The sequence below is a fragment of the Sorangiineae bacterium MSr11367 genome (genome assembly GCA_037157805.1).
GTDB lineage: Bacteria > Myxococcota_A > Polyangia > Polyangiales > Polyangiaceae > Pendulispora > Pendulispora rubella.
Genome location: CP089983.1, coordinates 5,361,408 through 5,419,078, shown reverse-complemented (window position 1 = coordinate 5,419,078; position 57,671 = coordinate 5,361,408). Strand labels below are relative to the sequence as shown.

Genomic DNA, 57,671 nt, shown 5'->3' with positions numbered 1-57,671 from the left:
TTGCACGGCCCCACGGTGGTGATCGCCGCGCGCCCCGCTGCGAGCGCAGCGTGTTTGAACACGAGGTGCGCCGTGTAGAGAAACCCTACTTGGGTAAAGGAGAAGAATGTGATTGCCAGTGGCATGAATGCGAGTGCGAACTCGACGGCCACAGCGCCGCGTTTCTCCGCGACCAATGTTCGTAAGGTTCTCATCGTGACACCTGTCAGTTCGGTTCAGGTTTGGCCTGGTTTGTTTTGCTTCGGGATTTCGTCAGCGTGTGGCTTGCGTACTTGGTCCAGAAATCGTCGATCGGAGGCAGCAAATTCCGCGTAGTTGGCCCGCGCGGTGCGGAGGGACACGTCGTTCGCGCCACCCTCGAAGTCAGGGTCTTCGAACTGCACGCCGTCGTCTTCCCAATGGCACACCGGGCAAACTTCGAACGTGTTGGGCGGCGCTTCGGAGAGGGTGAGGTTTCCGCAGCAGGGGCAAGGGTGATTCATTTTTGCTTGTTGTAATAGGACTGGCCGGCGCCTGGCTTGAAGAGCGTCGAGATCTTGCCATTGGCCGCAACGACCGCGAAGGAGTTGGTCGACGGTTCGTAGTACGCCGTCTTTCCACCACCGAGGGGCTTGCTCTGGATACCGGGCCCGCCATGGGTGATGCGTGAGGCCTCGTTCGCATAGTCGGTGGCGGTCGTGCCAGGAGGGAACTCGTTTTTGTGCTTGTTCCAATGGCCGTTGAAGTTGTTGTTGCCGCTGCCGGCGGGACCGGCGTTCCAGTTGTTGTTGCCCCATGCGGGCGTGCCGGGTGCGGGGCCGGCGGGCGGCGGCGGGGCCGGCGGAGGCGGGGGCTTGGCCGACGGAGGAGGAGGTGGCGGCGGCGGCGCAGTGGTCGTTGCCGGCGGCGGAGGAGGAGGCGGGGGTTTCGCCGACGGGGGAGGGGGTGGCGGCGGCGGGGTCGTCGTTGCCGGCGGAGGCGGAGGCGGGGGCTTGGCCGACGGAGGCGGCGAGCCAGGGGGCGTCGTCGACGGACCGCCGGGCTTCGGCTTCTTGGAGGGAGGGGGCGAGGAATCGCTGTCGCTGTCGCTGTCGTAGTCGACGAGCGGGCGCTTGCCGCCGCCGGGATCTCCGCGATCGGTCGTGCCAGGAGGATTCTTGCCGTTGTTGTTACCCCCGTTGTTGTTACCTCCGTTGTTCTTGCCGTTGTTGTTCTTACCGTTGTTCCCGCTGTTGCCCCCGTTGTTCTTGCCGCCCTTTCCTCCTTTACCGCCCTTTCCTCCCTTGCCAGGGCCCGACCACGAGGGGCCATCGAGCTGACATTGGTTGTGGACGAGGACCGAGGCGAGTCCGACGAAGTACGTGTGGTCGATATCGACCTCGAAGTTGTAAACCGTCGCCTCTTGAGCGACCGGTACGACCTTGGTGACCCGAACCTCGCGCCCGCTTCGATCGAGCAGCGGTTCATTCGGTACCAAATCACCTGCAGGCACCCACCCGCGGTCCAATGTAAAGTAAGGGTGCTCCGGTGTGGACTCTACGCGCTCGCGTTCGCCATTGACGGTGAGAATGCGAACGTCGACCAACGAGCGTGCGCCCCGCACGAAGGTGCGCACGACCGGGCGCGCGGCGACGACGCCGTCGTTCTCGTTCTGTGCGAGCACCATGTCGCCGGCTTCCAGGCTCTCGATGGGCCGGTTCCCGGAGGGGGTCGCGACCAATGTGCCTGCGACGAAGCAGTTTCCAGGGGCCGTGCAATGCGGCCGTTTGGAAGGGGAGACAACGTTGTCAACCTGACTACACTCGTCGCTCTCGCGGGTACCCAGTGCGACGGCGTTTCTCTCGGCGGCTCCCAATGCGACGACGGTCGTCTCCGGAAGGAAGAACCCTGCGGTGACGAGCGACAGCGTGACCAGGAACACCAGGGAGTACTTCAGCGCAGAGATTGCGCGCGCCCACGGGTGGGGTCTCGTGTTTCTCACAGAGAAGTCGCAGAGCAAGGTCAGTGCCCACTAGTAGACCTCGGGAAATCTTGGTGTTGAGACACTTATTGATTGGAAATAGCGATATTCGAACTTGAGGACTCAGCCGGGCCCACATGGGCTCTGTATGAACAAAAACCTGTCCGTGACCCCGATCGCGGTCAGCGCTTCCGCGGCTCGACTTCCCGGACGGGTGGCAAACGTTTGCGTCTCGCTGGATCCTAACGGACCGGATCGCTGCGATCAGGTCACGATCGACCCTCTCGACGGGCTCGACATGTCCCGAAATTGGGTCGTGATGTCTTTGAATCGTTCCATTGTGTGAATCTCTATTTTGCAATCTCGCAATTCCAATTTCGAATATCCAATATAACGGACGACCGCTTGGACGTTACCAAACGTGACGCCATGGCATGCATCGCCCCGGAGAACCCCCGAGTGTGCGCCGAAGTGCTCCACGTATTGTTCCCAACGTGCACCACAGAAAGCCGCATTCGCGACCTTCTGGAGGACGCACCGCGCGACTATGTGCACACGCGATGGACTTCCAAAGAATCGCGTGCGCCGCTGCTCTTTGCTTTGCCCTGGCTCCCGCCGCGGGATGCGGTGGAAGCGCCCGAGTAGGCCTCGCCGGGAAGAACTTCTACGCCACCTGGGACAATGGGCGGAAGTTCCTCCTGGAGTTCGGACCCGACGGCAAGACGCAGCGGTACACCGGCGTCGTTGGCAAATCCAACAACGAGACCGTCGACATCGAAACGGTGGCCGTCGCCCCGGATATCTACATGGTGAGCTGGGTCGAGTCCGACGGCTTCACCGTCACCCGCGTGGACAACCTCGCCACGATGACCTCGCAGGCCTATTGGTCCTGGGACGAGAAGGGCAGGCGGGTGGGCAAGCTGCACGCGGGCAAGCTCGAGCCCACCACCATGACCCGCGAGCGCCTATTCCACGAGAACCCGGCGCTCGAATCGAACCCGCCCGACCCTCCCCGTTAGGCGCTGGTTCAGGGGGTGAGCGTGCCTTGCGTGGTGCAATCGGTCTCCGTCTTGCCCAGGGTGGGCGAGAGGAGGCCCGCGATGGTCGCCGCGCCGGTGCGCGTGTTGATGCGGATCCGGCCTGCGCCACCGCCGCCACCCCCCGCACCGCCGCTGGCGCTCGTGGCCTCGCTCGTGCCGATGCCGTCGACGCCGTTGAGGAACGCGCCCGCGCTGCCGTTGCCCCCGTGGTTGTCCGTCTTCGACTTGCCGCCCTTCGCGGCGGCGACGTCTTGGCCCGCCCTCTGGGTGGTGCCATTTTCGCCGTCGTGCTCGTCCTCGGTGCCCCCACCGCCGCCGCCACCGCCGTTCGCGGCGAGGATGCCCGCGATGTCGACCTGCCCGGCCTCGAGCAAGATCGCGCCGCCGCTCCCACCGCCGGAGGCTTGATCCTTGGAGTCGTTGTCGGCGCCGCTCCGGGCGCCGCCACCACCGCCCACGTTGATGGTGCCGCTGGCGCCGATGGCAATCGAGTTCGCCGCAACGAGCTGAATGGCCCCGCCGCCCGCGCCGCCCGATACGATGGCACCGGCGCCGCCCGAGGAGCCGCCGACCAGGGGAATCAAGGTCAGCGTGCCGTATTTCTGGCCGCCCGACGCCGCAACGCCGTTGAGGCCCGCCTGTGCGGGGCCCTTGCCACCAATGCCGCAGAAGGAGCCGCCGCCGCCGGCGTTGCTGTCCGCTTTGCCTCCGGCGCCGCCGCCGCTGCCGACGCCGTTTTCATTGGTCGCCTTGCTCGCGGCACCGCCGGCGGCTTGCGTGTAGCCGACGGCCGCGGCATCCAGGTGCCCAAGGATCTCGATCTTGTCCAAAGCCACCAGCGCAATCGGGTATTCGCCCGTGGTCTTCACCGTCACGTTGGCGTTGATGCGGAACGATTTTGCCAGGTAAACGCCGACCTTTTGGCCGCCGCCGGTCTGCGACACCACCGTGAACTTGGTGATGTTCGCCTCGGAGCAGGGGTTCTCGTCCTCGTCGCTGCGGAGCGTGCAGTCACGGTCGGCGACGAAATCGCCCAGCCCCGTGACGTCGATGGTGCCGAGCGACAGATTCGACGGCGTGAAGCCGAGCTTCGGCGGGTTGGCGCTGGGCGCATCCTCGCCGCTTCCACCGTCGGAACCGCCGTTGTTGTCGTTCGACGACGAGCAGCCAGGGGCCGCAAAAGCGATCGCTGTGAACGCGCCCAATGCAAGGGCCGAGAGAAGAAGGGTACGCATTGGCGCATTCTTAAACTTTTTTGGCGCGCCCTGCACCTTTTCGACCCACGCCGCGCGACCTTTCGACCTACGGCCGTGCGACGATGTCGTCTGGGCTGCGCGGATCGATCTCGTAGTGATCCGCGTATTGGCTGCTGAACCCCGTGATGCGCACGGATTGCCCCAGGTGCAGGCTGCTCATCGCGATGCCCGTCTGCACGTTCACGAAAACGACGACGTTGCCCGAGCCGTCGTTGACCTTGAATTTGAAGCCGTAGGGCGCATCGTCGATGGGCCCCTCGGTGATCGTGCCCGCCACGCGAACGATGCGCGCCTCGGTGGACTCGCCCACGTCCGCCGTCGCGATGCGCTCGGGACGAGTGGCGGGGCCGCCGTGGTGGATTTTTACGTCATCGGCCGCCGAGGGGACGACGACGAGCAAGCCCGAATGATCCTGGAGGATGCCGGTGACCCGGGCCACGTCGTTCGGGGCCGTGTTCACGTTGGTGGCGAAGCTCACGTAGATGCCCGCCGTGGCATCTTGCAGGCCGAAGCCCTTGTCGCCGAAGCTCGATTCGAAGGCGCCCGAAGGGGTCGACACGGACCCACGCACGGTGACCTTGCTGCCGAGCGGCAAGGTGCGGGCCTTGGCGATGGAGAAGGAGGCTTGCGCTTCTTCCACCGCGGCGGCCTGCGCAGGGGCGGTGAGGGGCGCGAGCAGCGCAAGGGGGACGATGACGGCGAAACGCGACAAACTCGAAAGGGCGCGGTGCATGGCGCCTACGAATGTGCCCGCGATTCGAGAAGCGTCAAGGTGAAGGTCCGCGCGATGCGTCCGTCGCGCAACACGCTGACGCGCGAGCGGCGGGCGACCACGTGATTCGGCAGCACCGTGTGCAGATCCACATCGAAGCGGTTGTCCGTCACGAAGAGAACCTTGTCCGCCGTTTGCCAGCGTGCGCGCGGCTCCCACGTGTCGAAGTCGTCACGGATCGGCGTCGCACACCCCACGCGCACCTCCGCACCGAGGCCGGCGTGGATCTGGGAGCAAACGACCCAGTGCGGCCCCAATACGACGAAGTCGCCGCGGCCAGCCTGCTCCGTCACCGTATCGCGGATCGAGATGAGGGCATCCTTCCAGCCGTAAAGCTCGTTCGAAATATCGTACTTCGGATCGGCCTTCAGCGCCGCCGGCAAGATGCGCGTGAAGTTCGGCACGAGCACCCACGCGTGCGCCGTCGCCGTGAGGATCGCCGCGACCCACACCGCCGCCCGCGAGAAACGCGGACGCGACCGAAAGAGCGAGCCATCCTCGGTCGCGCCCTCGAAGCGCCGCGCGAAGTGGAGCGGCAACGCGAGAAGCGGGGGCGCCAGCCAATGCGGCTCGGCGACGCGGCTCCAGAGGCAGAGCGGCAGCAAGATCACGAAGGGCAGGGCCGCGCTGCGAAAGAGCATGCCCGCGAGAACGTCGTCCTTGCGGTGGCGGAACAAGTCGATGGCCGCGACCACCGCCAGCACGGCCAGCAGCGGTGACACGTAGAGGAGCTGCCCGCCGAGCACCTTGCCCACGTTGAGGAGCGACGGTCCCGAGCCGGCCTGTGTGTCGACGAAGCGATGGTGCACCATCGGCCAGCCGGTGCGCGCCTCGAAGAGCACCACGGGCACGAAGGCGATCGTCCCGATGACGAGTCCCGCCCAAGGCCAAATCGTCTTGGCGTGGCTGCGCGCATCGCGCGAGGCATAGGTCCACACCAGCGCGGCGAGCAGCAAGAGACCACTGACCTTCGCGGTCGCCCCCACGCCGGCGAGCAGCCCCGAGGCCACGAACGACGCCGCGGCGACGCCGCTGGACGGCTTCTCCGTGAGGCCGCGCGCTGCCAGGCCGAGCGAAAAGATCCAAGCCAGCGCCAGGAGCAAATCCGGCGTCATGGCGAAAAGACCCACGCCGATCTCCGGCGTGACGGCCACGGCCAACGCCGCGGCGAAGCCACCGTTTTGCGAGGCGCCCATCGTTCGCGCGGCCGCGTACACGATCCAGGGAAAGAGCGTGGCCATCAGCGCCGTCACGAAGTGCGCAGCGAGCGGTGTCGGCACCGTGCCGCTCCCGATGGCCCGTGCAAAAAGCCCCACCAGGCCCGGGTGATCGAGGTACGCCGGCGCGGGGTGCAGCGCGTACGAGGCATAGAGCGCCTCGCTGTCGCCGAAGCCTATCGTCTTTGCCGCGTAGAGACGCGCGACGAGCAGGAGCAGTGAAAAAGCGAAGAGCGCGAACCGCGTGTTCTGGATGAACGAGTCTTTTTTCACGAGAGCCAAGGCGCGAGCATGCCAGCCACTTCCTTCGAGGGCGAGCGCGGCAGGCCCAAAATCGCTTCCACCTCGTCGCACGCCTTGAGCAGCTCGCGCCGGCTGTTGAGCGTGGCGACCAACGCCTTGGCCACGCGCGGGACGTCGGCCTCGCGCTGCAAGAGCTCGGTGAAGGCGGTGCGGCCGAGCAAGATGTTCGGCAGGGAAATGCGGCTCGTGGTGAGGCAGGTGCGGGCTACGAGCTCGGTCACCAGGCCCGTGCGGTACACCACCACCGGCACCGCGCGGGCGAGGGCCGCCTCCAGGGCGGCCGTGCCGGATGCGGAGAGCGCGGCGTCGAAGGCTCCGAGAACGGGGGTGGCGCCGGCATAGGCATCCACGGAGAAAATAGGCACGCGGAAGGCTTCCGCCACCGTTTCGGCGTAGGCCTTCGTCCGCGCGTCGAGGCTCGCCGCGAGCAGCACGCGCGCATCGAGGCTGGCGCGATCGCGGCGCACGCGCTCGTACGCTTCCAGCATGATCTGCAAGTGCGCCCGCACCTCGTGCGGCCGGCTACCCGGCAGAATCGCCACCGCGGACGCGTACGGCGTGAGCCCCAGGGCATCGCGCGCGATGCGGCGATCCATCGTCGGCGCCTCCCGCGCGGGGTGCCCGACGTAGTGCGCATCGACCCCGGCGCGCTGCCACAGGTTCTCCTCGAAGGGCAGAATCACCGCCATGCGATCGATCGCGCGCCGCAAGCTCTGCGCGCGCGATGCACGCCAGGCCCAGATCTGCGGTGCGATGTACCAGAGGACCCGCACCCCTGCGGCATGCAGCCGCCCAGCGAGCAGCGTATTGAACTCGCTGTAATTCACCAGGAACGCGGCCCGCGGCCGCAGTTTTCGCGCCGCGCTCACGATGCGCGCATGCGCCAGCGCAATCGGCACCGCCCGGGCGGCCACCTCGGAGATCCCCAGCGCGGTGATCTGCCGAAGGTCGGCCACCAGGCTCACACCGGCGGCCTGCAATGCAGGTCCGCCCAGACCGAACGCGCCCACGTCCCGACCGGGAACGAGCTCCGTAAGCTCGGTCATCACGCGTGCAGCTGCGCGATCTCCCGACGCTTCTCCGGCAACGACGAGCAACCCCCCGCGCGTGCCGCGGCTGCTCATTCCCGCCGGTGCCCCTTCATGTCTCCCGGCGGCTCCGTCGCGACCTTCGCGCCATACCGAGCGAGAATACCAGCCCCAAGGCCGCGAACATGCCCGCTCCAGGCCCGGAAGCTACGCCGGTCGACCCGATCGAGCACCCTTTGTTGCTCGGATTCGCCTCGGCGCATGCCGTCGAAAAGCCATGCCGCGCCTCGGGATCGCACGGGCCGGCCGCAACGAACGTGCCGCCATCGCCGGTCACGCGGCGACCATTGGTGTACTCGCTCGTCCCCGAAATGTAGGCGCTGCAGATCCCGTTTTTGTCGTCATCCGCCAGATCGCGCATCTTCGTCGAACCGGGCGTGTAATGCGCGTACATCGTCGCCTCGGGATCGCCCGAGTGCGCCAGCCCGAGGAAGTGGCCCGCCTCGTGCGTGATGATGCTGTCGAAGTCGTACCCGTTGGGTGGAACCGGATCGAGCGACAGCGTTTGATCCGCCGTGTTCAGCTCCATGTCGGCGTCGAAGATCTCACCCGTGTTCGGGTCGAACACCACGGTGGTCAGGCCCAGCGTGTTGCTGCTGTCCGTGTGGTCCCAGTTGGTGTCGCGAAAGACGATGACGTTCTGGTTCTTCGCCTCTTTGTTGTACCGAACCTCGGAGCAGTCGACGTCCTCCTGCTGCTTGAAATTCAGGGTCACCTTCGCGGTGCCGCTCGTGCGGGAGCATTGGACGTCCGACCACTTCTGGAAGGCATTGCCAATGATGTTCTTGGCGGTGTTGTACGGGAGCTGCCGGGTGCCGTTTTTCTGCAGGCTCCAACCGACGCAGCTGCTCACCCAGTAGAGCGGGCGCCCCACCGTGCAGCATTGGCCCGCGGAGATGTTGCACCCCGAGATCAGCCCGTCCGTCGTCGTGCGGCAGTAGGCGTCTGCATTCGAAGCCGAGAAAGTCAGCCCCGCAAAAACCGTGGCGCCTGCGACGAGAAACCCCAGACCCCGCACCAGACCGGCATTACTTCGCATGCAACCGTCCCCACGCGGCTGCAACGGTGCGAATCGTTTCGTCGAGCTGGTGGCCGACGATGGCATCGCGCGCGAGAACGCGCGGCGCCTTGGACGATGCAGCGGTTGGAGGCGGCGGGAGAACGGCGCCATGACCATTGCCGAGGAGGAGAACCTTGGTCTTCTTGGCGGAATCGCTCGCGACGGCGTACTGCCCCTGTCCGCGCGACGTCACCATGTAGAGACCCGGGAAGTTCGGGTCGGGGCGAATGAACAGCAGGGTGGGCTCGCCGACGTGAAGCACCGCTTCACCGTCGACCGTCTGCCCGACATTGCCAATCACGCCACCCACGGTGACGACCCACGCTTCGGCGCCGGTGCCCAGGTCACCGGCAATCGCGTTGTCGACCTTCACCCTCGTATAGGTGTAGATGCGGCCCTTTTCCAAAGCAGCGTATTGCTCGACGGGCGTCATCACCCCGGCGCTGACCGAGTCTTGTACCAGCGAATCGAACGCAACGCTGATGGAGACCGAAGCCTCTGCATCGTCCGTCGCGACGGTCGACAGGAATCCAAAGCAAGGGGCCAAAGCCAAGGCAACAATCGCCGCGCGGCGCGCGAACGACGATCGAGTGCATGTCATGCGTTCGACCTTAGCACGCTCAGAATCGGAGGAAAGCGCAGCCCCAATGTATGCCTGCACCCAGGGCGAGGATCATGGAGAGCTGACCGCGCTTTAGATTTCCAGCCCGCATCTGTTCATCGATCAAGATGGGGAGGGTGCCCGCGCTGGTGTTTCCGAATCGGTCGATGTTGGACGGAAGCTTCTCCGGCGGAACACCGAGCTGGTCTCGGATGTATTCGTTGATGCGGCGGTTCGCCTGGTGGGCGAGGAACCAGTCGATCTCGTCGATGCCGACCTTGTGCTCCTCGCACAGCGCGCGCGCCGTCTGGGGCAGTTTGGTGACGGCGAAGCGAAAGAGTTCGCGCCCGTCCATCCGGGGGATGTGGGCTTCTTCCTCGTGGCTATCTTCCCGCCAGTAGGGGCGCGCCCTGAAGCCGCCGCCGGGCACGTAGAGCAACTCGGCCGACCGACCGTCGGAATGCAGCTTCATCCCGCGCAGGCCCGCCTCGCGATCCGTGGCGCGGAAGACCAGCGCGCCCGCGCCATCGCCGAACAGGATGGCCAAGTTGCGGTGCTTGTCGACCTTGGCCTTGTCCTCGACCGAGGCCTCGCGCCCCGTCTTGGGGTCCAAAGCACCCCAGTCCTTCCAGGGCATGAAGCCGGCGTGCGCCTCGGCGCCGACGAAGAGGACCGTCTTGGCCGCGCCCGTTTGGACGAGGCCGTCCACCATCTGAAGGCCGAACAGCATCGCCGCGCATTGCTGCCGCAGGTCGAGCGCCGGCGTGCCCGCGATGCCCAGCTTTGCACCGAGCAGTGCGCCCGATCCCGGGAACACGTAATCGGGGGTCATCGTCGCAAAGACGATGTAATCGATGTCCTTCGGCGTGAGGCCTGCCGCTTCGATGGCCCGCTTCGCCGCTTCGTATCCCAGATCGCTCGGGCCTACTCCGTCGGGGGCGTAGTGCCGCTGCCGAATTCCGGAGCGCTGGTAAATCCAGTCGTCGGACGTGTTCATCACACGTGCGAGATCATGGTTCGTTACGGGTTCGCCCGGCACGTAGTGTCCGGTGCCGATGATCTCGAATCCAATTTTCGCCATCCGTTTGCGCGGGATCTAGCCGAGCCCACGGCAAATGGCGAACGCTTTCGGGGTCATGACAATGGCATGACAGTCAGCCGTCGCGACGCGTCAACCCGAGCACCGTCAAATCCTCGTCGGAGCGGCGCATCACCAGGCGATCGCCGATGGCCACGTCGTGGACGATGTGCAGCCCGTCCAGGAAGGCTTTTCCTTCGCGAATTTTACAATGAATCGAAATGGTTCCGCCGTCTTCGACGAGCCCGATCGGCAGGCGCAGCGATGTGCCGAGCCTTACGTAAGCTTCGCGCACGACGAACTGGAGCTTCGTTGACGCGAGGGGCAACACGTGGCCACCCGCACTGCGTTGCGCCGCGGTCGAGCCCGCGGGCGGTCCGATCCAGAGCCCGCTCGAGCGTTGCTCCTCCTCGATGAACTCGCCGTTCGCCTGCGTGAGCCGCAAAATGTAGCGGGTCGTCGCGGCCGGGCACGCATGGCAAAAGAGCAGCTCGTTGAGCACGCGTCGGTGGATGACCGCGTCGTTCAACTCGACCTGCATGCGCGCGAGTTGCACCGCGGGCAAGGTGCCCTCGAAGGCGGCGCGCAGCGTTTCGAGCACGTTTCCTTTGGCGGCGGCGCAGAAGAACCCGACGGAGCTTTCCGGCGCGCTGTTGACGCCCAGAAGCGGAATCCCCGGCCCGATTTGATGCGACGCCGCGAGCAACGTCCCGTCGCCGCCGACGGTGAGGACCATGTCGATGCCCGCCACCGAAAACGGAGTGCGTGGCCCCACCTGCAGGGTGACCTCCGCCCCGAGCGAGGTCAGCGCATCTTGGACCTCGCGCATCGTTTCCTCGTGGGCTTCGTGCGAGCGGCGCAGGCGAAGCACCGTGGGATCGCCCTTGGCGATGAGCCCCTGGATGCGCGCATCTTTCTGCTCCTCGACGAACGTGCGGTACGACGTGCGCTTCGAAAGGACCAGCACCCGCTTCTTCACGTTTGGTCTCCCCACAGGCCTGTTCACGTCGTACGTCATTTATGGCCGGATCACGAGCTCGGCGAGCCTTCGCAGCGCAAGTTCGGTCTTTCCGTCCGGCAGCAGCCCTTGGCGCGCGAGATCCAGCGCTTCCCGCAGCGGAATATCGAGGATGGTCGCGTGGCGTTCGAGCGGCGAGCCGTCCTCGAGGGGCGTTTGCCGAGCGATCGGGTCGATTTCCACGTGGAAGAAGATCTGGCGCTCACCGATGAACCCGGGAGCAGGATAGATCCACGGCCCCAATTCGTGCAGGTCTGCCGGGTCGACTTCCACACCGAGCTCCTCGTGAAGCTCGCGCGCCGCCGCCACCGGCGGTGACTCGTCCGGTTCGCGCAGCCCTGCCGGCAGCTCCCACAGAACCGGGGAGGGGGCGGGGTCGTCCCGAAACAAAATGGGCGGCCGCACCGAAGAGCGAAGGAAGACGTGAACCTCCCCAGTTGGGTGGGTGTGGTGCGCTAGGATGATGACCGCATCGAGAGCACGACGCCGCACAAGGTCGTAGCTAAACGGCTCGCTCGTGGTCCCGTTGGGAAAATCGGCCACGAGTCGATGGCGTTCCACCTGAAGAAACGGGGGCGTGGTGTGGGGGGAGTCTTCGGGGTCGACACGGATCTGAATCGCAGGCGGGAGCATTCGGACCATCATGGTAGATGTAACATTTCACACGCATTCACCCGTTTTCTCTGTCCCGTAAACATGCCCATCCCCGCGCCCGTGCCCGATCTTCTTCGGATTTCGGGGACGGGCAGGGGCACGGGCACGGGCAGGGGGCTCCCTTGATGCTCTTTCCGGACGAGCAGCACCCCTCGGCGATCGGCGGATTCGAGGTTCTCGAGCGAATTGGCTCGGGCGGCGCCGGAAAGGTGTACCTTGCACGCAGCAAGGGCGGGCGGCTCGTTGCGGTGAAGGTGCTGAGCGACAACGCCCGGGCAGATCCCGAGGAATCGGCAACCTTGGCGCGCGAGGCGTCGCTGTGCGTTCGGCTGTCGCATCCTGCCATTGTCCAGGTGCGCGCGCTCGTTCAAGAGGAGGGCGTATCGGCCCTGGTGTTCGACTACGTCGAGGGCGTGGCGATGGGGCGGCTCTTGCGGTTTCTCTCGGGACGCGGCGAGCGGCTGTCGGATGTGGCGGCGTGGCACATCGTCGAGCGCATTTTGGCGGCGCTCGATTACGCGCACCACCAGACGCCGCCCATCGTTCACCGCGATGTCACGCCGGCCAACGTGCTGCTCGATTGGGCTGGGGACGCCAAGCTGACCGACTTCGGTATGGCGAAAATGCTGGGGGCCGCCCCGGAGACGCAGCTCGGGTTGATCAAAGGGACCTTGGGCTGCATGGCCCCGGAGCAGGCGCGCGGCGATCCGGTGACCGAGCGCGCCGATGTCTATGCGGCGGCGCTCCTGGCGTGGCGCCTCGCCACGGGGTTTGCTCCCTTCGGCAAATACCGCAACGATGAGGTGGAGATGCTTCGCGCGATGAAGAATCCGCGGATTCCGCCTCTTGCTGCACTGCGGCCGGATCTGCCGCCGCCGCTCACCGACGCGGTGGCACGTGCGCTGGAGCCCGATCCCGAACTGCGCAGCATCACGGCAGAAGAGTTCCGCCGGGCGGTATCGACCCACGTGAACACGGAACCAGGTCGCGAGGAGCTTGCGGTGGTGCTTGCCGCCGTGCGCGAGGATCTTGCACGCCCCACGCCCATGGGCGGATTCAACATTGAAGGCGACCAAGGGGCCAGCACCGGCAGCGGCAGCAGCCAGGGCGGCGTTCCCACAAAGGAGGTCACGTCGAGGTATTCGGATGTGGCGGTGGAGCGGGACGCCATCCCCGGCGAAGCCGCCGTCGAACCCGTGGCGTTGAAGCCTTTTTCGCCGGATTTTTCACCGGAGAAGGTGCCCCCCATCACGGGCATCGCGCCGGCGTTGGTGGTTCAAGAGGCGCTTCGACGGGACGACGATCCGGGGCCGCGGCGTTCGTACCCGAGCCTCTCCGCGCAGGCGGCCTCGCAAACCACCGCGTCGCGCCTTTCGTTGAGCGGCATCGGCGGGATCGGTGGCAACCTGCGCACACGGCGGCGTCGCGCACGGTCGCAGGTGATCCTCACGCTGGTCTTCGTGGCGTTCATCTTTTTCGTGGTGGGCTTTGCCCTAGGGCTTGCCATGCATCGTTGAGAAAATTCGTTACATTCAAGGAATGCGTCACAACCCTGCGGCGCTTGAAACGTCTGAACGTATTAACCTGCCAAACCTGCCCGGCCTGCCCGAGACGAACTTCTTGACTGATCGATCATGAGCGTGCGCGACCTTCACGACATCCACAAAGCCGCGCTCGCTGCCGAAAGGCGCATCCGATTCGGGCGTGCCCTCACCAAAGGGGCGACGGCTCTGGCTGCAGGCTTCCTGGTGGCGGCGGTCACGCTGACCTTGCGCAAGACGGGCATCCTCTCCGAGTGGCCCGCGCGCATTCTGCTGGGGATCGCGGCGCTTCAGGTCATGGCGATCGCGCTGTTTGCCTACACGCGGCCGCTGGCCCAGCGTGCGGGCGCGGTTGCGTTGGATCGGCACCACGGCCTGTCCGACCGGCTTTCGAGCGCGCTGTCGTTTGGCGATCTGCCCGTGTCGGAGCGCACGCCGTTCATGGACGCGGCCATCGCGGACGCGCTCACCTTCGCGGGCAGCGTGGAGCCGAAGAAGGCCGTGCCGCTCGCGGTGCCGCGCGATGCTCCGCTGGCGTTGGGGCTCGGTGTGGCGGTGCTCGTGCTCGCGCTCTTCGAGGTGCGCCATCACGAGGCGCCGACGCAGGCCAAGACCATCGACGCCGTGGAGGTCACCGCGGACGATCTCGACGCGATGCGCGAGTTCCTCCATCAAATGGAGCAAAAGGATCAGAGCGAGGACACCAAGGCGGCGACGGCGGAGTTCAACCAGCTCATCGAAGATCTCGCGGCCAAGCGACTCGATCGCACGGAGGCGTTCCGCCGCATGCAGGCCCTCGAGGACAAGCTCCTCGAGGGGCGCGAGGCCGACGCCAAAGCGCTCGAGGCGGCGCTGCAGAAGATCGGCGAGGAGATGAAGAAGGCCGAGCTGACCAAGAAGGCCGGCGAGGCGCTGGAGAACAAGAACCTCGTCGACGCCGAAAAGCAGCTCCAAGATCTGGCGAAGAAGCTGCGTGAGCAGGGCAAGAACGTCGACAAGGCGCAGCTCGAGAAGATGCGCGAGGCGTTGAAACAGGCCTCGCAGAACCAGGCGAAGCGCGAGGAAGCGCTCGCGCAGAAACGCGAGGAGCTGGAAAAGCAGCTCTTGCAGCAAAAGCAAAAGATGGGCGACGCGGGCGCGAGCGAGCAGGAGAAAAGCTTGCTCAACAAGCGCGAACGCGAGCTGGAGCGCCTTTCTCGCGAGCAGCGCGAGCAGCAGAACGCCGGGCGGCAGCTGGATCGCTTGGACCGCGAGCTGGCGCAGGCCGCGGAGGACCTCTTGAAGGACCTGGGCGCCTCGGCCGACGACTTGGAAAAGGGCGCCGAGGACATCAACCGGATGGCCCAGGAGGAGATGTCGCAGGAGGAAAAGGAGCAACTGCGGCAAAAGATCCAAGAGCTGCGCGAGATGCTGCGTCAACAAGGGCAGGGCGGACAGCAGCAGATGGTGCGGTTGCAACGGTTCCAACAGCGTGCGCGCGGCCAGGGCGGGCAGCAGGGCCAAGGCCAGGGACAAGAGGGCCAGCAGCAGGGCCAAGGCCAGCAAGGGCAGGGCGGACAGCAGGGGCAAGGCCAGCAAGGCCAAGGTGGCCAACAGGGACAGGGCCAGAACGGCCAGGGACAGGGCCAAGGTCAGAACGGGCAGGGGCAGGGCGGCGGCAAAGGTGAAGTCTGGGTCGTCGGGCCGAACGGCGAGAAGATCCTGATGCTCACCAAGGGCCAGGGCCAAGGCGGCGGCGGACAGCAAGGCGGCGGGCAGCAGGGCGGCGGACAGCCCAACCCGAAGGGCTGGGGCCAAGGCCACGACTCCAACGTGCAGGGCGGCGCGACGAACCCCAACGTGGGGACGCAGGATACGCAGGTGGCCGGCCAGGACACGGGCCAAGGCTCGAGCCGCAGCGAAGTCATTCAAGGCGCCGCGGAGCGCGGCTTCGCCAACCGCGGCTACACGAAGGTCTACACGGAGTACCACAACGTCGCCGAGGAATCGCTCAACAAGGACGAGATCCCCGGTGGGTATCGCTTCTACGTGCGCCGTTATTTCCAATTGATTCGCCCGCGCGATTGAACGCGCGCGCGGGAACCTCAGGAACGAGACATGACCGAACCGAATGACCTTTCATCGGACGTGCACGCCCAAGTCGAGCAGTTTCGTCAGCAGATTGCCGTAGCGCGCGAGGAGATCGGGCGCGCCATCATCGGCCACCGCGAGGTCGTCGACGGTGTGCTCACGTGCATGCTCGCCGGTGGCCATGCGCTGCTCGAAGGCGTGCCGGGGCTGGGCAAGACCATGCTCGTGCGCACCCTTTCGGAGGTGATGCACCTCACGTTCTCGCGCATCCAGTTCACGCCCGACTTGATGCCGGCCGACATCCTCGGCACCACGGTCATCGACGAAACGCAGCACGGCGCCAAGGCCTTCGAGTTTCGCAAAGGTCCCATTTTCTCGAACATCGTGCTCGCGGACGAGATCAACCGCGCCACGCCGAAGACGCAGAGCGCCCTGCTCGAAGCCATGCAGGAGCACCGCGTCTCGGTGGGGCGGCAGACGTACACCCTGGACGAGCCGTTCGTCGTTCTGGCGACGCAGAACCCCCTCGAGATGGAGGGCACGTACCCGCTGCCCGAGGCGCAGCTCGACCGGTTTCTCTTCAAGCTGTACGTGCCGTTCCCCAACCGCGAGGAGCTGCACCAGATCCTCGATCTGACCACCGGCGAGTCGCAGGGACGCCGCCGCGAGGTGCTCGACAAGGCCTCCATTTTGGCGATGCAGAAGCTGGTGCGCCAGGTTCCCATCGCGCGGCACGTGCAGGATTACGCCATCCGAGTGCTCCAGGCGACGCACCCCGAGGGGCCGGAAGCCCCGGAAATCGCGAAGCGCTACGTGCGATTCGGCGCCTCGCCGCGCGGGGCGCAGGCGGTGCTCTTGGCGGCGAAGATCCGCGCGCTCTTCGAGGGGCGCTTCGCGGGGAGCATCGACGACGTGCGCGCGGTCGCCCTGCCGGCGCTGCGCCATCGCGTGCTCCTCAATTTCGAGGGCGAGGCCGAGGGCATCAAGAGCGACCAGGTCATCGAGGCCATCTTGAAGTCGGTGGTGGAGACGAAGGCCGGCATGAAGGACGCGGCCGACAAGAAAGGCGTCCACGTTGGGGCTGCTTGAGAGCCTTCGCAACTCCTTCTCGCGCCGCAGCGATGCCGGGGGCTCGCGCGCCAACGAGGACCTGTTCGACGACGATTTTCAGCGAAAGCTCGATTACCTCGCCATCGTGAGCCGGCGTGTGTTCGCCGGCCGCATGCGCGCCGAACGGCGCACCAAGAAGACCGGCAGCGGCGTCGAATTCGCCGACCACCGCGAATACCAACCGGGCGACGACTTTCGATACCTCGATTGGAACGTCTATCAGCGCTTCGATAAGCTCTTATTGCGCCTCTTCGAAGAAGAAGAGGACTTAGCCATCTATTTCATCGTCGACGCCTCGGGGTCGATGGCCTTCGGCACCGGCGACAAGCTTCGCTATGCCAAGCGCATCTGCGCCGCGCTCGCCTACGTGGGCCTCGCCAATTTGGACCGCGTCTGCATCGTCTCGACCAGCGATCGCGTGATGATGCGCATGGCCGAGACGCGCGGCAAAGCCCGCATTTTCAAGGTATTCCGCTTCTTGCGTGAGCTCGAATCCGCGGGCACCACGGACTTGGGCGACGCGCTGAAGACCTTCGTCGCGCAGCACAAACGGCGCGGCCTGGCGGTGCTCATCAGCGATTTGTACGATCCACAGGGCTTCGAGCGCGGCATCAACGTGCTGCGCTACAACAAGTTCGACCCGTTTGTGGTCCACGTCGTGGACAAGGCGGAGGAAAAGCCAAAGCTCTTTGGCGACGTCCTCTTGTACGACTGCGAGACCGGCGACGAACGCGAGGTGACGGTGACCCCGAAGGTGCTCTCGCGCTTTCGTGAGGAGTACGAGAAGTACATCCACGACATCGACCGATTCTGCGCCACTCGGCAGGTTCCTTACGTGCGCGCCGACGTGTCGGTGCCCTTCGATGAGCTCATTTTGCGCGTCTTTCGGCGCGGAGGGTTTCTCCGGTGATCTTCGCGGGGCTTGGCTTTGCCCAGTTGGCCGCCATCTTCGGCATCGCCGGGGCGGCGGTGGTGGGGCTCTATGTGCTGCGCCTGCGGCGGCGCACGGTGGCGATTCCGTTTTCGCCGCTCTGGCAGCGAATCCTCAAGGACAAGGACGCGACGACCCTTTTTTCGCGGTTGAAGCGTCTTTTGTCGCTGCTGCTCCAGCTGGCGCTCCTCGCGCTCTTGGTGTTCGCGCTGGGCGATCCGCGTGCGGCGGCCACCTTGGTCAAAGGGCGGACCTTGGTCGTCCTGGTCGATGCCAGCGCCTCGATGCAGGCGACCGACGTGTCGCCGAACCGGCTCGAGGTGGCCAAGAACGAGGTCAAGGCGATGATCCGCGGCCTGGGCGGCGCCGATCGCATGCTCATCGCGCAGATGGACGCCATGGTGACGCCGCTCGGGCCGATGAGCGGGGACACGTCGGAGCTGGAGCGCGCCCTCGATCAAGTGAAGGCCACCGATGCGCGGGCCGACTTCCCGCGCGCGCTGCGCTTTGCGACGGACACGCTCCGCAACGTGGAGCTGGGCGAAATCGTGGTCGTGTCGGACGGCAACTTGGGGCCGGCGCTCGATGCCTCCGGCCCGGTGCACCTCGGCGACGACAAATTGAGCTTCGTCTCCGTCGGCACCGGAAAGCGCAACGTCGGCATCACGCAGTTTTCCGTGCGGCGCTACCCGCTCGACAAGAGCCGCTACGAGGTGATGCTCGAGGTGACCAACACCGGCCCCGAGCAGCAAGACATCGAGCTTTCGCTGCTGGGCGATGGCAACGTGGTCGATCTGACGAAGCTGCGGCTCATGCCGGGTGAGAGGCTGCCGCGCTTTTACCCCAATTTGTCCGGGGCGAGCCGCACGTTGGAGGCGAAGCTCGGCAACGTCGATGGCACGCACGACAATCTTCCCGCCGACGACCACGCGTACGCGCTGTTGCCGGAGCGGCGCCGGGCCAAGGTGCTCGTGGTGTCCGAGGGCAACACGTACCTCGAGGCCGCGCTGCTGCTCGACGAGTACCTCGAGGTGACGCAGGTCACCCCGGTGGACTACGTGAACAAGCACGGCGGCGGGAGCGGCTTCGACGTGGTCGTCTTCGATCGGGTCACCCCAGCCACGCCGCCGCGGGCGCATGCGCTCTATTTGGATCCGCGCGGGCCGGGATCACCGGTGAAGGTGGAGGCGGAGCTGACTTCGCCAGGTTTCGACAAGATCGACCGAAAGCACCCCATCGTGCGCTTCACGGCGCTCGACGACGTGAACGTAGCCCGCGGGCACAAGCTGGTGCCCGACGTGGCGGCTGGCGACAAAGTGGTGGGCTCCTTCGGGGGGACGTCGCCCATTTTGGTCGCGGGCAGTCGGGGGGCGTACAAATTCGTGGCGCTCGGTTTCGACGTGCGCGACTCCGATCTGCCGCTGCGCGTGGCGTGGCCGTTGTTCCTGCTCAACACAGTGAACTTCTTCACCGACGAGGATGCGCGCTACATCTCGAGCTTCCGCACCGGCGACGTGTGGCGCGTGCCGGTGTCGACGCAAGCGACGGAGGCGACGTTGGCGCTGCCGGGCGGCGCCACAGAACGGGTGCCCGTCCACGAAGGCCGCGCGGTGTACCTCGGTGAGCGGGCCGGGTTTTACGAGCTCACGGCGGGCGACACGGCGTCGACGCCGGAGCAGCCTGCGCCCATCAGTGGGGCGAACAAGACGGCGTTCGCGGCGAATTTGCTCGATGCCGAGGAGAGCACCATTGCGCCGGTGCCGGAGCTGGTCGTCGACGGGAAGACGGCGGGCAAGGTGGAAGGCTTCCACGTGGGCGTGCGCCGTGAAATCTGGATTTACCTGCTCCTGGCGGCGGTGCTTTTGACCGCGCTCGAGTGGGCCACGTACCACCGGAGGATCACGGTATGAGCCCGCGCGTGAAGAAACTCGGGTTCGGTGCGCTGGTCGTCGGCATCGGCATCGCCGGTCTCTATTTGTACCTGCGCTACGTCTGGTACGCCGGGCCGACCCTGGCCTGGGCGCGCGGGGACAAGAATTACGAGCTGCTCTCGCCGCGGATGCTCGGCATCGGGCTTTTGGCGCCGTATTTCCTCTGGATGATCGGCCGCTCCCTGGCCGATCTTCCCATGGTGCAGCGCGTGCTCTCCGTGGTGCTGCGCATGGCCTTCGTGGTGCTGCTGGCCCTGGGGCTCGCACGCCTGGCCCGCACGGCGACGACGCAAAAGGTGTGCACCGTGTACCTCGTCGACGTGTCCGACTCGGTGCCGGATGCGGCCCTGGAAGACGCGCGCGCCGAGATCCAGAAGGGCCTCGCGGCCAAGCCCGGCGATGCGCTGGTGCGGGTCATCACCTTCGCGCGGCGACCGCGCGTGGTGGAGCTTGCCGACGATGCGAAGACGGCACCGGCGCTGGAGCGGCACGGCGAGAAGAACTCGGGGATGGGGGCCGCGACGGATCTGGCCAGTGCGCTGCAGCTCGCCTACGGGCAATACCCCGCGGGGTATCTGCGCCGCGCGGTCATCTTGTCCGACGGCGTGCAGACCGACGGCGACGTGCTCGCGGAGGCCAACCGCGCGCGCCAGTTCGGCGTGAAGATCTTCTCCATCGCCTACCACCGCCCGGTCCCCGGCGAGGTGGCGGTGCGCGAATTGCGCGTGCCCGACAAGGTGCACGTGGGCGAGCCCTTCGAGGTGCACGCGACCGTGTTCACCAGCCGCGCGCAAAAGGTGAAGGGGGTGCTCAAGCAGGGGGAGGCCATCAACGGCCTCGATGGCGTCAAGATGCTCGACTTGAAGCCGGGCGACAACGACGTCTCCTGGAAGAGCGTCGTGCACGTGGCCGGCGAGGTGACCTACGCCCTCGACCTGAGCGACATCGGCGAGGACCACTTCAAGGAGAACAACCGCTACGCGGTCACCGCTGCGGTGCCGGGCCGGCCGGCGGTGCTCTACGTCGAGGGGAACACCGCCCGCGCGAACTACCTTTCCAGCGCGCTTTCCGCGCAGCAATTCGACGTCGACGTGAGGGGCCCGCGCGAGCTGCCCTCGAGCCTGCGCGAGCTGGAGCGCTACGACTTCGTCATCCTGTCGGACGCCCCGGCGGAGGCCGTGTCGCTCACCCAGCAAGAGGCGCTGGAGCAGTACGTGCGCGATCTGGGCGGAGGGTTCCTCTTCGCCGGCGGCGAGCACGGCTACGGTCTGGGCGGGTGGTACCACACCACGGTCGAGCGCATTTTGCCGGTGCGCATGGACTCGGAGAAGCGGCGCGACGAGCCGGGCGTGGCCATGGTGCTCGTGATCGACCGCTCGGGATCGATGAGCGGCATGCCGCTCGAGATGGCCAAGGCCGCCGCCAAGGCCACGGCCGACACGCTGTCGGGCGACGATCTGCTGGAGGTCATCGCCTTCGACTCGCAGCCGACCCGCGTGGTGAAGATGACTCCGGCGAAGCACCGCGCGCGGATTCAGAACGACATTGCGCGGATTCAGCCGGGGGGCGGTACGGAGATCTTCAGCGCCCTCGATGCTGGGTACCAGGCGCTCACCGTGACGCGGGCGCGGCGCAAGCACGTCATCCTGCTCACCGACGGGCAGGCCTCGAACAATGGCATCCGCGATCTGGTGCAGGCCATGGTCGCCGAGGGCATCACCGTTTCGTCGGTGGGCTTGGGCGGCGGGGTGGACGAGACCCTTCTTCGCATGGTGGCCGACATCGGCGGTGGCCGCTTCTACAAGGTGCTCGACCCGCAATCGCTCCCGCGCGTCTTCACACGTGAGACGGAGATGGTGAGTCGCTCGGCCGCCGTGGAGGAGTATTTCCAGCCGCGCGTGGCCACCCCGGCGGACTTCCTGCGCGGTGTCGACGTGCGCAGTGCGCCCTTTTTGCACGGCTACGTCGCGACGAAGATGAAGCCGTCGCCGGCGCAGAAGATCCTCGAGTCGGAGCTGGAAGAGCCCATTCTGGCGCGCTGGCACGTGGGTCTGGGCTGGTCGCTCGCCTGGACCAGCGACGTGAAGAACCTCTGGGCGGTGGAGTGGCTTCGCTGGCCGGGTTACGGGCAATTCTGGGGTCAGTTGGTGCGCGAGCACATGCGGCAAAAGCGCCGGCAGCAGCTGGACATGCGCGCCGAGATCGATCCCGCCACCGGTCACGTGAAGGCTTCCATCGATGCCGTCGGCAGCGACGACAAGTTCCAGAATGGCTTGGAGGGTAAATTCGAGATCACCGGCCCGATGGGCGGGACCTCCGTGCAGGCGGGCGACAAGAACGCCAAGGGCGAGACCAAGAAGACGGTCATGCGGCAGACGGCACCGGGCCGCTACGAGGTGGACTTCCCGCTGGATCGCTACGGTTCGTTCCTCCTGCACGCCGCGCTGGAGAAATCCGTCGACGACGGGAAGGGCGGTACGAAGTCCGCGGTCGTGGCCGAAAGCTTTGGCCACGTGACCAACCCATACCCGCGAGAGTACCTCGCACTGGCCCCCGATACCGTTACGCTCGCGCGCACCGCGGAAGTGACCTCGGGCAAGCTGGATCCGGATCCCAAGACGATCTTCGACCCGGCCGGCGAGACGATTTCCTACCACCAGGACCTCTGGTCCCGATTCATCCTCGCCGCGATCGTGGTCTTCCTGCTCGACCTACTCCTGCGCCGGATCCGCATCTTCGACCGCAAAAAGACCGCCCGCCCCAGCTTCGCCGTCGCGTCGCGATAACGGCTTCCTGAATTTGAACAGGAAGGGGGGAAGGCGGGAAGGGAAACAACGCGAATCCCACCGCGTGCCAAGGCTTTTTTGGGTTTTCAGTTGGCTTCGTGAGCCAAAGGAAAACCCAAATCAGCCTCGGTGCGCGGTGGGATTTGTGCCGTAAATCTCCCCGCCTTCCCCCCTTCCTGTTCAATCCTCTTCGGGCGCGTAGGGCCGGTGCTCGGGTCCGGCAAGTGCTTCTGAGGGCGGAATTTTGGCCGCTTCGTGACTTCCGGCACGGTCGACGGCGGAAATTCCTGTGATAAGAAGCCACCGTGGCTACCACGACCGACCCGACGCTCGACGAACCGCTCCGATCGTATGACGATCTTCTCTCCGTTTTTCGGCAGGCCGAAAAACCATTTTCCGAGTTTCGGATTGGTCCGGAAATGGAAAAGCCTGGCGTCTGCGGGAGGACGTTCGAGCCGATTCGGTACGATGGCGATCGCGGCGTTCTTGCCGTTCTCCAGTATTTCATCGACCAACACGGCTGGCAGCCCGAACGTGAAAACGAGCACGGCCCCATCATCGCGCTGAAACGCGGGCGGGCCTCCATTACCTTGGAGCCCGGTGGCCAGCTCGAACTGAGCGGCGCCGCCATGGACGACGTGCATCAGGTTTGCGCCGAGTTCCGCGGGCACATGCGGGAGCTGAAGCCGATCAGCGACAAGCTCGAGATCCGCTGGCTCGGCGTGGGCTTTCATCCCTTCGCGCGCCGTGAGGATCTGCCCTGGGTCCCCAAGGATCGCTACAAGGTCATGCGCGAGTATCTCCCCAAGCGCGGAGAGTATGCGCTGGACATGATGCAGCGCACGTCCACCGTGCAGGCGAATTACGACTTCTCGAGCGAGCAGGACGCGATGCGCAAGATGCGCGTGGCCCTGGCCCTCGGGCCGCTCACCACGGCGCTGTTCTCGAATAGCCCGTGGCTCGAGGGGAAGCCGCACGGCGGAAAGAGCTACCGCGCGCGCGTTTGGCTCGACGTCGACAACGACCGCGCCGGCTTGGTGGAGCCGCTCTGGCGCCCCGACGCGGGCTACCGCCACTACGCCGAGTGGGCGCTCGACGTCCCCATGTTCCTGGTGAAGCGCAACGGGAAGATCTTCGCCAACACCGGGCAGACGTTCCGCAGCTTCTGGCAAGATGGCTTCGAAGGTTTGAAACCGACGCAGAACGACTGGCAGACGCACCTGAACACCTTGTTTCCCGAGGTGCGACTCAAGAAGACCATCGAGGTGCGCGGCGCCGACGCCCCGTCCTCGCGCCTCGCCTGTGCGCTGCCCGCACTCTGGACGGGTATCTTCTACGATGCGAAGGCGCTCGACGAGGCCGAGGCGCTCACCCGCGATTGGACCTACGCCGAGGTCAGCGCCCTGCGCGCGCGCATCTGGAAAGAGGGACTCCAGGCCATGTTCCGCGAGAGACCTCTCTCCGAGTGGGGTCTGCAGGTGCTCTCCATCGCCGAGGGCGGTCTGCATCGCCGCGACCGCAAGAGCGCCAGCGGCAAAGACGAAAGCGTGCACCTCGTTCCGCTGCGCGAACTCGTCGCCCAGGGCTGTACCCCGGCGGACAAGCTCCTCGATGGGCTTGATCCGCAGGCCCCCGATCTGCGCCGCCAGGTCGTCGAGCGCACCGACTTGATGCTGCCGCGCTGAACTTCCGCCCTCCGAACCACTCGCGAGCTCGACATGGGCCCTAGGGCGGCCGAAGAGGGATTGAACAGGGAGGGGGGGAGGCGGGGAGGGAAACAACGCGAATCCCACCGAGTGCCAAGGCTTTTTAGGTTTTCAGTTGGCTTTGTGAGCCAACGGAAAACCCAAACCAGCCTCGGTGCGCGATGGGATTTGTGCCGTAAACCTCCCCGCCTTCCCCCCTCCCTGTTCAATTCAGGAAGCCGTTATCGCGATGCGACGGTGAAGCTGGGCGGGGTTAAACGACGAAGGGAGCACGTTCCGAAGAACGCGCTCCCTTTTTTCGTCGAGATTTTCGTGCCGAACTACTCGATGTTCTCCACGTAACGGACCAGGGCCGCCACGTCTTCCTTCGAAAGGGCCGAGGTCGAGCCGTGAACGTCCATCTTTCCGTCCTGTAGAACCGCCCAGCCTGCCTCTCCCTCGGCCAGCGCGGGGTGGCCTGGGCCGAGGATGGCTTCCTGGATGGTGGTTGCCATGCCGTGGTGAAGCAGCGCGGCCTGACTCCACACACCGCGGAGCGACGGGGTGTTGATGTGAGGTTGGCCGACCACGTTGCCCGGAATGAAGGTGCGGTCAGGATCTCCCAGGTTGAACTGAATCAGGAGCTTGATTCGCCGATCCTCCTCGGCATTGCTGCCCGGAGACCCTGCTGCCATCGGATCGTCGAACTGCACGCAGTTGTCGGCCTGGAAGCAGAATGGGACGAAGTAATCCAGCGGCCTCGGGTGCACGTTGATTTCGGGGCCCGGCACCGACGGTCGGATGGCGTCGGTCATCGTTTGCGCAAAGCCTTGAATGATGGCGCCGTTGACGTCGATCCGGATGGCTTGGATGCGCGGATCGTTCTGGTAGGTGGCGACGAACTGTTGCAGCCAGCCAGCGCCGCGACCGTGATCCAGTCCGTCGGTGAACTTGCCCGGGGTGTGGCATCCCGCGCAGCCGGCGTTCTGGAAGAGCTGCTGACCCTTTTGGATCTGTGCGGTCATCGCCGGATCGAGCTGACCCGACTTGGACGCGTACTGGAGCGGATTCGGGGGCAGGCGCGGCTCGGCGACGGAGTACGCGTCGATGGCGCGGCTAAGAGCACGGCGTGAGAAGGGGCCGCCCTTCACATCCCGTGTGATGTCCGCGATGCGCTGGTCCATGATGGCGACACCCTGCGCGACGATTTGATCGATCCGCGCCTGGTTCCTGATGAGGGACGAACGCGGACCGGCACTTTGGGGGCGGCATTCGGCGTCTTGGGCGGTCTGCGCCAGGTTGCCCTTCGGGTCGCCGACGCGGTTCTTGGGATTGGAAGAGACTCCATCGATGAAGCCGAACTCGATGAGTTGGCAGTTCGGACGCGTCTGCGCGGCAAAGGCCAAGGAGGTGTAGTTGCCGTTCGCAAACGATCCGTTCCAGAAATACGAATCGGTTTCCATCAGGTTGTGATTCGGCTTCACCTGGTGGTACGCGGTCGGTGCCGTCGCGCCGTTGGCATAGCCGACACCGTCGGTGTCCAGCTCGTCGACGTGGCACGTCGCGCACGACTTGCGGCCCGTGTTCGACCACGAAGCCTCGTAGAAGAACCTCTCGCCGATTTCTACCGTCGTCGCAGGATACGGCGGGTTCGCGTAGTCGAGATCGAGCTTGCCGAGCTTTCGCCCGTCGCGTGAATTCAGGTCACACACCTCGAGTCGCTCGCTCGCCCAATCCGAGACGAAGAGACGACCGTTGTCCTCGTCCAACGCGAGCCCGAAGGGGCGGTGGTCGAGGTGCCACGTCTGCCGGGGTCGCAGCGTGTTGGGTTGGGCGGCGGTGTTGACCTCGAGCTCCTGCACCGTGTCGGTCGCGCCGAGGGCCACGTAGATGCGATCGCCCCTCTTGTTGCGGATGACCGTCGTCGGGACTGCACCGTCGACGACCTTCACCGCATCGTCGAAGTTGGGCTCGCCCGAGTTGTTGTCCGTGTAGTAGTTGAACTGCTCCGGATTGAGATCGATCGGGAGTTGGTAGATGCCGTTGCGCAGATCTTCGAAGTTGTAGCTTCGCGTCCTGTCCTTGAGCGCACCGGGGTGCGCGACGTGCTGCTTTCCGTCGATGCCTTTGACCTTGACCGGGGATCCGGCGACTTGTGTGGGGAGCGTCTCTTCGTCCGCCGGGAGGCCACGATCGACGGTGGTCGTCGTGATGTACACGAGGTCGTTGATGACCGTGAGGTCGGTCGACGCGCCGTTGATGGTCATACGCCCACTGGCCTTGGCGTTCGCGACGTCGATCTTCGCGACCTCACCACCCTTGTTGTTCGCGACGAAAACGTTCTTCTGCGCGTCGTCGACCACGAGTCGGTACGGGTTGTTGCCGACGTCCAAGATCTCCCCGATTTCTTTGACCTCTTTGATGCCCACGACCTGGTCTTGGAAATCGCGCTCGATATCGACCTGGTACTCCAGGACGCTGTGGCGCCAGCGGTTGGCCACCAACATCTTGGCCTTGTCCTTGTTGATGCCATCGTCCGGAACGAAGGCCACATCGGCGCAATAGTAGTGGGTCGGAATTTCGACGGGTTTGCCGTTGGCCTTGAGAATATCGTCGGTCTTGGTGTCGATAATCGAAATGTAGTTCGAATATTGATTGCAGACGAACATCAAGCCGCCCGCCGGATGCAGGGCGAGCCGCTGCGGTCGAATGCCCACCCTGACTCGGTTGATCAACTTCATCCGACCGCTGTTGTTGACGTCGACGATCGTGACCTCGTTGCCAGGCGTGCTGACGTCGCCTCCGAGCGGAATGTAAGCCTTTCCCTGGCCGTCTACGTTGACGTACTTGACGTCGGACGGGTTGCCTCGAAATGGGATTTGCTGCGTGACGAACTTGTCCACGGGGCTGATGATGTCCGTGGCGAGTGCCGGCAAACCGCTTGCGACACGCTCTTCGCTGATTTGTCCCTGAATCTCGGTCAGCTTGCTGTCGGTCGATACGGTTACGTCCGGGGTCGTGTAGTCCGCATTGGTGAAGGGCCGGTTGTCCTCGTTGATGCGTCCTTGCGCCCCCACGGGCAGAAGCTGGAAGGGGGCGACGAGCGAGCTGCGCTTGTAGGTCGTGATCTTGGGCGGCTCGAGGTTCGATGCCGGTACTCGCGCACCCACGCCGATGTTCTTGCAGGAATCCTGCGTTGGATCGCAGAGAGCGTCGCTGCCAAGATCGCCGTGCGACGGGGTCGTGCAGCCGGGGGCGCCCGCGGCGGCGGCCATGACCAGCCCTAGACCGATCGTGAGATATCTCGTTTTGGCCAGCATGTTAGATGCCTCCGTCGGGAGAAAGCTTGATGACGATGTCTTTTTCAGGGATTTTATTTCCGTCCCTATCGGTGATTAGGAGGCTGAATCCGAATTGGTTCGTCCCCCCTGCGCGTTGAAGCATCTTGAGAAGGATTCGCGTGCTCTTCTTGTCGGCCTTGGGCGCGGTGAGATTCGCCACGATCTGGGTGCTCTCGATCGTCTCGTCTTTGACCGCCTCCTGTTGGTCGACGTAAAGCTTGAGTTCGTTGGGAGAGCGAACGGTGATTTTTGCGGAGATATCGTTGGTCGTGAGGTTTACGACGTACGCTGCGGCGAACGCTGCGCGATCGATCTGAACGTTGCGTTGGAAGCGCTCATTGAGATTGATGAAGGTGCTCCTCGAAAAGAAGCCGTCCCAGATGTCGCCTTGGAACGTACGTGTCCCCTGCTTGTCGAAGATGGACGGGGTGATCGTCTCTTCCTTGCCGGGGACGGACGTTTGCTGGTCGATGTTGTTGATGCCGGGGTAGTCACCGCCGAGCAGCCAATTGGTATTGAAGCCGTCCCCAACCAGCCGCAGACCCCGGGCAAAGGTGAGAATGTTGTCGGCTTCGACGGACGAGGCATTGATGAGTTTTCCGCCCGTGTGGTTCCTGCCCGTCGCGAACGGACTCGCCGCCGGATCGGCAATCAGGTTGGTCGGATACAAGAACAGGTAGCTATCCCTGGCCTCCAGGAAGCTCGTGAAATTGGCCGCAGAATTGAAACTGAACAGGAGGCGCGGCTTGTCGCTTGCGCCAGCCACCATCGGAAAGTGCGAGCCGTTCGGCGGTGCCTGGGTCTCCTCGGTCACACCGTGGCAAGCCGTCGTCTCGGCGCACGGACGGCTACCAAGCGTCTGCGTGCTCTCGAAAATCGGGGCGACCTGCCGCGCGAAGAAGGCGAAGTCGAGCGGTGTCGTGGCGGTCTTGGTCGCGTAGAGGAACGACAAGAGACGCTGGTAATTCAGATCGGTGGCGTTTCGGAAGACCGCGTTCCCGGGGTGAGGGGACTTCTTGCAATTGTTTTTGCCGAGGGGGCAGATGAGGATCTGCGATTGAACGGGGTTGGTCGAGTTGACGTAGCAGGCAAAGCTCTTGAGGTTGTCCGCGGCACTCGCGCCTTTCTTGATCGTGAGGGCGCCCGGTTTGTCCTGACCGTGGCACGTGCCGCCCGCGCATCCGTTCCCATTCCCGACTTGGTCCGGGACGTTGTAGTCCTTGTCCCCCGTCAAAATCGGAAGGATGTCGGACTGGAAGGCGCCCACGTTGAACTGGCCAACGGGCACACACCCATTGCCTTGCGGTACGCCGGCATCGCCGGGCTGTCCGGGCGTCGGCTCGGCGGCATCCTTCGCCGCCTTGGCCGCTTGGATCCACCGCAGAAGATCGCCGGTCTGGTCCTCGGTGAACTTCTTGGACCCACCGCCATGCCTGCCCGTTGCGGGGTTCGCTCGCTTGTACACCTCGGAGTTGTTCGGCACGTCCAGATCCACTTTTTTGGTGGCGCTGGTGTAGTCCGTCATTTTCTCGAAATTGGCCTTCTCGTCGTCGCTTTCGGCGGCTGGCGCGGCGACGAGGGTAAACCCGCCTGCACCCCCGCCGTGGCATGCTTGGGCCGTGCAGCCCGTTTCTTCGGCCTTGTCGAGGGCCGGTTGGATTTTCTCTCGGAACACCGCGTAGTCGAAGTAGGACGTCGGACCGACGCCGCCTCCTCCCGCATCTTCTTCGGGCCCGTCGATCGCGGGGTCACCGCTGTTTGATTTACAACTAGCTGTCACCGCAAGCCATGCGGCGATAGATGCCAACCCGGCGATGGTTGCCCGGTTGAATAAAGAGCCGTAGCGCATAGGACCTCCTCCCGGCCGCCCGCATGGCTGCGACGGTGGTTGTCTTGTGAAAAGCATGTTTCGTTGCCTAAGCTCCGCCTATGCACTAGCCGGGCCGAAGCATGATTCCCCGCAGATGGCCGAATTTTCAGTGCTGATAGGCCCGTCGCGCGTGAGTGCTGACTCGGCGTGATTCGCTGCTACGTCGGCGAGGGTGGATCATCCCACCCTGGATCAACGGCACTGCGGCGCTATTGGTTGCAACCCGAAGCGGCGCTTGATGGGCATATGAAACCGGTATAAGAGCCCACCGCCGAACCGCTTTGTTGAAAAGAGCCGCTGGCAACGATCTGGCCGGAGACAGTGGAATAATCCGATGTTCCGCCTTGAATGTGCACCGTGGTCTCGAAGGCCCCACTCCCATCGGGATGAACCCGGAAATAGCCGTGGTCCTTCCCGAACATCCGAGCGCCGTTGGCCATGGTGATGACGCTCGTTCCCTCGTAATTCAGGCGACCGGACTCCATCGCATCGGGCACGAGGGTGTAGAATGTGAATTCGTACTTCGCATCGAGTTCGCCGGCGAGATGCCCGTGCGTGCATGTCCAGATGGGCGATGCGCTGCACGCGGGGCCATGATCGAGCATCGAGGTGAATGGCCCGTCGAGGACGCGGCAAGGGCCCGCATTGGCGTCTGGTGCGAGTGCGCCAAGCGTCAATCCCGACCACACGAGTGCGGCGGTGCTTCTCTTCGTCATGGCTCGACGGCGATCACGTCGCCGAGTCGTCGGCGCAGCGAGCGCGCGGACGGCGGGTTGGCGTAAGAGATCCGAAAGAGCATGAGGTCTGCGTGATCCATGCGCACCTCGAAGAGTTCACGAAAGCGATGCCGCAAGGTGGAGAGCTCCGCCTGCTCCTCGCGGGAGAAGCCGGCGCCGCCCCCGCGTTCGAGGCGCGCGAACATGTAGAGCAACGCCGTCATCGGCTGAATCGCCAGCCGGTGCGCGGTGGCCGTGAGCCACACGTCCTGCATGGCGCGTCCCCCGGCGAAGTAGGCGCGCGGATCCGTTCCCGCGATGCTGAGAAGCCCGACGGCCGACGATGCAAGCAGCGCTTTGCGCGCGGGTAGCTCGAGACCGCGCCCCGCACCGAGCGCGCGCGCCATCTTCATGACGTCGCCGTCGGCCACGAGGTGCAGTCCGACGCGGTCGCCCGGGCCGAGTTCCAGCGTGGCCAGGTCGAGGCCATCCCGCCGCGTGAGCGCGTCCTCGCGCGTCCAGCGGATCTCGCCGACCATCTCGCGGTGCATGGCCGGCGATAGGTACCGCAGGCGATCGCCTTGCCCGAGCACATGGCCCAGTGCCACGCGCACGTCTTCGTCGGTGGCGAGCTGCAACGTCGCGCCTGCGCGTTGCGCCGCCTCGATGAGCGCCGCGCGGTGCGATCGCTCCAGGGGCGCGTACGGCGCAATGCGCCGGTTCGTGGCGCGCTCCGCGATGAAGTCGGCCAGCTCGCTTCGCGGCGTCTCCGTGGACGGCAACGGCTCGACGGAGCAGACGATGCCCGGCTCGGGGAAGGGGACGACGGTCACCGGCCGCCCCAACGCCCGCGCGGCGAGCTCGATGTTGCGGCCCAGCGCCCCGAAGGCCAGGTGCGTGGCCGCATGCTCGACGTCGAGCATGCTCCCCGAACGCGAGCGCTCTTCGTCGTGGAGGCAAAGGATACGGCCGCCCCGGACGACGAACCGCCATGGCTGGCAATTGCCGCCCGACGGGGCCAGGGTGCCGTGAGCGAGAAGCGTCCGCACTTCGTCGATGGAGAAGCGCTCCCCGCGCGCGGAATGCGGAGTCGGCACCAGGTCCGGGACCGGATCGGACGCGGGCGGTGGGCAGGACTCCTCTTGGGGCGCCGGCCGTGGGGTTTCGGCGCCGGCGCCGTCCCGCACGAGCTCCTCCAGGTCCACGAAGAAGCGCCCCGACTCGGTGAACTGCCCGAGCAGGATGCGCCGCGCGGCATCGGCGTTGATCGCGCTGTTGAGCGCGACGGCGGAGGCGAGCTGCGGCCACGTTCCGATGGTCGTGCCCACATCGAGAAAGGAGACCGCCACGCGCTTCGACAGGGTGCGGCCCACGATGGCGAAGGCGATGGGCAGCTTCTCGACCGCGGTCAGCCCGTCGAGTTTTTCGCCGTCGAGCGCTCCGGTCATCCCATGAAAGAGCGGCCTGTCCGGCTCGCGATCGAAGCGCTCGACATCGAGCAATCCGCGATCGCTCGTGCCCATGACCACGGCAATGCGCCGGGCGCGTGCGCGTTCGCGCAGGCGTACCTTCATGCGAAGGTCGTCGCATTCCTCGAAGACGAGATCGAGTCCGTCGAGGAAGGCCTCGATGTTGCCATCGGTAACCCCCTCCGTGAAAATCGTCACGTTCGCGTAGGGGTCGAACTCGAAAATGGTGCGTGCCGTCAGCACCGCCTTGTTGACCCCGAGACCTTGCACGCTGGCGCGCAGCCGGTTCATGTTCGCCAGGGTCAGGTGATCGAAGTCTGCCAGGCGGAGCTCGCCCCCGATGCCTTCGAGCGCCAACGTCACCGCCGTGCTCTGCCCCACGGAGAGACCGACCACGCCAATGACGAACCGGGCGAGCCGCTCCTGCTCGGCCGCCGTGATCTTGTGGCGGTTCACGCCGGAGCGCAGCTCACGAAACTCCGCGGGCGGCAGCACGTGAACCAGGGTGCGGGACCATGGATAGTGAAACCACGTCCCGTACGCCTCGCGCGGCGTGCCGCCGAGGTGCGCCTCGACGCGCGGGCGCAGCTCCTCCTCGCCGAGCTTGCGCGCCGGAGAGCGCAACTGCATCAAGTCGGCGAGTTGGAGGTCGATCGCGTCGTGAACGAGCACGTTGCCGGACGAGACGAGCCCCGCGAGCTCGGGTCCCGCCTGGTAAGCAACCGGCTTCCAATCGCTCGAGCTCGCGGTCACGGTGGTGCGGGCAATGGAGGAGGCAGGGCAGGGATGTCGCGCGGAGCCGCGACTTGGTAAATCTGCTCCAACATTTCTGGCACGAGTTCCCAGCGCAGCAGAATGAGGAACGCGTTCCCCATGTCTTGAAAGCCTGCGTCGAGGGCATGCCCGATATCGCTTCGCCCGTCGCTCCCTTCGAAGTGATAGGTGAACGTCGTCTTTCGATGTGCTTCGTAAAACTCGCCGGCAAACTCGAGGAGCTTCGTCAAAAGCTCCTTCGGTAGAACGCCTTCCCGCAGAGGCACGATGCGAACCGCATCGAGGAGGCTGAAGAGGTGGACGCCTTCGTCGACGAGCTCCACGATGGCCGCCACGACGGGGCCCTCCGCGGTGCGGGCGACGAGCACGTCACGCTTGCGCAAGATCCCGGCATCCCGCCACTCTTCGCCGATTTGCGCGAGGTCGAAGCGATCGGGCACGAAGTCGAGCGCTTCGAGGTAAATCGGATTCTTGGTGCGCGCGAGCACCTCGCACACCATCTTGCGCTCTTCGTCGGTCGCCGTGTCGAAGGTCGCCTCCGGGTACACGGTCCGGCGGTCACCCGGCGCGGCGATCTTCTTCAGCGGACGAATCGGCAAGATGTACGCGCGACCGGTATCGACGTAGCGGCGCGGAATATCGTAGTAGGCGAGGCGCGGAAAGCGTGCCGACTCCTGCACCATGGCCATGAGCCACTCGGTGTTGGGCGAATCGCGGTACGTCCGCGTCATGATGTCCAAATGGATGTCCCGCAGGATCTGCCCGCGCGCCGAGCCCGGGGTGGCCACATGGTTCGGATGCCGTGCGGTCTGGTAGAAGAAGGTGCTGCGCTCGTACGGGCGCACGGCCGAAACGGAGCCCTCCACACCGCGCGCCGAAGGCCGCACGACCTGCGAGCCGAGGTCCGGCGCCCGGGCGATGCGGCGGCAGAACTTCCCGAACCCAGCCTTCTGCGAGAGAAAGTCGCTTTGCGACATCCCCGAGAGCCCGAAGTATCCCGCCCGATCGAGCAGCTCCCACACTTGCTCGGCGAAGCGGCCGTCCGCACGCGTGTTCGGGCTCAGGAGGCGAATCACGTGATCGCGCCAGCGCGCAGCGTCGTCCTCGGAGTGGGGCACGAGAAGGATGCCGGCGATGTCTTCGCCGGACAAGTTGCTGGTGTTGCCCACGTGGCGAATCACACCGCGGAAGTCGAACCGCTCCCGATCGCGCCACTGGATGGAGAGGTCCTTGATGGTCAGGCCCGGGTAGAGCACGTCGGTGAGCCGCTTCGTGTCGAAGGCCACTCCGTCGAAGGATATGTCGGACAGCGGGCGGCGGATGCGCAGTTCGGGCCAGCGCGGGTGCACGAAGGTGATGAACCCTTCGCCCTCGCGCGGGCGCGCGCGGACCCAGGCGCGATTGCGCGCTCTCTCGAGCTCGAGCGGCACCGGCACCGCCATGCGATCGCCGCGCGTCTCCGTGCGGGCCACCGCGAAACGGAAGACCGAGAAGTGGCTCACGATCTCGATGAAGAAGGGTGGCTCGGGCAGGACATCGTCGGTCTGCCACTCGAGTGGCAGGGCCTGATCCGGAGCGATGTCGGCGGGAATCAGCTTGGTCAGCGTCCGCCCATGCGGCGACACCGCGCGCGCCGGGCAGCGGTTGGCCATGAGCGCGCGCAGCACTTCGCGCAGCCGACGTGGGTCGGCGATGACTTCATGCTCGCGTGGCCGCACGACGTCATTTTGAACCGCGAGCCCGCGAGCGCGGAGTCGGTCGATGAGCGAGAGCAACTCGCGCACCGCTTGGAGCGGCAGTTCTTTGACGGCGTAGTCGACGACGGGGCCGGATGGCGAGGGAACGACATCGACGATCTCGCCGAGGATCGGTTCGACATCCGCGTGCAGCTCCAGCAAGTGCCGTGAGCCGACGCCGGGTTCGCAAGGAGAATCCATGCGAGCTTGGAGCGTTTCCGCGTCGAGGGCGAGAACACGAAAGGTTCTCGCTTCGTCGAGGTCTTTTCCAGTCAATGCGTGAGGAGCCAGCGTAAGCACGAATCCCCCAGCACCTACGATGCGCCATCACCCCCCGTGAGCTCTGACTCGACAGTGCGCGTTTGACGCGCAAGCGGTGCCGACAGCGCGACGTGCTGGGATATTGCCGGGCTATCGAAGCGCGCGGACGCCGATGCGGCGGCGCAAATCGGCAATGGCGGTCTCGAGCTCTTTGCCATTCACCTGGTCTGCTCCGAAGCTCCGCTGGAACCAGGTGCAGGCCTCGGTGGCCGTGGCAAACACGCGATGCGGATAGGGAGGGCGCGCCAGAAGCGTCAGGCTCGACACCACGCCGCGAACGGCGGATGCGCGAAAGCCGCTTCCTTCATAGACGACGGCCGAATAGCGGATGAAGCTGGCGTTATCGGCGAGGAGCTGGCCCAGCGCTTGGCGTGCTTCCGTCGGGGGAAGCGGCGCCCCGGGCTCGACGATGGTGATGAGGCCGACGCCCTCGGGAAAGGCGCGGCGAAATTCGTTGAAGCTTCTCTCGAGGATGCGCAGAGCGACCAGGGACGTGTGGACCCGCCAAATATCGATGTAGAACTGCTTCCATCGAGCCATGCAGTAGTCCGGACTGACGGCATCGACCCGCGCAGGGGCCACCGTCAGCGTACTCATGGGATGGAGATTCCCCTGGTTTTCCACGTTCCCCCCCGATTTGGGCCGCTCATACTGCTCGACTCTTCCTGCTCGTCCAATTCTTAGCTTGCTCTCTTTACCTCGCGCACGAAATCGCGAATGCGCGCGGAATCTTTTCTTCTTGGATTCCCCACGAGCTCGACTCCGCTCGCCACATCGACCGCATAGGGCTTCACGCTCGAAATGGCCTCATGAACATTGGTCGCGTCGAGCCCGCCCGCCAGGGTGAGTTTTCGCGCTCGAGCTAGCTCCCGCACCAGGGTCCAATCGAAGATCGTCCCGGTTCCACCGAGGGTTCCGGCCACCTTGGCATCGGCCAGCAGATGCTCGCCGGCGAAATTTGCTGCGGAGGCAACATCCTGCGCATCCCCAATGCGCACCGCTTTGTATGCATGAGGCAAAAGCGGCAAGAGCTGCTGCGGCGTTTCATTGCCGTGCAGCTGCAAACAGCCGAACTCGTGCTGCCATTCGAACATCTCCGCCAACGGCAAATCGGCCACCACCGCAACAGTGAGAAACTTGGGGGCTGCCGCCGCCACCGCCCGCAGGATCACCCGCGTCTCTTCCGGCGTGACATACCGCTTGCTCGTCGGCACCAGGTTGAGGCCAATGGCATCCGCCCCCGCCTCGATACAAGCCAGCGCATCCTCAGGATTGGTGATCCCGCAGATCTTGATCTTGGTCATCGCCCCAAAGGCTAGCACCACCGTCAACCGCGCTCGTTGACGTCTGACGTCAACGTCAACGTCTGACGTGGTCGTGGTCGTTGACGTTGTCGTTGACGGCGACAGCGACGTAGACGTCAGAACGTAGTCGTCGTCGTTGACCCGCGTCGCCGTCGCATGGAGCGCCGGCATCCTGCCGGCGGTCCGCCGGCCTCTGGCCGGCTTGCACGCGTGTTGCGGCCGCCTGGAAGGCGGCGGACCGCCGGCTGGAAGCCGGCGCTCCATACTTCGCGTCAACGACGACGACTACGTCTTGTCGTCTACGTCGCCGTCGCCGTCAACGATCACGTCAACGATTATGTCTACGTCTACGTGTGCCTACGGGACGATTTTCAACAATTCTTTCACCTTGGCGATGACCTGGGGGGCCTGAATCGGCTTGGTGATGTAGGCGTTGGCGCCCAATTCGATGGCCCGTTTGCGGTCTTCGGCGGCGCCCTCGGTGGTGATGATGATGACCGGGGTGTCTTTGTGCATCGGATCGGAGCGCACGCGTTTGACCAATTTCAGACCATCCATGATCGGCATATTGATGTCGGTCAGAATGATGTCGAAACGGCCAGCGGCCAATTTGCGGAGGCCGTCGACGCCGTCGTCGGCTTCGGTCACGCGCAGGTTTTTCACACGCGAGAGCGCGAAGACGAGAAGCTGCCGCATCATGGGGGAGTCTTCCACCACCAGGCACGTGTACTCGGCGCTCATTTCAAGTCGTCTCCGACGTTACGAGTGATCGCATCGATGGCTTCGAGGCCAGGAAACCTGCCGTTCGAGTTTGCGAAAAGGAGCGCCCCCATGAGTGCCGTGGCCGCGTGTGCCCCCAACATTTTAAAGAGCGCGTAGTCGACGGGTAAGAACTGCTCTTTCTGATCCAACAGAGAATAAATCACGATCACCCCCACGACGGCATCGTCGATGCGCATCGGAACGCACGCGGCCGGTTGGTCCCGCGGCGCCGAACTGAGCTCCCCCTCCTCGATGTGCGCCACGCCCGTCATGAAAACCCGCTCGATCAAATCCCCCGTACGATCGCGCGAGCCGCGATCTTCCTCTTTTCGAGATCCGGCGTGGATGGCCAGGCGGGGCAGACGCGATAGCTCGATGCCGTCGCTCGCGATGGGAACGAGTTCCGTCCCGTCCTTCAAGTAGAAGGCGTGCGCGCGCGAACCGACCAGTTGCGTGAGCAGCTCTTTCAGGTGCCGCAGCACCTCGCGCAGATGCAACGTCGAGTGAAGCTGGTAGCTCGCCACGTAGAGGTGCGCGAGGTTCGACAGCTCCTCCTCCACTTCGGAGTAGCGGGTGAAAAGATGAGACGAATTGCGCTCGGCCTCCCGGACGTGGGAAAGGAGCTGCTCCTTTTCCCGCTCCAGGTATTCGATCTTGCGGAGCAGCTCGCGGATGGCCTCGTCGCTCGCCAGGTGCGTGCGCAGGGCGGCATTCTCGCTCTCCAGATCGAACAGGCGCTTTCGGAGGCGGTCGTTTTCGCGCAAGAGCTCGTCGGTGAACTCGGCGCCCTTCTTGAAGAACGTATGCACGAACGAGTCCCGTTCCATCTTTGCGCTGGCGTCCGTTTTGATGTCCGCGGACGCCTCGCCTTTGGCGTCGGGCTGCTGTCCCCCCCCGGTTTTTCGGTCCGCCATGACGGCCTAACGTATCACATTTGCTCGATCCATAGCGCCAGCTCACCCACGATGATGCGCTTTGCGGTGCGAAGTGTCGCTACATCCTTGCTGCCCGTAAGCAGCATTGCGCAACGCAATTCCATGAAGATTGCATCCAGTTTGGCGATGGCCCCATCGTGGCCGCCTTCCGAGAAGGCGCGGAGCATGGGCCGGGCGATGCCGGCGTGGGTCGCACCGAGTGCGAGAGCCCGCGCGACGTCGAGGCCGGTCGCGACACCGCCCGTGGCGATGACGCTGCGGAATCCCAGCGGGGCGAGGACCGCCACCGAGGCTGCGGTCGGAATGCCCCAATCCCAAAACGCCTCCCCGAGGCTCTTCGATTGGACATCGCCGGCCTTTTCGGCCCGCCGTGTCTCGACCCCCACCCACGACGTGCCCCCCGCACCGGAGACATCGACGTGCTCCACCCCGACGGAGCGAAGCCGCTCGCCGACGGAGCGTGAAAGCCCGCAGCCGGTCTCCTTCGCGAGGACCGGCACCGAAAGCTCGTGCCGGAGGCGCGCAATGGTCTCCAGCCCGAGCGAGAAATCGCGATCGCCGCCGGGCTGCACCATCTCCATGGCGGGATTCAGATGGATGCAGAGTGCATCCGCCCCCACGTAGCCAATCAAATCTTGAATCTGCGCGGTGGACATCTCCCGCGCCTGCACCACGCCCAAGTTCCCCAGGACGACCGTCGTCGGTGCGACCTCGCGCACCCGGTACGTGTCCTTGCTATTGGGCCGCACGTGCATGGCGCGCTGGCTGCCGAGACCAAACGCAATGCCGCGCTCCTCGGCAATCTGGGCGAGCCCGCGATTCACCCGCGCGGCCTCCTCCGTTCCTCCGGTCATCGCCGCGATGACGAGGGGAGCCTTCAGCGTTTTGCCGGCGAGCGTACACCCCAAGTCGATCTCGTCCGCATGCCGATCGGGGAGGGCATCGTGCACCAAGCGCACCCCCTCCAGCAGCGTCGACCGCGCGCGGAAGCCGACATCCTCCGTTGCACAGAGCGTGAGGTGATCGCTTTTTCGTTCTCCGATCGAACCGGACATGGGCTGCTCCTTCTGTAAGCTCTCGAGACTTTTTGGATTTTCAGAGAAGTATGAAAGTTGTTGTTTTGAAACGAGAAATCCACGCGAGTCCGGCTTGACAGCCCTTTTCTACCGCCCTACGCTCCGCTCGGCAATAGATGATGGTGCGCGAATGAAAGAGGTCGTCGGCGGCCCCCCGCCGTCCCAAGGGTTTAGGGACTTTGCGCATGCTGTCAAAGAGGCCATCGACCGTGAGCTGCCGCGATGGCTTGCCCCCCACGTCGCCAAAGCGAAGGAGCTCGGCGGGACGGCGTTTGCCGTAGCCGACGCGATTCGTACGTTTACGACGCGCGGTGGCAAGCGTATCCGCCCCGTGCTCATGGCCGCCGCGTGCGAAGCGTACGGCGGACCGCGCGCGTTCGACATCCTTCCCGCGCTGCTCAGTGTGGAGCTTCTTCAAGGCTACTTGCTCATCCACGACGACTGGATGGACGAGGACGAAGTCCGTCGTGGCGGTCCAACGGTGCACGTGGCGCTCCGTGCGCAATTCGGCTCAGCGCGCGCTGGTGAAATTGGCGCCGTTTTGGCGGGCGATTTGGCCATGGGCTATTCGCTCACGGCCCTGCTCGAAACTCGCACCACGCCGGACCGTCTTGCGGAAGCAACTCGCCAGCTCGCGCGTATGCAAGTGGAAGTGGTGGCCGGACAAGTCCTCGACGTGTACCACGACGGAAACGTCGAGACGGTTCACGACCTCAAAACGACGAGCTACACGGTCCGCGGTCCGCTCCTTCTCGGTGCGTCGCTCGCTGGGGCCAGCGCTTCACAAAAGGCGGAACTCGAAGCCTTCGCGCAGCCACTCGGGCTGGCCTTTCAACTTCGCGACGACCTTCTCGGTACCTTCGGCGATCCGCAGAAGACGGGAAAGTCGGCCGCGGGAGATCTGCAGCAGGGCAAGCGCACTGCGCTCGTTCACGAACTGCTCGCCGCCGACCGCACCGGGGAAGACCGCGCGTTGGTCGAGCGCGTGCTGGGCGTCAAAGATGCGCCAGCCGCGGACGTGGCCCGCGCGCTCGAGCGCCTCGCCACCGCACGGCCGCGTGTAGAGGCTCGCCTCTCCGCGCTGCTCGACGAATCCCACGCGCACCTCGGGCGGATGGACTTACGGGCGGAAGCACGAAACATACTCGCAGGGGCCATTTCTGCGCTGGGGGAGCGCGAACGATGACGATGACGCAATCGAGACCGTGGTCGCATGCATCGGGCAAGGTGATTCTTCTGGGTGAGCATGCCGTGGTGTACGGCGTGCCGGCGCTCGCCGTGGGCATCTCCCGCGGCGCCCTGGCGCGGGCTACTCCGCGCGACGAGGGGCCGAGCATCTTGCGGCTCGACGGGCTGCCCGTCGAGCTGCGGGCCGACGACGAAGAGCGCGATCTCTCGCGGAGCTTCCGCGCGGTGCTCGAGGCCTCGGGCGTCCAAGGTTCGTTCCTCGTCGAGGCGCGCACCGATTTGCCACCGGGCGCAGGCCTCGGTTGCTCCGCGGCGCTGGGCGTGGCCCTCGCGCGTGCACTCGATCCGGGTGCCACCGCCGCACTCACCGCCGAGCGGGCGATGGCCTGGGAACGCGTCTTTCACGGGAACCCCTCGGGCGTGGACACCGCGGTGTCGGCGGAGGGCGGTTGCATCTACTTCGAGCGCGGGCGCGGCTTCGAGCGCGTGGAAAGCGCCACGCCGCTCCTCTTGTGCGTGGGTCACACGGGCACCATCTCGAGCACGAAGTCCATGGTCGAGGCTGTCGCGCGCCTGCGCGAACGCCGCCCCGAAATGGTCGCGAAGTCGTTCGACGCCATCCGCTCCCTGGTCCGCAACGCGCGACTGGCCATCGAGGCGGGCGACGTGCGCGCCCTCGGTCAGTTGATGGACCTGAATCAAATGCTGCTGAGCGGCCTGTTCCTTTCCACTCAGGAAATCGAGCGGATGTGCGGCCTGGCGCGGGATGTCGGGGCATTGGGCGCCAAGTTGACGGGGGCGGGTGGGGGAGGGTGCGTGGCGTCCTTGGTCGAAAATCGGGACGTCGCCGAGCGTGTTCTCCATGCATGGAAAGAGGCAGGATTCGAAGGCTTTTTGGCCGAGACGACCAGCGGCTCCCGTCCGGCCGATCGCGCCGAAACGCCCGCGAGGGGAAGCGTCCGAGACCTGGGTGAGCTAGAGAGGTCGCCGTGACCGCGGCCACTGCCATCGCCCATACGAACTTCGCACTTGCCAAATACTGGGGAAAAAAGCCCCTCCCGGGAAACTACCCCGCCGTACCGAGTCTCTCGGTGACCTTGGAGGGCATGTCCACGCGCACCACGGTGCGCTTCGATGCGGACCTCCAGGCCGACCAAGTGACCCTCAATGGCGCACTTGCTACCGGTGACGTTCACGGGCGCGTCGTGACCTTGCTCGATCGCGTTCGCGCGCTCGCCGGTCGAAGCACGCGGGCTTCCGTGGAATCGGCCAACGACTTTCCCACGGCCAGCGGCCTCGCCTCCAGCGCCTCGGGATTTGCGGCACTCGCGCTCGCCGCCGTCCACGCCATGCCGGGTCTCGATCTGAGCATCGAGCGGGTGAGCGATCTGGCGCGGCAAAGCTCCGCGAGTGCGGCGCGCAGCCTGTTCGGCGGCTTCGTCGAGCTTCCCGCGGGAGAAGGCATCTCCGGCGCCCGGCCCATCGCCCCGCCGGATCATCTCGATCTCCACGTGCTCGTCTGCGTCGTCACCGAAGGGTCGAAGGACGTGGGCTCCACCTCGGGCATGCAGAAGACGTCGCTCACCAGCCCGTACTACCCGGCATGGCTCGATGCCGCGCCGGCCATCTTCGCGGCGATGAAGCTGGCCCTCGAAGCGCGCGACTGGGAAAAATTGGGCGATCTCACGGAGCGAAGCGCCCTGGCGATGCACGCCGCCGCCATGGCTGCGGGCCTCGTGTACGTGCGCGGCGTGACCTTGGATCTCTTCGCGGCCGTTCGAAGACTCCGCCAAGAGGGCCTGCTGGCTTACTTCACGGCCGACGCTGGCCCGCACGTGAAGGTGCTCGTGCGCTCCGCCGATTTGGCACGCGCCAAAGGGGCACTCGCGCAGGTCCCCGGCGTTCTCCGGATCATCGAGACGCGCCCGGGCGGCGGCGCGGTGATCGTGCAATGAAGGCGCGCGCGCCGGGGAAAGTCCTGCTCACGGGCGCGTACGCCGTCCTGGAGGGGGCCCCCGCGCTCGTCGTGGCGGTCGATCGCTACGCGCAGGCCGATACGGCCCGCGACGAAGAAGAGCCCACCGCGGAGGTGGCGCACGCCCTCGGCGCGGGCGCACCGGCTTGCGATCGCAGCCACCTGTTTCACGATGGCACGAAGATCGGCCTGGGCTCCAGCGCCGCGGTGCTCGTGGCCTCGCTCGGCGCCGTCTATGCGGCGCGCGGGCAAGATCTCGCAGATTCGGAAGTCCGCTCGAGCATCTTCAGCCGCGCGCGCGACGTGCACCGTGAGGTGCAGGGCGGCGGCAGCGGTTTCGACGTAGCCGCGAGCACGTACGGCGGTGTCCTTCGGTATTCCTTGCTCTCGGGTGTGCCGTGCATCCTCACCACCGAGCTCCCGGAGAACCTGCATTTCTCCGTGTTCTTCAGCGGCGAGAGCGCCCGCACGAGCGATCTGCTGGCGCAAGTCCGCACCTTCAAAGAGCGCGATCCCGATGCGCACCGGCGCTGCATCCTCGCCCTGGGCCAAGCCTCCGAGTTTGCCGTGCGCCAATGCGAGGCGGGAACCGCGGCCGAGTTCATCGCGGCCGTGCGCTACTTCGGGCAGACCTTGGAAGAACTCAGCGAGGCCACCAGCGACGCGGGCGATGGCATCATCGTGCCCCTGTCGTTCAAACGCCTCACCGTCGCTGCCGCCGAGGAGCGTGCGACGTTTCTGCCGTCGGGGGCGGGCGGTGGCGACATCGGCGTCTTCCTCGGCGAGTCGCCGCCCTCGGAAAATTTTTTGAAACGTGCCTCGCAACTCGGCATGCACGCGCTCACGCTCGGCATCGACCGAGATGGTGTGCGCGTGTCTCCTGCCGAAGTACCCGTCTGAACCCCCCCGAAACAAGGAAACCCACCGCCATGGCCCGAACCTCCCGCTTGCCCGGCTTCTACAAAGTTACCGTCCCCGAGCGCCGCGCCCTCGTCGCCGACGTCACGGGAACCGAGATCGCCGAAATCGAACGCGCTCTCGAGGCGGGGGGCCTCGAAGCCGAGACCGCCGACAAGTTCGTCGAGAACGTCCTCGGAACCTACGCACTGCCCTTCGGCGTCGCGCTCAACGTGCGCGTCAACAACAAGGACTACGTCGTTCCGATGGTCGTCGAGGAGCCCAGCGTCGTCGCCGCGGCCTCCAACGCCGCCAAGATGATCCGCACCGGCGGCGGCTTTCACGCGGAGATCGATCCGCCGCTCATGATCAGCCAGGTGCAGCTCACGCGCGTGAAGGATCCCTTCGCCGCCGAGCAACGCATCCTCGAGCGAAAGCAGGAGATCCTCGCCCTCGCCGACCGCGCCATCCCGGGCCTCATCGCCCGCGGCGGTGGCACGCGCGACATCGAAGTTCGCCGCATCGGCACCAAGCAAGACGAGATGCTCGTCGTGCACCTCGTCGTCGACTGCCGCGACGCCATGGGCGCAAACCTGGTGAACGGCGTGGCCGAGGCCGTGGGCGATCGCCTGGCCGAGCTCGCGCACGGCAAGGTGGGGCTGCGCATCCTGTCGAACCTTTGCGACAAGCGCAAAGTGCGCGTGAGCTGCACCATCGCCGCCTTGGAGCTGGCGACGGACGACATGGACGGCGACGACGTCATCGACGGCATCGTCAACGCCTCGCGCTTCGCGGAGCTCGATCCGTACCGCGCCGCCACGCACAACAAGGGCATCATGAACGGCATCGACGCCGTGGTCATCGCCACCGGCAACGACTGGCGCGCCGTCGAAGCGGGCGCCCACGCGTTTGCCGCGCGCAACGGGCACTACTCCCCGCTGGCGACCTGGCGCCGTGAGAGCGAAGGCCTCCCGAGCCTGGTCGGTCACTTGGAGGTTCCGATGTCGCTCGGTACCGTCGGCGGCACCCTGCGGGTGCACCCGGCGGCGCGTTTGGGGTTGCGCATGCTCGGTCAGCCCAGCGCAGGGGAGCTCGCGGCCATCGCGGCCTCCGTCGGCCTCGCGTCCAACCTGGCCGCCGTCCGCGCCCTTGCGACGGATGGTATTCAACGCGGCCACATGGCCCTTCACGCACGGTCCGTGGCCATCGCCGCCGGGGCCGAGGGGACCGTCGTGGAGCGGGTCGCCGCGATGATCGTCGAGGCACGCGACATCACCCTCGAGGCTGCCAAGCGCGCCCTCGTCCTGCTCACCGCAGGGGGCGAAGGCGCCAGCCTGGTCGACGACTAGCCTCAGAGAACTCTGCCGGAACTCGGATTCAGGTTCGGGTTAAGGTCCGCCACCCCATTTGCGCGACCTCCAACGCCGCCGGCGCCTGAGTCCGTTCCCAACGGCAGGATCGCCAGACGGAATGGCGATCCCGGTTTTTCGGACAGCATATCGCCCCGGTCCCGCCGGTTCGTTCCCGCTCCCGCGGTTCCAGCACCAGGTCGTTCCAATCCCGACACGTTCACTCGACTGTTGGCTTAGGGCATGCGATGAAATCGAAGGAGACGTGTGGCAGGCGCGTGACACCGTGTATCCTTAGCTCGCATGTCCGGCTCACGGCCGGCGTGGTCGCTCACGGAGGAATTGGTTGGCGCAAGACGACGACATGAACGGCAAGGGCACGAACGGCAGGTCCGACGTGCCGGGTGCCGCACCAGACCCGCGGCATGATCTCGCGGGCGCGCTGCACGACGTCTCCAACGCGCTCACGGTCCTACTTGGCTGGGTCGCGGAAGCGCGCCTTCCCGGCGCGTCGTCCGACGCCGTCGCCTATGCACTGCGCATCATCGAGCAGCGCGGGCGCGCGGCGAGGGATCTGGCGCGTCGGGCGATAGGCGTGGAGATCCCGCGCACCGACGATTTCGAGTTGGTCGACGTCACCCTGAGTGACACCATCGACGGGCTCACCGTCGAAGCGCAACACCTGCACGTCTCCCTCGAGCTCGCGACCCCGCCGACCGGCGCCCGCATCACTGGCGCCTCGGAGCTCGCGCAGATCGTGACGAACCTTCTGCTCAACGCCATGGCGCACTCGCCCTCCGGGGGGACCGTGCGCGTGCGCTCGTTCGTCGCCCCCCGCGGCCTGCAGATCGACGTCGAGGACGACGGGCCGGGGATCTCGGAGGAACGCGTCCTCACGCTGTTCGACGGCGTCTCGACGCGCACCGGTGGTGCCGGGGTGGGGCTGCGGCATGCACGCGCCCTGGCCCGGGCGAATGGCGGGGAGCTTCTGCTCGCCAAAAAGAGTCCAGCGGATCCCGCCCGTGGAGCCTGCTTCCGAATTTTCTGGCCCCAGGACGGTCACCTGGCCGCCGTACCGCCCTCGACGGCAAGGCCGCGCACCCTGGAGGGCGTCCGCATCCTCGTTCTGGAGGACGACGACGACGTTTGCACGCTCCTGGAAGCCTCCCTGGGGGCCCGTGGGGCTCAAGTGACCGTTGCACGCAACGCAAGCGACCTGGCGCGGGCCATCGACCGCCGGGAGCACGACGCCGCCCTGCTCGACCTGTCCCCCATCTCACGGGACGTTGAAGGGGCCCTGGCGGCCTTTCGAGCTCGCTCGCCGCACGCTTCCGTCGTTTTTATTACCGGAAGCGTCGACCGGCTCCCCGAGCATCTTGCAGGGCAAATTCACTGCGTTCGTAAGCCTTTCGAGGTCAGCGAAGTGGTCGAAGCACTTTCTCGACGAAAGCACGCTTGACTTACGACTCAGGTTATTGTCTTTTGCGCCCACGACAGCGACGAACGAGACACAAGACGCGAAGGTGGCGGAACTGGCAGACGCACTAGCTTGAGGTGCTAGCGCCGTAATTGGCATAGGGGTTCAAGTCCCCTCCTTCGCACCGCGGACACGACGGTAAGGCCTCGCAGGGAAAGACCCCGCGAGGCCTTCGTGCTTTGTGCTCCCGTGCTCCTCCGTCGCCAAGCCGCGGGCTGGTTCGGTCAGCGCTCCCAGAAGATGGAACAGGGAGGGGGGGAGGCGGGGAGGGGAAACAACGCGAATCCCACCGTGTGCCAAGGCTTTTTTTGGTTTTCAGTTGGCTTCGCGAGCCAACGGAAAACCCAAACCAGCCTCGGTGCGCGGTGGGATTTGTGCCGTAAACCTCCCCGCCTTCCCCCCTTCCTGTTCAATCCTCTCTTTGGTCGCAAGTGACCAGTTGGTTACCTCAGCGGGTCACTAATTGGTTATCGCAATGGTCAAATACGACAGCCCAGCCATGGCACCTGTCTTTTGCTCGGCCAGAAATCTGCGCAGAGGACTCAAGCATGATATTCGCGAACGTGTGATCCGAGCGCGGACGACGAAGTGCCTTCACCGAGTTGTACGGAGCGCAGCATTCACCCTTACCGCGGGCTGGTCGATGACGGCCGTCGCGACCCCCGAACTCGTCACGCCCGATCCGCGTAGCCTCGGCATGGGCGGTCTCGGGGTCGCCGCGGCCGACGACGCGTCGGCCACACACCACAACCCGGCGCGGCTGCAAGCCGTCACCAAGGCCAGTTTCGTCCTGGGCTTGAGTGCACTCTATGCCCATCAAGAGGCGCCGGTTCCGGGCGACTCGAAAGGCACGTCGAACATCTTCGCGCCCTTTGGAATGGTGGGCGGCGCATATCGACTTTCGCCGCGAGTCGTCGTCGGCCTTTCGGTCCTCCCGGGCTCTGCCTCCGCGGGCCGCTACGAACTCAAAAATGGGACAGAGTTATCCGCCGCGGCCATCACCGCGGAGGCCCAGCTCGCGCTCTCGTTCGCATTGCTCGACAACCTCTGGATCGGTGTCGAGTACCGCGCGAGCTACGTGAATCAAACCCTCAAAACGCCGCTCGTCCTTCCCGACAACTCGGTCTTCCAAGTGAAGACGGCGCTCGACGGATTCAACTTCTTGGGCGCGGCGGCCGGCATCTACTACGAGCCCGTTCGCGGCACCGGAATCGGCTTCGCCTACCGATCGCAGATGTCCAAGGACATCGATGGGACCACGGATCTGCCGCAGGGAAGCTTCGCCACGCATTCGCACGCGGCCACCCCCGACAAGTTCACCCTCGGCATCTCGCAGCGTCTGCTCGACGATGCGCTTCTGTTGAACCTGCAGGGCGCGCTGGTCATGAGTCCATGGATCGATCAATCGACGACGACCACCATCGACACGCCGGGTGCGCCAACCTCGAGTAAGACGGTCACAAACGACCGCACATTTTGGGAAGCCAAGATGGGCGCGGAGTACTGGCTGGACAAGCAGTGGGCTCTGCGTGCAGGTCTCATCCTCGGCAACGAAAATGCCCGAAAAGACTACGTGAGTCCGTTCTCGTCCCCGCCCTCGAACTTCTACGCAGCCCCCACGCTCGGAGGTGGAGCGAAGTTCGGCAAATGGCTGGTGGACGCGGCCATGTGGTGGTTGCTCGATCACGGCGATCAGGTCGATACGTCCCAGAACGGCGCACCGGGCGATTACCGACGCTCGGGCTTCGTAGGAATGCTGTCGCTGCGATATTCGATTTAAGCCAAACGAATGTCGCCAGCGGGTATGGACATCGGCGGTGTCGAACCCACTATTTGATCCAGTGTCGGCGTCAAATAATGGTAATTAACTCAAATACCCTTGACCTGCCAACACTTAGAACACAACCTCTTTTCAAGTTTGAGTGTCGCGCCGAGAAGAAGACCGCTAACGTAGGTGGAATCGGACTGGCGTACGCACTTTGGAAACACGTGCGTTTTGCCGCACATCCACCTGCAAATTGGCGGAGGGGGTTATGGCAGCACCCAGACGGACGTTGGATGTTCCAATAACCCAACGGCCTGACGTCTCAAGCGATTCTTCCGACCGCATTTTCGACGAAAGCGGCGAACATCTGGTCGGGGAACGTGTTGGAACGGGTGATTCCGATGCTCCGCCTCCCGCGTCACCACGAAATATGGTGACCGCAGGAATTTCGCCACGCCCGGGGCGAATTGCGGAATCGGGTGGAAAAAGCCGATGTGCAGATAGGCTCGTCGATGTCCTCGAGGGGGCAGGCATCGATACGGTTTATGGCGTACCCGGCGGGGCCATCAGCCCCATCTATGATGCGCTGTACGATCATCCGAACATCCGGGTCGTGCACGCCCGGCACGAGACAAGTGCGATTTTCATGAGCATCGGGCACACCCGCGTGCGCCCGAATTCGATTCCTTGCGTGCTCGTGACATCCGGCCCGGGGGTGACCAATTCGGTGACAGGCCTTGCGGCTGTGTTGGGCGAAGGCGTTCCCGTGGTGGTCATCGGTGGCGAAGTGCCGCGGGCCAAGTTCGGCCATCGCGCACTGCAGGAGGGGAGCGCCGAGACGATCGACGTCGTCAACATCGTGCGGACGGTCACCCGTTCCGCCGCGTGCATCACCATTCCGGGGCACGCCGCTTATCAACTTGCGACGGCCATCGACCGCGCGAAAACGGAACGCGGGCCCGTGTTCTTGTCACTCCCACTCGACGTGGCCGTGGCGCCTACACCGCCCATTCAGTTCGCACGTACGGTACGTCCGCGGCCCACGCTCGACCAAGCGCTCCTCACCGACGTGGCCGACGCCCTGCGCAATGCGCGGAGACCGTTGTTGCTCGTCGGCTCGGGGGCCCGCGGGGCAGCGTACGAAATTCGTGCACTTGCCGAAAAGCTGCGCATCCCGGTGATCACGTCGCCCAAGGCCAAGGGCATCGTCCCGGAAATGGCGGATTACTGCGTGGGCGTTTTCGGATACGGCGGTCATCCTTCGGCAACGGAATTCGTCCAACAGAATCCGCCCGACGTGGTGCTCGCTCTGGGCTGCGGCCTCACCGAGCCGAGCACGAATAGCTGGTCGTCGCTGCTGCAGGCCTCGCACACGATGATTCAGGTCGATATCGACCCAAGTCAATTTGGAAGAAACTATCGCCCCGATCTGGCGATCGAGGGCGATGCGACCGAGGTCGTTCGGGAGATTCGCCGGCGGCTGGCCCATTGCGCGCCGTGGGAACGGACGCTTCCGGGCATCCGTTATTTGGACCCACATACGCTGGAAGGCGATCGCGTCCCCCTGCCGCCTGCGCGCGTTTTACGGGTGGTGCAGGAAGAAATGCCTCCCACCACCGTTTATACTTCCGATATCGGCGAGCATCTTCTGTTCGCGCTGCACTACTTACAATTGTCGTATCCCGATCAATTCATGGCCTCCTATGCCCTCGGCTCCATGGGGTCGGGCATCTGCGCGGCCATCGGGGCCAAGCTCGCCGCACCGGAGCGTAGCGTAGTGGCTATTTGTGGCGATTACGGCTTTCAAATGTACGGCATGGACCTGAACATGTGCGTCCAGGAGGGACTGGGCGTCGTTTTCGTGGTCATGAACGACGACCGCATGCGCATGGTCGAAGCGGGGATCGACCGCATCTACGGCCGCACCCTTCCCATGCACGGTCCACGGGTCAATTTCGCCGAGCTCGCGCGCGCCCACGGCGCCCAGGGCTTCGTGGCGGCCGATGTCGACCAACTCCGTTCCGCGCTGCGCCGTGCACGTCACGACGTGCCCACGGTCATCGACGCCCGCATCGACCCGACGGCGGCCTTTCCGATGAACTCGCGCGTTCAGGAGATCAGCAACTTCGCATCAGGCTGATCGGCTGAACTTTCCGAGATACGCAAAACACAACGAGAAGCGTGGAGGGAGAGCATGAAAGGGCCCAAGATCCCCATTGGCATTCGTTCGCTCGCGGTTGGCTTTCCGAGCGTCCTGCGGACCAACGATTACTGGCGCACGCGCTATCCGGCCATGGTGGCCGAGGCGGAGAAGTATTCACTGGCGAAGCTCTGGGCCAAAGCGGAAAAGCCGGACGCGTTCGACGCATCCGCTTCCGCGTACCTGGGCGATCCGTTTCGTGGAGCGGTGGAGCGGCGGCTGCGCGCGCCCGGCGAATCGGCCCTGAGCATGGAGGTGCGGGCGGCGCGAGGTGCCCTCGAAGCCGCATCCCTCGGACCGGACGATATCGACCTCACCATCGTCACCTCCTTCATTGGCGATCGCCTGGGCACCGGCAATGCGATTTACCTCGCCAAGGAACTGGGGCTGCGCACCCCCGCGTGGAATTACGAGACCGCGTGTTCCGGATCGCTGGTCGGCCTGCACACCGCGGCCAGCCTCATTCGGAGTGGCGACTACCGGCGTATCCTCGTGGTGGTCTCCACGTCGAACTCGGTGCAGGTGACCGACGTCGACACGTTGGGCTGGTTCGTGGGCGATGGCGCCGGGGCCTTCATCGTCGAACAGGTGCCAGAGGGTCATGGCCTACTCGGCTGGAAGACGATCAACTCCCTGGAGACGATCGACATGTTCGTCATCCAGACCGTCTCCACACCGCAAGGAGGCACGCGGTACTGCACGGCCGCGCACCCGGAGGCAAACCGCATCGCGCGGGACACGGCGGAGCCGTATCTGAAGACGACCGTCGAAGGCGCGCTGGCCATGGCCGACATGACCATGAAGGACGTCGACTACTGGGTCTTCAATACGCCCAATGCCTGGTACGCGGACTTTTGCGCGCAGACCCTTGGCGTCGAGTCCGGGCGTTACCACAGTATGTACACGACGTACGGAAACATCGGCGCCGCGTTGATGCCGACGACGTTCTACCACGACCTCCACGCCGGCCGTATCAAGCCCGGTGATGTCGTGGGGATGTACTCCATCGGGAGCACCTCCACCTCGAGCGCACTCGTACTGCGTGCGGGTGACATCGCCCTTGGGCCATATCCGACCAAGCCGGCGACGAAAGACGAAGTCGCGATTTCTAGCATTGCGATCGCGCCGCCAACAGGCGACCGTCAGCGTGCACTCGATGCTTCCGAGGCACCGAGTCAGGGAGGGTGATCATGCAAGGTAAGGTCTGTGTCGTCACGGGCGCGAGCAGTGGCGTTGGCAAAGCCATGGCCATCGAATTGGCCCGCCGCGGAGCGCGCGTGGTGGTGTGCTCGCGTTCGGAGGCGCTGGGGCAGGAGACGCTCGCCGAGGTGAAGGCGATCGCGCAAGCGCGCGGCGATCGCGAGGAACCGATTCTCGAGGTGGCCAACCTGTCGAGCCTCGTCGAAGTGCGCGGTTTGGCCGAGCGGCTCCGCCGGCGCTTCGAGGTGATCCACGTCTTGATGAACAACGCCGGCCTCTATCTGCCCAACCGGCGTCTCACCGTGGATGGTTACGACGTCGTCTTCACGGTGAACCATCTGGCCCCGTTTCTCCTGACGAACCTCCTGCGTGATCGCCTTGCCGCGGCCGGCAACGCGCGGGTGGTGGCTACGTCGTCCGTCGGGTTTCGTTCGGCGGACCTCGACATGGGCGATCTGATGATGGCCAAGGGGCGTTGGCGCGGCCTGACGCAGTACGCGAACTCGAAGCTGGCGATCATCCTCTTCACGCGCGAGGCCACCCGTCGCTTCGCCGACGATGGCATTCGCCTCAATTGCTTTCACCCCGGGGGAACGCGCTCGCGCATGGCGCAGGACGAACCCAACTGGATCGGCTGGATGTGGAAAAACTTCGGCTTCCTGCTTCGCCGCCCGGAAAAGGGCGCGGAGACGGGCGTGTACCTGGCAACCTCGCCCGAAGTCGAGAACGTGAGCGGCGAATACTTCACGGACCTGAAGGTCCAAGACGTGACGCCGGCCGCACGCGACGAAGTTCTCTCCGCGCGCATGTGGGACGTGAGCATGGAGCTCACCGGGCTGGATAAGCCTGGGGAGCGCTCGAATGGCCGAATGGAGTTCGTGGAAGAAGGAGCGTAAGAACATGAGAGCGTCGGTGGCGACATGTTTGTTCGCATGGGCCCTGTCGTTGGTCGGGTGTGGCTCACCTGCAGAAGATCCCTCGCAACGCGAGGGCGTGGACGGTACCGAGCGAGGGGAGGGGCCGCTCAGCACAGTCGAACAGGACGATGAGAAGAACCCGCAGGCAGAACCCGCGAACGCCACCGCCGACCTCGACGAGGTTCGGACCGTTCACCACTACGTTCCCGTGGGCTGGCACCGCACCGTGCACGTGGTGCAGAAGTTCACCAAGCGATGCACGCGCCTCCGCGACCGGCGTTCCGTGCTGCTCTTGCCCGGCACGATCGTGAAAGCCGACTTCTACGACATCGACGTCGACGGGTATCGATTCCAAACCGAGTTGGCCAAGGCGGGATACAACACCTTCGCCACCGACTACGAGGGAAGCGGCGGAAGCTCGTACCCGGACGACGGGCACGATGTGACGCATCGGTTTCTCGTGGAGGAAAGCCGCAGGGTCCTCGAAGCCGTCCGCCACCTCGGCGGCGTCCCGCGCGTGGACGTGCTCGGTGAATCGAACGGCGGCGCCGTGGCAAGTGAGCTTTGCGACGACGCGAGGCGCGCTCGCTCGTGCGTGCTCTCGTCGATGATCTACCGCACCGGCACACCGATGTTTTACTCTGTGTTCCTCGATCCCTCGTTCTTGGCATTCATCGACGGCCAGCCGCAGGGCTACATGAACACGACGTCGGATCTGTATTTCAACATCGTACCCCGCTCGCCCAAACCCGTGCAGGACGCGATCCTCGCCACGCAGCCGGGCAAGTACGCAGTGGGAACGATGCTCGCCCCCGCCAAGGGCCTACCCTGGTTCGATCCGACACGCGCGCGTGTGCCGGCGCTCATCCTTCAAGGCACGCTGGACAACACGGCGGAGCAGTCCGACGCCGACGATCTGCGCGCATCGTATGGAAGCCGCGGTGGGGGTGTGGCGACGTTGGTCCGCGTCGAGGGCGCGAACCACATTCCCCGCATCGAGAATCCTCCGTACAGCGTTCCCTGGAAAAACTACGTCTTCGAGTTCTTGAAGGCGCACTGACGGACGGACCTGAAGCCGCGTTTCCAGCTCTGCGGCCGGAGCTGGAGACGCCGCATCTTGCGACGGCGCATGTCGGGAATTTCATGTCCAAAGTACATGAGCGCGAATCGTTTCGCGTGTGCTCGTTGGTGACATGGACTATGTTCGGCGCTCGTGATGACAGCTCGCTTAGGGGGGCGAGTAGAGCCGATGAACCTGCGATTGGTGACGAGAGCGCCTGGGTTCGCGACGGGCTCGATCGGCAACTTGGCGATCAGCTTTTGGGAGTCGCAGCAAACCGCAGAGCAGGCACATCACGCGGCCGAGGTCTTGTCGGCCTTGGGGCGGACGGAGGGGCGCGTGTTGGTGTTGGCCGTCCTTCCGCCCACGGCCCCGGCGCCGAGCAACGCCGTTCGAAGCGTCATTTCCAACGCGTTCACCCGTCTCGGGTCGCAAATCCACGCCGTGGCCAACGCCGTCGAGGGTGACGGCTTCCGCGCCGCCACCATGCGCGCCGTGGTCACGAGCATGGCGCTGGTCATCCGGCCCAGTTATCCGGTGAAAACCGTGGCCACCGTAGAAGATGCCGCGGAATTCCTGGCTGCCCATAGCGACGGCCGGCTCACGGTCAGCGATATCGTCCTGGCCTCGCGCGAACTGCGCTCCTGACGCGCCGCCCCTCGGCTTCGAGCCTCCCCCTTTTTTGGGGGGCATGCTAGAGAGCGTCCCGTCATGAGCAGCAGCGAAAAGCGCGAATCCGAAGACTCTTTTGCCGCGATGTTCGAACGGGAAGCCTCCTCCATGGGCACCCGAAAGCGGGGTGGTGCCCCGCGGGTCGGTGCCAAGGTCGACGGCGTGGTGGTTCAAGTTGGCCGCGACTCCGTGTTCGTCGAGCTCGACGGAAAGCGCCAAGCTTTCTTCGACGCCGCGGAATTGCGCGCGCCGGATGGCACCATCTCCGTCAAAGAGGGCGACCGCGTCAGCGCGCAGGTCGTCGAAGTCGACGACCAAAAGGGCATCATTCGGCTTGGCCGCTCGATGGGCAAACCCGGCAGCCTGGCCGCCCTCGAGCAGGCCAGAGCCTCGTCCCTCGGGGTCGAGGGCAAGGTTAGCGGTGTCAACAAAGGCGGTCTCGACGTGGAGATCGGCGGCATGCGCGCCTTCTGCCCCATGTCTCAGATCGACGTTCGCCGCGTGGAGGACGCCGACGCCAAGGCGCTCATCGGCCAGTTGCTTCGCTTCGTCGTGACGGACATCCGCGACGGCGGCAAGAACATCGTCGTCTCGCGCCGCGCGTTCCTGCAGCAGGAATCCTCCGAGGCGGCCGCCCGCGCCCTGGTCGACATCGTTCCCGGCGCCGTCCTTTCCGGCACCGTTTCCAGCGTGCGCGACTTCGGCGCCTTCGTGGATCTGGGCGGCATCGAAGGACTCATCCCGCGCTCGGAAATCGCGCACGACCGCAGCGTGGCCATCGAGGACGCCCTCAAGCCGGGCGACACCGTGGAGGTGTCGGTCCGCGAGGTGAAGGACGTCGAGCCGGCCCGACCCGGCGGCGTGACCAAGAAGATCACGCTATCCCTCAAGGCGCTCACCGCCGACCCGTGGGCCGAGCTCGCGCTCGTCGAAGGGCGCGTCGCCCAGGGAACCGTCACCCGCGAGACCGAGTTCGGCCTCTTCGTGCGGCTCGGACCCGGCGTCGAAGGCCTGGTCCACGTCTCCGAGTTGGGGCGCGGCGCCAAGCCCGGCGAAGGGCAGGAGATCCGCGTGGTCGTGAAGAAGATCGATCGCACGACGCGAAAGATCTCCCTCGTGCCTGCGCCGGACGACGCCCAGGTGGGCGGCGTGGTGGCGACCGGCACCGTCAAGGTCGGCGCCATCGTCTCGGGCGCGGTGGAGCGCATCGAGCAGTACGGCATCTTCGTCCAGATCGACGGCACCAAGGGCAAGGCCGGCCGCGGCCTCGTTCCCGTCGCCGAGATTGGCGTGCCGCGCGGCACGGATCTGCGAAAGAGCTTCCCCGAGGGCACGAAGGTCACCGCCAAGGTGCTCGAGACCGGCGACGGCCGGCTGCGCCTGTCGATCAAAGGCGCGCTCGCCGATCAAGAGCGCGGCGACTACGAGGCAGCCCGCGGCAAGGCGGCGGTCCCCGCATCGCTCGGCACCTTCGCGGACCTCCTTTCGTCGGCTAAACGCCAGAAGAAGTAAACGACGCGAACAGCCTCTCGCGCTCGTCGAGGAACGCATGCAAGCGTTCGCGTTCGGGCGGCGAGAGGCGCTCGGCGAGCCATGACTCGAGGGCCATTCGCCGCGGGAAGGCGCGCCGTGCAGGGCTGCCCGCCTCGCGGATCATCCGCTGCAACTGCAGGTTGAACATCGGCTGCGCGTCGTTGATCCAAAAGCCGACTCGGTCGATGTGCGGTGTGTCGCCGCGCATGATTTGAAGCAGCTTCTCCGATACCTCCGGTCCGAACAGCTGCACCTGCGTGAAGTCGCAGACGATCACCACCTTGCGGCCCGAGGCCGCGATGGTGCTGACGCACGTCCGAGTTTCCAAAAATTGCCGGTTGGCTTCTTCCGGTGACACCGGCGTGACGACCCACGCTTCGATGAGACGACCTACTCGATTGGTGACGGAATACACCCGTTGCTCCTCCCCGCCCGCGCCTTTCTCTCTGATTGAGGCAATCAGATCGATCCATCCCGCGCAAGTGCGAGGCTGTCGTTCAAATGGTTCTCGATAGAGAACTACTGGCTCTCAATGGAGGCCCATCGCGGTCGCGCTTGCATGCGCGAGAGCCATGCAGCAATCGCGGCGTAGCTCGTGAGATCGACGTGGAGCGGCCCTCGGGCTGCCTCGAGCCAAGGCGCCGCGGCGTAGTCGACCACCGAGAGGCGCTTAACGATGTACTCATGGATCTGCAGATGTCGATCGAGGACGGGGAGAAACCGAGCGAGATCTTCTTCGGCCTCCGCGACAATGGTCGGATCATTTCCCCGCACCCCGCGGAACGGCTTCACGAGTCGCTCCATGATCAAACGGTACAGCGCGGCCTCGGGGTGGGCCGTCCACCAAAGCAGCCATTGATCGAGGAGCGCCTGGTCGCGCGGGTCGCGGGGGATCAATTCTCGCTCGGGGCGCTTCGACGCGAGGTACTTCAGGATGGCCCCGGACTCCCAGAGGACGAATCCGTCATCCTCCTCCAAGGTAGGCACCTTGCCGTTGGGGTTCTTGGCCAGGTACTCGGATGAGCGGAACTCGCGTTTCGCAAAATCCAGGGTCACGCACTCGATGGGAAGGTCCAGCTCGGCGGCGAGCAATCGCACCTTGCGTGAGTTGGGGGATATGCTGCCTTCATAAAGTTTGATTGCCATCGCTCTCTCCCAAGAGATTTCTGAAGATGTAGCGCCGCAAAGTCCATCTCCGTCGTTTGGGACCATGCGTACCCGTGCCAACCCCAACCGAATCCTGTAGTCTGTCGTTTGGTATGGATCGCAGGTTGGAGAGCAGTCGACCGCGCTACAGCGAGCGCGTGCCGCCCGTCGATGGGGAGCTTGGACCAGCCGAACAGGCCCGTCTCATAAGCCGTTACGGCCGCCGTGTTTCGGCCGGCGAAACGATCTTCCGGGAGGGGGAGCCCGCCACGGAGGCCTTTTTGGTCCAGGACGGGCGCATTCGCCTCCTCAAACGGGTGCGCATGGTCGAGCGGAGCTTGCTGCTCCTCAAGCCAGGCGATCTCTTTGGCGAGGCCGCGCTCCTCGGCGATACACCGCTTTCGGCGATGCCCATTGGCGACGTGACCATGCGCCAATCCGGCACCGTCTCCATGGGCGGCCTCGAGGACGCGATGATTCGCCGCCGCGCGGAAGATGCCGTGGCGCGCAATTCCACGGCGGTGGCATTGACCGACTCGACCTTGCTCGTCCTCAGTCGCAGCGCCTTTCGCGGGATGTTCGAGAACTACCCTGGGATCGCCACCCGCGTGATCGAGCAGCTCATTTTCCGGGTGCGCGACGCCGAGGACCAAATCGAAATCATGATGCTGCGCGACACGCAGCTCAAAGTCGTGAGCGCCTTGTTGAAGCTCGCCCAGCGGGCCGTTGGCTCGGCGGAGATTGCCATGTCGCCCGTGGAGCTCTCCTCGCGGGTCGGGTTGGACGTCGACACCGTGAAGCGCACCGTTCAGCGACTTCGTGAGCAGCAGTACGTGCGCATCGTAGGCGAGCGCATCGAGATCCCCGATGTGGAAGCGCTGCGCCGTTTGTACGTGCTTTTAGGCACGAAAGACGAGATCCACGGAGAGAGTACGCAGCGCTGAGTCCACGTGCGTTTGCGTGAGAAACCTGCGTTCCATCTCTTCGTGTGGCGAGAATTTCACGGTCTCTGCCTGACCCTGCGGCCCACAAACGGCACTTTGTCGTGCAAATACGAAGACTTATGCGAATATTTACTCGGAGTTTTCGCGATTGACGCGCCGTGGCCGCTCGACTAATCCGGAAACCGCAAAAAACAAGGGAGCTCCCGAGTTGCGGTTGGCCATTATCAGGATGTTGCGTCCGAAGTACCGGAGGTTTGCGTGACCACGGAATCGATCGGCAGTTTTCTAAAACGTCAAAGGGAGCTCAAAGCGATGAGCATCGCGGAGGTGTCGCGCGTTACGCGTATCCCCGCTGCCACACTTTCCGCCATCGAGAGCGACCACTTCGACGACTTGCCGGGAGAAGTCTTCGTCCGCGGGTTCCTGAGGTCGTACGCGCAAGCGGTAGGGGTCGTTCCCAATGAAGTTTTGGCTCGGTACACGTCGAGCCGGCGTGTCGTCTTCGTGACGCCGCTTCCCACGCCGAGCCCGGTGCATGCCGCACGGGAAGGGCAAGGTCGCCGTTTTGGCGTGGCCATCGCGTTCGTGCTGCTGCTCATCCTGTTTACGCTGGCCCTCTCCATCGTGCTCAAGCCGCGCGGGCATGACATGCCCAAGGAGCTGTCGTTCATGCAAGATATGGACGACGCATCCAGCGAAATCGTGCACGTAAAACTAGGCTAGCTCGCGAACTTTGGTGCGGCCAAATAAGGCGTAAACTTTCCCCGCGTGAAGGCGATTCAAACGGAGGCACTGCTCCTTCGGGCCGTGACGTACGGGGAGAGTGATGTCATTGCGACGTTCTTTACGCGGACCGAAGGGAAGATCTCGGCCCTATCGCGTGGCGCGCGAAAGAGCGTCCGGCGCGTGGGCGGCGCGCTCGAGCCCGTGCACACGCTGCTCGTGTCGCTCGAGGATCGTGGTC

Annotated in this window: 48 protein-coding genes and 1 tRNA gene (2 of these 49 cut by a window edge); 25 read left to right on the top strand and 24 right to left on the bottom strand. The window is 65.1% G+C overall.

Features of this window, described 5'->3' with window-relative positions; all coding sequences use genetic code 11:
• The 3 genes in view from LVJ94_21070 to LVJ94_21060 are tightly spaced (at most 21 nt apart) and all read right to left on the bottom strand, a layout consistent with a single transcriptional unit that may run on beyond the window.
• On the bottom strand, nucleotides 1-194 hold the beginning of the coding sequence (locus LVJ94_21070; protein ID WXB09708.1) for a hypothetical protein. The gene continues 292 nt to the left of window position 1, outside the view; only the first 194 of its 486 coding nucleotides appear in the window; its start codon is at nucleotides 192-194; the stop codon falls past the left edge of the window.
• A 21-nt stretch (nucleotides 195-215) separates the two neighbouring features.
• The gene (locus tag LVJ94_21065; protein ID WXB09707.1) at nucleotides 216-482 is read right to left on the bottom strand and encodes a hypothetical protein; all 267 of its coding nucleotides are present in this window, start codon (nucleotides 480-482) and stop codon (nucleotides 216-218) included.
• On the bottom strand, nucleotides 479-1,900 hold the full coding sequence (locus LVJ94_21060) for a Hint domain-containing protein (protein ID WXB09706.1): 1,422 nt from the start codon (nucleotides 1,898-1,900) through the stop codon (nucleotides 479-481). The genes LVJ94_21065 and LVJ94_21060 overlap by 4 nt, the downstream gene beginning before the upstream one ends.
• Nucleotides 1,901-2,499: 599 nt before the next feature.
• On the opposite strand from LVJ94_21060, the gene LVJ94_21055 reads away from it, so the two are divergent.
• Complete coding sequence (locus LVJ94_21055; protein WXB09705.1) at nucleotides 2,500-2,958, top strand: hypothetical protein; 459 nt, start codon at nucleotides 2,500-2,502, stop codon at nucleotides 2,956-2,958.
• 8 nt (nucleotides 2,959-2,966) lie between these two features.
• Here LVJ94_21055 and LVJ94_21050 read toward each other — a convergent pair whose 3' ends face one another.
• The 9 genes from LVJ94_21050 to LVJ94_21010 all read right to left on the bottom strand — a co-directional run bounded on the left by LVJ94_21050 (nucleotide 2,967) and on the right by LVJ94_21010 (nucleotide 12,017).
• Nucleotides 2,967-4,214: a hypothetical protein gene (locus LVJ94_21050; GenBank protein WXB09704.1), complete on the bottom strand. Its 1,248-nt coding sequence runs from the start codon at nucleotides 4,212-4,214 to the stop codon at nucleotides 2,967-2,969.
• Between the two features lie 67 nt (nucleotides 4,215-4,281).
• Nucleotides 4,282-4,968 carry a hypothetical protein gene (locus LVJ94_21045; GenBank protein ID WXB09703.1) on the bottom strand — a complete coding sequence of 229 codons (687 nt, stop codon included), beginning with the start codon at nucleotides 4,966-4,968 and terminating at the stop codon, nucleotides 4,282-4,284.
• 5 nt (nucleotides 4,969-4,973) lie between these two features.
• Complete coding sequence (locus LVJ94_21040) at nucleotides 4,974-6,497, bottom strand: glycosyltransferase family 39 protein (protein WXB09702.1); 1,524 nt, start codon at nucleotides 6,495-6,497, stop codon at nucleotides 4,974-4,976.
• On the bottom strand, nucleotides 6,494-7,651 hold the full coding sequence (gene lpxB, locus LVJ94_21035) for a lipid-A-disaccharide synthase (GenBank protein ID WXB09701.1): 1,158 nt from the start codon (nucleotides 7,649-7,651) through the stop codon (nucleotides 6,494-6,496). The genes LVJ94_21040 and lpxB overlap by 4 nt, the downstream gene beginning before the upstream one ends.
• A 16-nt stretch (nucleotides 7,652-7,667) precedes the next feature.
• Nucleotides 7,668-8,654: a matrixin family metalloprotease gene (locus tag LVJ94_21030; protein WXB09700.1), complete on the bottom strand. Its 987-nt coding sequence runs from the start codon at nucleotides 8,652-8,654 to the stop codon at nucleotides 7,668-7,670.
• Nucleotides 8,644-9,276 (bottom strand): hypothetical protein, encoded by a 633-nt coding sequence (locus LVJ94_21025; GenBank protein WXB09699.1) that lies wholly within the window; start codon nucleotides 9,274-9,276, stop codon nucleotides 8,644-8,646. Before LVJ94_21025 ends, LVJ94_21030 begins: the two co-directional genes overlap by 11 nt.
• Nucleotides 9,277-9,295: 19 nt before the next feature.
• Nucleotides 9,296-10,357 carry a ketoacyl-ACP synthase III gene (locus tag LVJ94_21020; protein WXB09698.1) on the bottom strand — a complete coding sequence of 354 codons (1,062 nt, stop codon included), beginning with the start codon at nucleotides 10,355-10,357 and terminating at the stop codon, nucleotides 9,296-9,298.
• A 73-nt stretch (nucleotides 10,358-10,430) separates the two neighbouring features.
• Nucleotides 10,431-11,333: an NAD(+)/NADH kinase gene (locus tag LVJ94_21015; protein WXB09697.1), complete on the bottom strand. Its 903-nt coding sequence runs from the start codon at nucleotides 11,331-11,333 to the stop codon at nucleotides 10,431-10,433.
• 39 nt (nucleotides 11,334-11,372) lie between these two features.
• A complete protein-coding gene (locus LVJ94_21010) occupies nucleotides 11,373-12,017 on the bottom strand; it encodes an NUDIX hydrolase (GenBank protein ID WXB09696.1) in 645 nt (214 codons plus the stop codon).
• Nucleotides 12,018-12,151: 134 nt separating this feature from the next.
• Here LVJ94_21010 and LVJ94_21005 point away from each other — a divergent pair, with 134 nt between their 5' ends.
• From LVJ94_21005 to LVJ94_20975, 7 genes are all read left to right on the top strand, one after another.
• Nucleotides 12,152-13,543: a serine/threonine protein kinase gene (locus LVJ94_21005; GenBank protein WXB10740.1), complete on the top strand. Its 1,392-nt coding sequence runs from the start codon at nucleotides 12,152-12,154 to the stop codon at nucleotides 13,541-13,543.
• 117 nt (nucleotides 13,544-13,660) lie between these two features.
• Nucleotides 13,661-15,634 carry a hypothetical protein gene (locus LVJ94_21000; protein ID WXB09695.1) on the top strand — a complete coding sequence of 658 codons (1,974 nt, stop codon included), beginning with the start codon at nucleotides 13,661-13,663 and terminating at the stop codon, nucleotides 15,632-15,634.
• 30 nt (nucleotides 15,635-15,664) lie between these two features.
• A complete protein-coding gene (locus LVJ94_20995) occupies nucleotides 15,665-16,726 on the top strand; it encodes a MoxR family ATPase (GenBank protein WXB09694.1) in 1,062 nt (353 codons plus the stop codon).
• Nucleotides 16,713-17,657 carry a DUF58 domain-containing protein gene (locus tag LVJ94_20990; protein ID WXB09693.1) on the top strand — a complete coding sequence of 315 codons (945 nt, stop codon included), beginning with the start codon at nucleotides 16,713-16,715 and terminating at the stop codon, nucleotides 17,655-17,657. Before LVJ94_20995 ends, LVJ94_20990 begins: the two co-directional genes overlap by 14 nt.
• The gene (locus LVJ94_20985) at nucleotides 17,654-19,588 is read left to right on the top strand and encodes a VWA domain-containing protein (GenBank protein ID WXB09692.1); all 1,935 of its coding nucleotides are present in this window, start codon (nucleotides 17,654-17,656) and stop codon (nucleotides 19,586-19,588) included. Before LVJ94_20990 ends, LVJ94_20985 begins: the two co-directional genes overlap by 4 nt.
• Nucleotides 19,585-22,395 (top strand): VWA domain-containing protein, encoded by a 2,811-nt coding sequence (locus LVJ94_20980; protein ID WXB09691.1) that lies wholly within the window; start codon nucleotides 19,585-19,587, stop codon nucleotides 22,393-22,395. The genes LVJ94_20985 and LVJ94_20980 overlap by 4 nt, the downstream gene beginning before the upstream one ends.
• Nucleotides 22,396-22,700: 305 nt before the next feature.
• Nucleotides 22,701-24,080, top strand: a complete 1,380-nt coding sequence (locus LVJ94_20975; protein WXB09690.1) for a glutamate--cysteine ligase — start codon at nucleotides 22,701-22,703, stop codon at nucleotides 24,078-24,080.
• 341 nt (nucleotides 24,081-24,421) lie between these two features.
• On the opposite strand, the gene LVJ94_20970 is transcribed toward LVJ94_20975, so the two are convergent.
• The 10 genes from LVJ94_20970 to fni form a co-directional block, all read right to left on the bottom strand.
• Nucleotides 24,422-27,400: a hypothetical protein gene (locus tag LVJ94_20970; protein ID WXB09689.1), complete on the bottom strand. Its 2,979-nt coding sequence runs from the start codon at nucleotides 27,398-27,400 to the stop codon at nucleotides 24,422-24,424.
• A gap of 1 nt (nucleotide 27,401) precedes the next feature.
• Nucleotides 27,402-29,201 (bottom strand): hypothetical protein, encoded by a 1,800-nt coding sequence (locus LVJ94_20965; protein ID WXB09688.1) that lies wholly within the window; start codon nucleotides 29,199-29,201, stop codon nucleotides 27,402-27,404.
• 299 nt (nucleotides 29,202-29,500) lie between these two features.
• Complete coding sequence (locus tag LVJ94_20960) at nucleotides 29,501-30,007, bottom strand: hypothetical protein (protein ID WXB09687.1); 507 nt, start codon at nucleotides 30,005-30,007, stop codon at nucleotides 29,501-29,503.
• Entirely contained in the window at nucleotides 30,004-32,229 is a 2,226-nt protein-coding gene (locus tag LVJ94_20955; protein WXB09686.1) for an Rv1355c family protein, read from the bottom strand. The genes LVJ94_20960 and LVJ94_20955 overlap by 4 nt, the downstream gene beginning before the upstream one ends.
• Nucleotides 32,226-34,187, bottom strand: coding sequence for a hypothetical protein (locus LVJ94_20950; protein ID WXB09685.1), 1,962 nt, complete (start codon nucleotides 34,185-34,187; stop codon nucleotides 32,226-32,228). Before LVJ94_20950 ends, LVJ94_20955 begins: the two co-directional genes overlap by 4 nt.
• Nucleotides 34,188-34,397: 210 nt before the next feature.
• Nucleotides 34,398-34,904, bottom strand: a complete 507-nt coding sequence (locus LVJ94_20945; protein WXB09684.1) for a hypothetical protein — start codon at nucleotides 34,902-34,904, stop codon at nucleotides 34,398-34,400.
• Between the two features lie 83 nt (nucleotides 34,905-34,987).
• Entirely contained in the window at nucleotides 34,988-35,782 is a 795-nt protein-coding gene (locus LVJ94_20940) for a phosphoribosylanthranilate isomerase (protein WXB09683.1), read from the bottom strand.
• 186 nt (nucleotides 35,783-35,968) lie between these two features.
• A complete protein-coding gene (locus tag LVJ94_20935) occupies nucleotides 35,969-36,352 on the bottom strand; it encodes a response regulator (GenBank protein ID WXB09682.1) in 384 nt (127 codons plus the stop codon).
• On the bottom strand, nucleotides 36,349-37,287 hold the full coding sequence (locus tag LVJ94_20930) for a GAF domain-containing protein (protein ID WXB09681.1): 939 nt from the start codon (nucleotides 37,285-37,287) through the stop codon (nucleotides 36,349-36,351). Before LVJ94_20930 ends, LVJ94_20935 begins: the two co-directional genes overlap by 4 nt.
• A gap of 14 nt (nucleotides 37,288-37,301) precedes the next feature.
• Nucleotides 37,302-38,363, bottom strand: coding sequence for a type 2 isopentenyl-diphosphate Delta-isomerase (fni, locus tag LVJ94_20925; GenBank protein ID WXB09680.1), 1,062 nt, complete (start codon nucleotides 38,361-38,363; stop codon nucleotides 37,302-37,304).
• Between the two features lie 151 nt (nucleotides 38,364-38,514).
• Here fni and LVJ94_20920 point away from each other — a divergent pair, with 151 nt between their 5' ends.
• The 14 genes from LVJ94_20920 to LVJ94_20855 all read left to right on the top strand — a co-directional run bounded on the left by LVJ94_20920 (nucleotide 38,515) and on the right by LVJ94_20855 (nucleotide 54,596).
• Nucleotides 38,515-39,570: a polyprenyl synthetase family protein gene (locus LVJ94_20920; GenBank protein WXB09679.1), complete on the top strand. Its 1,056-nt coding sequence runs from the start codon at nucleotides 38,515-38,517 to the stop codon at nucleotides 39,568-39,570.
• Nucleotides 39,567-40,565, top strand: a complete 999-nt coding sequence (mvk, locus tag LVJ94_20915) for a mevalonate kinase (protein WXB09678.1) — start codon at nucleotides 39,567-39,569, stop codon at nucleotides 40,563-40,565. Before LVJ94_20920 ends, mvk begins: the two co-directional genes overlap by 4 nt.
• Entirely contained in the window at nucleotides 40,562-41,527 is a 966-nt protein-coding gene (gene mvaD, locus LVJ94_20910) for a diphosphomevalonate decarboxylase (GenBank protein WXB09677.1), read from the top strand. Before mvk ends, mvaD begins: the two co-directional genes overlap by 4 nt.
• Nucleotides 41,524-42,447 carry a hypothetical protein gene (locus LVJ94_20905; protein WXB09676.1) on the top strand — a complete coding sequence of 308 codons (924 nt, stop codon included), beginning with the start codon at nucleotides 41,524-41,526 and terminating at the stop codon, nucleotides 42,445-42,447. Before mvaD ends, LVJ94_20905 begins: the two co-directional genes overlap by 4 nt.
• A 29-nt stretch (nucleotides 42,448-42,476) precedes the next feature.
• On the top strand, nucleotides 42,477-43,793 hold the full coding sequence (locus LVJ94_20900; GenBank protein WXB09675.1) for a hydroxymethylglutaryl-CoA reductase, degradative: 1,317 nt from the start codon (nucleotides 42,477-42,479) through the stop codon (nucleotides 43,791-43,793).
• A 346-nt stretch (nucleotides 43,794-44,139) separates the two neighbouring features.
• On the top strand, nucleotides 44,140-45,252 hold the full coding sequence (locus tag LVJ94_20895; GenBank protein WXB09674.1) for an ATP-binding protein: 1,113 nt from the start codon (nucleotides 44,140-44,142) through the stop codon (nucleotides 45,250-45,252).
• A gap of 58 nt (nucleotides 45,253-45,310) precedes the next feature.
• Nucleotides 45,311-45,394: transfer RNA gene (locus tag LVJ94_20890), tRNA-Leu, on the top strand.
• 519 nt (nucleotides 45,395-45,913) lie between these two features.
• Complete coding sequence (locus tag LVJ94_20885) at nucleotides 45,914-47,050, top strand: outer membrane protein transport protein (GenBank protein ID WXB09673.1); 1,137 nt, start codon at nucleotides 45,914-45,916, stop codon at nucleotides 47,048-47,050.
• Between the two features lie 253 nt (nucleotides 47,051-47,303).
• Nucleotides 47,304-49,175 carry a thiamine pyrophosphate-binding protein gene (locus tag LVJ94_20880; GenBank protein ID WXB09672.1) on the top strand — a complete coding sequence of 624 codons (1,872 nt, stop codon included), beginning with the start codon at nucleotides 47,304-47,306 and terminating at the stop codon, nucleotides 49,173-49,175.
• A gap of 54 nt (nucleotides 49,176-49,229) precedes the next feature.
• Nucleotides 49,230-50,423, top strand: a complete 1,194-nt coding sequence (locus LVJ94_20875) for a hypothetical protein (GenBank protein ID WXB09671.1) — start codon at nucleotides 49,230-49,232, stop codon at nucleotides 50,421-50,423.
• A 2-nt stretch (nucleotides 50,424-50,425) separates the two neighbouring features.
• Nucleotides 50,426-51,331, top strand: a complete 906-nt coding sequence (locus LVJ94_20870; GenBank protein ID WXB09670.1) for an SDR family oxidoreductase — start codon at nucleotides 50,426-50,428, stop codon at nucleotides 51,329-51,331.
• 16 nt (nucleotides 51,332-51,347) lie between these two features.
• A complete protein-coding gene (locus LVJ94_20865) occupies nucleotides 51,348-52,412 on the top strand; it encodes an alpha/beta hydrolase (protein ID WXB09669.1) in 1,065 nt (354 codons plus the stop codon).
• Nucleotides 52,413-52,601: 189 nt separating this feature from the next.
• Complete coding sequence (locus tag LVJ94_20860; GenBank protein ID WXB09668.1) at nucleotides 52,602-53,060, top strand: hypothetical protein; 459 nt, start codon at nucleotides 52,602-52,604, stop codon at nucleotides 53,058-53,060.
• 63 nt (nucleotides 53,061-53,123) lie between these two features.
• Nucleotides 53,124-54,596 carry a S1 RNA-binding domain-containing protein gene (locus LVJ94_20855; protein ID WXB09667.1) on the top strand — a complete coding sequence of 491 codons (1,473 nt, stop codon included), beginning with the start codon at nucleotides 53,124-53,126 and terminating at the stop codon, nucleotides 54,594-54,596.
• Here the strand turns inward: LVJ94_20855 and LVJ94_20850 are convergent.
• Both LVJ94_20850 and LVJ94_20845 read right to left on the bottom strand, forming a co-directional pair.
• Nucleotides 54,577-55,032, bottom strand: coding sequence for a hypothetical protein (locus LVJ94_20850; protein WXB09666.1), 456 nt, complete (start codon nucleotides 55,030-55,032; stop codon nucleotides 54,577-54,579). The two genes, LVJ94_20855 and LVJ94_20850, sit on opposite strands and share 20 nt — an antisense overlap.
• Nucleotides 55,033-55,136: 104 nt before the next feature.
• On the bottom strand, nucleotides 55,137-55,763 hold the full coding sequence (locus LVJ94_20845) for a glutathione S-transferase family protein (protein WXB09665.1): 627 nt from the start codon (nucleotides 55,761-55,763) through the stop codon (nucleotides 55,137-55,139).
• A 113-nt stretch (nucleotides 55,764-55,876) separates the two neighbouring features.
• On the opposite strand from LVJ94_20845, the gene LVJ94_20840 reads away from it, so the two are divergent.
• The 3 genes from LVJ94_20840 to recO form a co-directional block, all read left to right on the top strand.
• Nucleotides 55,877-56,707, top strand: coding sequence for a Crp/Fnr family transcriptional regulator (locus LVJ94_20840; protein ID WXB09664.1), 831 nt, complete (start codon nucleotides 55,877-55,879; stop codon nucleotides 56,705-56,707).
• A gap of 312 nt (nucleotides 56,708-57,019) precedes the next feature.
• Nucleotides 57,020-57,430: a helix-turn-helix domain-containing protein gene (locus tag LVJ94_20835; GenBank protein ID WXB09663.1), complete on the top strand. Its 411-nt coding sequence runs from the start codon at nucleotides 57,020-57,022 to the stop codon at nucleotides 57,428-57,430.
• A 45-nt stretch (nucleotides 57,431-57,475) separates the two neighbouring features.
• On the top strand, nucleotides 57,476-57,671 hold the start of the coding sequence (gene recO, locus LVJ94_20830) for a DNA repair protein RecO (protein ID WXB09662.1). Its footprint extends 503 nt past the window's final position; only the first 196 of its 699 coding nucleotides appear in the window; it begins with the start codon at nucleotides 57,476-57,478; its stop codon lies off the right edge, out of view.

Excerpts from the sequence above, each read along its gene's own strand:
- LVJ94_21010 (WXB09696.1), bottom strand. The coding sequence starts at position 12,017 with ATGATGGTCCGAATGCTCCCGCCTGCGATTCAGATCCGTGTCGACCCC.
- LVJ94_20960 (WXB09687.1), bottom strand. The coding sequence starts at position 30,007 with ATGACGAAGAGAAGCACCGCCGCACTCGTGTGGTCGGGATTGACGCTT.
- LVJ94_21000 (WXB09695.1), top strand. The coding sequence starts at position 13,661 with ATGAGCGTGCGCGACCTTCACGACATCCACAAAGCCGCGCTCGCTGCC.
- LVJ94_20950 (WXB09685.1), bottom strand. The coding sequence starts at position 34,187 with ATGGATTCTCCTTGCGAACCCGGCGTCGGCTCACGGCACTTGCTGGAG.
- lpxB (WXB09701.1), bottom strand. The coding sequence starts at position 7,651 with ATGAGCAGCCGCGGCACGCGCGGGGGGTTGCTCGTCGTTGCCGGAGAA.
- mvk (WXB09678.1), top strand. The coding sequence starts at position 39,567 with ATGACGATGACGCAATCGAGACCGTGGTCGCATGCATCGGGCAAGGTG.
- LVJ94_20945 (WXB09684.1), bottom strand. The coding sequence starts at position 34,904 with ATGAGTACGCTGACGGTGGCCCCTGCGCGGGTCGATGCCGTCAGTCCG.
- LVJ94_21025 (WXB09699.1), bottom strand. The coding sequence starts at position 9,276 with ATGACATGCACTCGATCGTCGTTCGCGCGCCGCGCGGCGATTGTTGCC.
- LVJ94_20875 (WXB09671.1), top strand. The coding sequence starts at position 49,230 with ATGAAAGGGCCCAAGATCCCCATTGGCATTCGTTCGCTCGCGGTTGGC.
- LVJ94_21030 (WXB09700.1), bottom strand. The coding sequence starts at position 8,654 with ATGCGAAGTAATGCCGGTCTGGTGCGGGGTCTGGGGTTTCTCGTCGCA.
- LVJ94_21020 (WXB09698.1), bottom strand. The coding sequence starts at position 10,357 with ATGGCGAAAATTGGATTCGAGATCATCGGCACCGGACACTACGTGCCG.
- LVJ94_20880 (WXB09672.1), top strand. The coding sequence starts at position 47,304 with ATGGCAGCACCCAGACGGACGTTGGATGTTCCAATAACCCAACGGCCT.
- LVJ94_21005 (WXB10740.1), top strand. The coding sequence starts at position 12,152 with ATGCTCTTTCCGGACGAGCAGCACCCCTCGGCGATCGGCGGATTCGAG.
- LVJ94_20885 (WXB09673.1), top strand. The coding sequence starts at position 45,914 with ATGACGGCCGTCGCGACCCCCGAACTCGTCACGCCCGATCCGCGTAGC.
- LVJ94_20900 (WXB09675.1), top strand. The coding sequence starts at position 42,477 with ATGGCCCGAACCTCCCGCTTGCCCGGCTTCTACAAAGTTACCGTCCCC.
- LVJ94_21045 (WXB09703.1), bottom strand. The coding sequence starts at position 4,968 with ATGCACCGCGCCCTTTCGAGTTTGTCGCGTTTCGCCGTCATCGTCCCC.
- LVJ94_21055 (WXB09705.1), top strand. The coding sequence starts at position 2,500 with ATGGACTTCCAAAGAATCGCGTGCGCCGCTGCTCTTTGCTTTGCCCTG.
- fni (WXB09680.1), bottom strand. The coding sequence starts at position 38,363 with ATGTCCGGTTCGATCGGAGAACGAAAAAGCGATCACCTCACGCTCTGT.
- LVJ94_20870 (WXB09670.1), top strand. The coding sequence starts at position 50,426 with ATGCAAGGTAAGGTCTGTGTCGTCACGGGCGCGAGCAGTGGCGTTGGC.
- LVJ94_20840 (WXB09664.1), top strand. The coding sequence starts at position 55,877 with ATGGATCGCAGGTTGGAGAGCAGTCGACCGCGCTACAGCGAGCGCGTG.
- LVJ94_20940 (WXB09683.1), bottom strand. The coding sequence starts at position 35,782 with ATGCCGGCGCTCCATGCGACGGCGACGCGGGTCAACGACGACGACTAC.
- LVJ94_20860 (WXB09668.1), top strand. The coding sequence starts at position 52,602 with ATGAACCTGCGATTGGTGACGAGAGCGCCTGGGTTCGCGACGGGCTCG.
- LVJ94_20845 (WXB09665.1), bottom strand. The coding sequence starts at position 55,763 with ATGGCAATCAAACTTTATGAAGGCAGCATATCCCCCAACTCACGCAAG.
- LVJ94_20920 (WXB09679.1), top strand. The coding sequence starts at position 38,515 with ATGAAAGAGGTCGTCGGCGGCCCCCCGCCGTCCCAAGGGTTTAGGGAC.
- LVJ94_20995 (WXB09694.1), top strand. The coding sequence starts at position 15,665 with ATGACCGAACCGAATGACCTTTCATCGGACGTGCACGCCCAAGTCGAG.
- LVJ94_20930 (WXB09681.1), bottom strand. The coding sequence starts at position 37,287 with ATGGCGGACCGAAAAACCGGGGGGGGACAGCAGCCCGACGCCAAAGGC.
- LVJ94_20980 (WXB09691.1), top strand. The coding sequence starts at position 19,585 with ATGAGCCCGCGCGTGAAGAAACTCGGGTTCGGTGCGCTGGTCGTCGGC.
- LVJ94_20935 (WXB09682.1), bottom strand. The coding sequence starts at position 36,352 with ATGAGCGCCGAGTACACGTGCCTGGTGGTGGAAGACTCCCCCATGATG.
- LVJ94_20835 (WXB09663.1), top strand. The coding sequence starts at position 57,020 with ATGAGCATCGCGGAGGTGTCGCGCGTTACGCGTATCCCCGCTGCCACA.
- LVJ94_21050 (WXB09704.1), bottom strand. The coding sequence starts at position 4,214 with ATGCGTACCCTTCTTCTCTCGGCCCTTGCATTGGGCGCGTTCACAGCG.
- LVJ94_21065 (WXB09707.1), bottom strand. The coding sequence starts at position 482 with ATGAATCACCCTTGCCCCTGCTGCGGAAACCTCACCCTCTCCGAAGCG.
- LVJ94_20970 (WXB09689.1), bottom strand. The coding sequence starts at position 27,400 with ATGCTGGCCAAAACGAGATATCTCACGATCGGTCTAGGGCTGGTCATG.
- LVJ94_20855 (WXB09667.1), top strand. The coding sequence starts at position 53,124 with ATGAGCAGCAGCGAAAAGCGCGAATCCGAAGACTCTTTTGCCGCGATG.
- LVJ94_20905 (WXB09676.1), top strand. The coding sequence starts at position 41,524 with ATGAAGGCGCGCGCGCCGGGGAAAGTCCTGCTCACGGGCGCGTACGCC.